Below are 56,116 nucleotides of genomic sequence, written 5' to 3' on the forward strand. Positions count from 1 at the left end.
CAGCCAATCTGGATTTTGTGCTCAGGCGTCAGGGCCTGAAACGCGCAGCGCGCAAGGCGCGGATTGTCGAATTGTTGGCCGAAGGCGGGCTTGAAGGCAAAGCGCGGCAGTCCGCGCGTTCTCTGTCAGGTGGTGAGGCGCAGCGTCTTGCGATCTTGCGCGCGCTGGCGGCGACGCCCGAAACCTTGTTTCTGGATGAGCCCACAAGCGCATTGGACCCAAACGCGACGCAGATGATCGAACGCATGATCCTGCGGGCGTCGTCACGCGGCGTGCGAATTGTCATGGTGACACATGACATTGGTCAGGCGCGGCGGTTGGCAGCAAATATTGTCATGATGCAAGGCGGTCGTGTGGTTGAACACGGACCTGCCAAACAGGTTTTGGATTCCCCAGAAAGTGAAGCCTCTCGCCGTTATCTGGCGGGCGGCTTGGTGACCTAACAACAAATCGGAGATCATGATGGTTCGGGCAGTATTGCGCGCAGCGGTAGTGGGGCTTGGCCTGATGGCAGGTGCGGGCTTTGCAGAGGAGCCGTTCATCATTGTGCAGTCGACAACCTCGACGCAGAATTCGGGCCTGCTGGATTATATCCTTCCCGGCTTTGAGGCTGAGACCGGGATCGATGTGCGTGTCGTTGCTGTCGGCACCGGACAGGCCATTCGCAACGCGATCAATGGGGATGGCGACGTATTGCTGGTGCATGCCAAACCAGCGGAAGAGAAGTTCGTGGCCGATGGCTGGGGCGTTGAGCGGTTTGATTTGATGTATAATGACTTTGTGCTGGTCGGGCCAAAATCGGACCCTGCTGGCGTGAAAGGTGGGTCAGACATTCTGTCCGCGCTCAAGGCGATCGAAGCGGCAAGTGCCGTGTTTGTCTCGCGCGGGGATGACAGCGGCACGCATAAGGCCGAGATGGGGCATTGGGCGGATACCGGCATTGATCCGACGCAGGCGTCTGGCACCTGGTACCGTGAAACTGGCTCGGGCATGGGGGCGACTCTGAATGTGGCCAGCGGTATGGGGGCGTATACGCTGACAGATCGGGCGACATGGTTGTCCTTTGGCAATCAGGGCGATCTTGAGATTTTGGTCGAGGGAGACCCGCGCCTGTTCAACCAATATGGGGTGATCCTTGTGAATCCGGACAAACATCCCAAAGTGCGGGCCAAGGCCGGGCAGAGGTTTGTCGATTGGCTGACGGGGCCGGACGGACAAATGGCCATCGAGTCATACCGCTTGCAAGGGCAGCAGGTGTTCTTTCCCAACGCGCGCTGAATGGACTTGTGGCTAGACTGTCCTTTATAGGATCAGTCCCTAGCCGCTGGAGCCATTGTGGTGGACCTGTCCAAGTCCGGTCAGGTCGTAGCCGCCAAACTCGGATGCGCGGGCTTTGAACGGGTCTGAGCGCAGAAAGCGCAGCAGTTTCTGCATGGGCGCATCAAAGTAAGCGCGCCGCCAGATCGCCAGATCCAATCTTTCGGAATGGGTCGGTGAAAATCCAAGGTTGTAGAGGCCGGCCAAAGCCCCGAGGCCAAAACCTGCCTCGGCTTTACCATCATGCAGGGTGATGGCCAGCTCTTCTTCGGTGCGGGCGCAGTTTGGCAGGGCGTCCAGATCATCCCGTGTCATGTCATGAGCTTCAAGCTGGGCATCGAACAAGCGCTGACTGGCTGCACTGTCCTGACGCAAGATAACGCGTCGGCCTTTGAGATCAGCAAAACCCGCGATACCTGAGGTTCCCGGTGCAAGAAGCAGACCCCGTTGGCGCTGCGCGACCTCGACAAGAACAACAGGCGCCTCGCCCAGCGTGTCGCGTAAGGATTGGGTGTTGAACCCGTGTTCTTCGTGGATATGCAAGACAGCGGCCTGCGCGCTGCGCTCGGCAAGCCGGGTCAGACCGTCGAAGGAACCGTCGTAGTAGGTCGCCAGCCCCGATCCGCTTTCGCGCAGCGCCCAGTCCAGCAAGGGGTCGTGGCTACCGGCGACAATTGGGGGCAGGGGTGGTTCGGTCACATGCGGGCCCGACCGTGAGGCGTTGAGCCAGGCGATGACCTCGGCCCGGGGAAACAGCAGCTTGCCCATGGCGCGGACGCAAGGCAGCTCACCCGATGAGGCAAGATCGTAGGCCTTACGCTCGCCGATCCGAAGCAGGTCGGCCAGTTCCTTGGTGGTCAGATATTCGGACATTTAATCCAGACGTACAGCTGCGCCAGAGGTGGCTTCTTCCGCGCTGAAACCCATCTGGTCCAGCGTGTAGGGGGCGGCAACGGTGATGACGACCATCGCGGCCAAGGCGGTAAGAAAGGCTTTCATGGTCTCCTCCGGTTCAGTTTCGATCAACCGTTGCTCGGCGCAGGAAAGCAATCAGGTCGTCCCGGTCTTGCTCTTGCGTGATCCGCTGCATCGGCATCTTTGACCCTGGAATGTAGTGGTCTGGCCCCACGTCGAAAAGGACGTTTATCGTCTCGTCATTCCAAATGATATCAGAGTCTTGCAGCGTTTCCGAGTAGAAATAGCCAGGTAGGGTGCCGGCTTGTCGCCCAAAGATACCATGCAGCGTAGGTCCTGCTCGGCGTTGCCCATCGGGTGTTAGGCTATGGCAGATCGAGCATTTGCGGGCAAATTGGCGCTCTCCATTGTCCATCTCTGTGGGGTCTTTCAGAAAGCTGGGCTCGGCTGCTGCCATTTGTTCCTGGTCACCAAGGGCAGACACCGGCCAGCTATACATGGCCTCATCAATGCCGCCGGCATGGATATTCTGCCCATCTGTTGAAAACGCCAAGGCCCAGACCGGGCCGCGCAGGGTAGCGCGGAAATCGCTGGCGATGCGCCATTTTTCCGTGTCGATCACCATGATATAGCCTTCACCGTCACCGACAGCCAAAAGCGAGCGATCTGGGTTGAGGGCAAGGGCCAGTATTGGGCGGCGATCCAGTGTGAAATCCCGTTCCGCACCTGTTGACAGATCGCGGATGCGGGTTACGCCATCGACCGCGCCATAGGCGATCCAGCCGTCATCTTCGTTCAGGATCAACTCGTTCAGGCCGAACCCATGTTCGACCAATCGCTGTGCCTCTTCCCCGTCGAAGACATCCCATTTCCGCAGGCTGCCATCGACCCCGGCAGAATAAAGCTGTGTACCATCGCGCGAGAACGCCACCGCATTTACCCCGCTGCCGGTTGGTCCAAGCAGAATTGCGTCTGACCCGTCAACAGGCCAAACGCCTATGGTGCCATCCCAACTGGCGGTGGCCACATGCGTTTTTGAGGCTGCGATGCCGACGATCTTGCCTTTGTGCTGGCCAACGATTTTTCCGCCCGGCCAGCGGCGCAGAGTGAAATCGTCCCCGGCTGAATAGATCGCGGTGCCGTTGAACACGACCGCATTGACCGCCGCTTCGTGGCCCTCCAGCCATTTGGGTGTCTGGTCTAACCACAGCCCGACTGAATTGTCGAAACTGGCCGTCGCGATCCGACCATCCGATGCGGTGGCAATTCCCATGATGGGGCCACCATGCCCCTTAAGCGTGAAGAAATCAGCCCAAGCAGGAAGGGGGATCAGAGCAATAACCAGAACCAGCGCGCGCATCTATTCTGCGGGTGAGGCCGCCGCCTTGCTGGCCTCTTTTTCCTGCACCTCTTCCAACCACAGCGAGTGGTGCTCGCGCGCCCATTGCTCCTCGACTTCACCGGTGCCCATGGCGTCAAACGCACCCTCCATGCCGATGGAGCCAAGGTAGATATGCGCCACGATGATCGCGATGAACACATAGGCAACCATGACATGCCAGACCTGAGCGTATTGCATCTCTTCCTGCGGTGACATCTGGACGGGCAGGCTCAGGCCCAAAGCCTGCGGAATGCCGGTTGAATTGGCAACGGCGAATGTCTTGGCGAACATTGGCAATTCGAAGGGGAACAGCAAAGATAGACCGGACAGGCTGATTGAGGTGCCCAGCAATATGCAGGCCCAAAAGATGATCTTTTGGCCTGCATTGAACTTCTTAGCGGGCGGATGGCTGCCCTTGGTGAACAGTCCCCCTCCGGCGGCGAGCCATTTCAGGTCGGTCCGGTTTGGAATGTTATGTGAAATCCAGTTCACCGTGACGATGACCAGACCCAGCATAAAGGCCCAGGCCAGGTTATTGTGCAGCCATTTGCACCCTTGGGCGATCACCGCAAACCCTTCCCTGCCAAAAATCGGGATCAGGACGTCGCGACCATAGAGGGTGAGTAATCCGGTTATTCCGAGGATGATAAAGGATCCGGCAAAAAGCCAATGACCAAAGCGTTCGAAGCTTTTGAAACGCGTAACCGTTCGGCCCGTTTTTTCACCATCTATGCGAATGCGGCCGCGGATCAGGAAGAAGAGCAGGATCAGACCCAGCATTCCGGCGATGATATAGGTGCCGTATTCGCGCAAAGGTCCGGTGCGGAATTGCCACCACCACATCCCGCCGTCTTGTATTAGAACACTGTCTGCCGGGCCGCGAGATGACACGGTGACATCTGCCGACCCAAAGCGCAGTGCGCGGTAAACATCGCTGTCCGAGGATACGCCGCTGGGTCCAAACTGCCCCAACAGCCCTTCGACGTTGCCCTGGCCGGTGTTCTCCGATCGAAAACTATTGTCCACTTTTTCGCCGCGCTGGCGGGCTAGGATATCTTCGAGCGTTGACGCACCCCCGGTCGAGGTGCGTTCATTTGTGATGGCTGGCGCCTCGGTCTCGTCGGTTTGTGCGACGACGGCTTGAGCCATCCCAATGGTCAAAAGCAATGCGATGAGTAAGCGGAACATCTGAACCTCGGTCAAAATTCCAGATCAGGCGACCCACGGGTGCGGGTCGCCTGTTTGGTTCATGAAAGCGGTCTTAACCGTCTTTCTGGTCGTAGGCGGTGCCCCAACCCCACGCGCCCGAGCCAAACCCGCGCGCGACGACGCGCTCGCGGTAGATGGCCGAGACCACGTCGCCGTCACCGGCAAGCAGGGCCTTGGTGGAACACATCTCGGCACAGATGGGCAGTTTGCCCTCGGCGATCCGGTTGCGACCATATTTGGCGAACTCTGCGGTCGAGTGCGTTTCCTCGGGGCCGCCGGCGCAGAAGGTACATTTGTCCATCTTGCCGCGCGATCCGAAGTTGCCTGCCTGTGGGTATTGCGGCGCGCCGAACGGGCACGCGTAGAAGCAATAGCCACAGCCAATGCACAGGTCTTTGGAATGCAGGACGACCCCTTCTTCGTTCTGATAGAAGCAGTCGACCGGGCACACCGCCATGCAGGGCGCGTCTGAACAATGCATACAGGCCACCGAGATCGAGCGTTCGCCCGGGTCGCCGTCATTGATCGTCACCACCCTGCGGCGGTTCACGCCCCACGGCACCTCGTGCTCGTTCTTACACGCGGTGACGCAGGCATTGCACTCGATGCAGCGTTCGGCGTCGCAGAGAAATTTTGCTCTTGCTGCCATTTTCTCTTCTCCTCCTTACGCTGCCCAGATCTTGCAGAGAGTCGCTTTGGTCTCCTGCATCTGGGTCACTGAATCGTAGCCATAGGTCTGGGCGGTGTTTGTACTTTCACCCAGTACATAGGGATCGGCACCTTTGGGGTACTTCTCCCTCAGGTCCTCGCCCTGGAAATGGCCACCAAAGTGGAACGGCATGAAGGCCACACCGGCACCGACCCTATTGGTCAGCATCGCCATCACCTTAACCTTGCCGCCCTCAGGACCTTCGACCCAGACCTGTGATCCGTCGCGAATACCAAGGTTGTTGGCATCGCGCGGATTGATCTCGACGAACATGTCCTGCTGAAGCTCGGCCAGCCACGGGTTCGACCGTGTCTCATCCCCACCGCCTTCATATTCGACCAGACGACCTGACGTGAGGATTATCGGGTAATCCTTTGAAAAGTCGTTCTTCTGGATCGAAGCATAAAGGGTAGGCAGGCGATAGGCCTGACGGTCCTCGTAGGTTGGATAGTCTGCCACCAGATCACGCCGGTTTGTATAAAGCGGCTCGCGGTGCAGTGGGATCGGATCCGGGAAGGTCCAGACAACCGCGCGGGCTTTGGCGTTCCCGAAAGGCGCACAGCCATGCTCGATCGCCACCCGCTGGATACCGCCAGACAGGTCGGTTTTCCAGTTGGTCTCTGGTCCTGCAACGGCGTCGATGGCTGCACGTTCCTCAGCCGTCAGATCACCGTCCCAGCCAAGGTCCATCAGCATTTGCATCGTGAATTCGGGATAGCCATCCTGAATTTCCGATCCAACGCTATAGACCCCTTCGGCCAGCAGGTTGTCGCCGTCCCGTTCCACCCCGAACCGAGCGCGGAAGGTCAGGCCACCTTCGGCCACCGGCTTGGACATGTCATAGAGGTTTGGTGTCCCCGTATGACCCATCTCCGGCGTTCCCCAGCAAGGCCAGGGCAGACCGTAATACTCGCCGTCGTTGGGCCCACCAATGGCTTGCAGCGTGGTTCTGTCGAACGTGTGCTGATTGGCCATATGGCTTTTCAGGCGCTCTGGCGACTGACCGGTGTAGCCGATGGTCCAGAGACCGGCGTTGAACTCACGCGTGATGCTTTCAACATTCGGGGTTTCCGGGTCGTCCATCTCGATATTGCGGAACAACCGATCCGCCCAGCCGAACTTGTTGGCGAACTTGGCCATGATGACCTCGTCCGGCAGGCTTTCGAACAGCGGATCCACAACCTTGTCGCGCCACTGGAGCGAGCGGTTCGAGGCGGTGACAGAGCCACGGGTTTCGAACTGCGTACAGGCTGGCAACAGATAGACGCCATCGGTGCGGTCATGCAGCACGGCCGAGACGGTGGGATACGGGTCGATCACGACCAGCATGTCCAGCTTCTCCATCGCCGTTTTCATTTCCGTCATCCGGGTCTGCGAGTTGGGCGCGTGGCCCCACAGAACCATGGCGCGGACGTTGTTGTCCTGATCCATGTTGGCCGGGTCTTCCAGAACACCGTCGATCCAGCGGGAAACAGGAATGCCGCGCTCATTCTGCAGCGGTTTATCCTTGCCGTCCTTGTCCTTGATCGTCGCGAACTGACCTGCCAGCCATTCGGGATCTTCACCCCAGACACGGGCCCAGTGACCCCAAGCCCCTTTCGAAAGGCCATAATAGCCGGGCAGGGTATGGGACAGAACACCAAGGTCCGTCGCGCCCTGCACGTTGTCATGGCCGCGGAAGATGTTGGTGCCACCACCCGACGTGCCCATGTTGCCCAGCGCAAGCTGGAGCACGCAATAGGCGCGGGTGTTGTTGTTCCCGTTGGTGTGCTGCGTTCCACCCATGCACCAGATCACGGTGCCGGGGCGGTTGTTGACCATTGTCCGGGCAACGCGCTTGAGCTGAGAGCCGGGAACACCGGTGACACGCTCGGTTTCTTCCGGGTTCCAGTTGGCAACCTCGGTGCGAATCTGGTCCATCCCCCAGACACGGGTGCGGATGAACTCTTTGTCCTCCCAACCGTTGTCGAAGATGTGCCAAAGGATACCCCAGATCAGAGCAACGTCTGTGCCGGGACGGAACCGCACATACTCATCCGCATGCGCCGCGGTGCGCGTAAAGCGCGGGTCGCAGACGATCAGCGGGGCGTTGTTCTGCTCTTTCGCGCGCAGAACATGCAGCAGCGAGACGGGGTGCGCCTCGGCCGGGTTGCCGCCTATGATGAAGATGGCCCGAGAGTTGTGGATGTCATTGTACGAATTGGTCATGGCGCCGTAGCCCCATGTATTCGCAACGCCCGCAACAGTGGTCGAGTGGCAGATACGGGCCTGATGGTCCACGTTGTTCGTGCCCCAGTAGGCGGCGAACTTGCGGAACAGATAGGCCTGTTCGTTGTTATGTTTCGCGGATCCCAGCCAGTACACGCTGTCCGGCCCAGATTCTTCGCGGATGTTCATCATGCCGTCGCCGATCTCGTCGATCGCCTGTTCCCAGCTGATGCGTTTCCATTCCCCGCCTTCCTTTTTCATCGGATACTTGAGGCGGCGTTCGCCGTGGGCGTGCTCGCGGACCGAGGCCCCTTTGGCGCAGTGCGCACCCAGGTTGAACGGGCTGTCCCAGCCGGGTTCCTGCCCGACCCAAACACCGTTCTGCACTTCGGCAACAACCGTACAGCCGACCGAGCAGTGGGTGCATACGGATTTGATGTTTTCAACGGCCTGGTTCGCCGCTGTCTGGGCACTGGCTGGCGTCACGGTTCCACCCGTGGCGCTGATCGCGGCGAGGCCGCCGATCGTCAGGCCCGAGCCACGCAGGAATGCGCGGCGATCGACGGTTTTCTCGCCGACCTGGGACAGGATACTTGTCCGCTGGGGGCGTCTCGCAACCCCGTTGGTCTTTTTCCTAAGCATTGTTTTCCTCCCTTGCTGGCCATGATGATCATGGCTGGCTTGGTACTGTTGATACCGACGTCAGGGCCAATCGCAACCGTCAGTCGGGTGGTGACATCGTCCGGCGGCTAGGCCGGGCGCAGTCGAGGCGGCTTAGAAGCGCGCGCTTTCCAGATACGCGCGGGTATGCGCGGTGTCCTGCATACGGGTCTCGTCCGTCGGCAGCTCGGCTGCTTCGGCTTGACCGCTCAGGCTGGCAGCGGCAACAGCAGCAGGCGCTGCGGTTCCGGCCAGTTTCAGGAAGTCGCGGCGCGTTGCGCCTTCTTCCTTGGTCTTGCTCATGGGTGTCTCCTCTCCCATTTGCGATCTAGCGCCAATTCGGGCGCTGGCGAGTGGCGGGTTATGCCGCCGTCATTCGGAAAGCCTCGCGCTCGATCTCCATGAACACCCGACCGGCAGTACCGACCGAAGCATAGAGAACCGAGTTTTCAGCGGCTTCCAAATCCGAATAGAAATGCGCGGCCCAGGGGCCGATATGTTTGTTCCAGAACGCTTTCTGGTCATCCAACGAGGCAGGCGCTCCAAAGCGTCCAACGATCATGCCTGCCATCATCTCCATCAATGAGGCGATATTGTCTTCGGGTTCGAACACGTTTTGCGCCCGAGTGATGCCGCGCACGGCCATATCATTGCGCAGTTGCGCCAAAGGTTTTTCGTTCAGGAAACCTGTCAGATAGAAGCTGGCATAGGGCAGCAACTCGCCACGCCCCAAGCCAATGAACAGCGCGTTGAACTCGCGCTCGGCGGCGGCGGGTTTGGTAACCTTGGCCACGCGAGACATCGCCTGAATGGCTTGTCCCAGATCGGTTTCATCGCCGCTTAGCCCCGCCATCTGGTCCAGCAGCAATTGATCCGGTGGACCGGCCAGAAGCAGACCGAGGAAATTGTAGAAATCCGCGCGCAGCCGATCCTCGGCTGAGATATCCAGTGTTTGCGCGTTATCTGCGGTCATGCGTTATCCTTCGAATTCAAATCTCATGCGACGCGGGGCAGGGGGAAGCTCTGTGATCTCGTCCTCCGCATCGAGCTCGGCCATTGGGACAGGTTTCGGGGCTGACTCCGCAGCCATGATTGGCTGGACCTCAGGCTCATCCTCCGGCTCTTGAATCTCAGCCTCGATTTCATCTTCCTCGGTCTCAGCCGCCAACGCCTCGACATGGGCCAGCATGCCTTTGCCAACCTGATACGCGGTTTGCAGGTTCTCAACCACGCAGGCGGCGTCGGTGTAATCCTCGCCGTAGTCGACAAGACCATCCACATTGGCCAGCACCGGGTTCAGCCGCCAAAGACGTCGCAGAGCGCGGCGGCGCAGACGGTCTGGCACAGCTTTGGCCATGAAACCCGACACATCATCGCCCGCCTGCAAGTGATCAGGATCCGGCAGGTTAAACTCGGCCAATATCTCGGCATCGCTTTTTTCTTCCAACTCGGCCTGCCGAAGGGCAATCACCTGTTCTTCTGCGGCAATGACCTCGGCCTCAGCTTCGGCCTGAACGGCAGCCTTGCGGCGGGACCAGAAATCGCGGGTCTGGGTCATTGCACAACCCTCCGCGGCGCGCGGTATACGTCTGAATCTTGCCGGATCCGCGCATCGCCTTTGCCATCCTCAACCAGATCGGTCCGTTTCTTGTCGCGGCGGCGTTTGATGAAAACCTCGTCGCGGTGATGTTCCAAGGTAAAATCGCGCACCCAGGCAATCAAACCTTCGGACATCGGGATTTTCTCGACCAGTTCCTCACCCGTATCCGCATAGTCCTGACCTTCGAACGGAGAGGCTGTGATCAGCACCGCATCCATCGGGCGTTTCCCGTCCAATGCATCGCGCAGAACCAGATAGATCGACGGTTGCCCATCAGACAGGTTGACCATGTAGGCCTCAGTCTCATCCACCCAAAGGGTCAATGGCAGGGTGGCGGCGTGATATTCGACAGCATCACCCTCGCGGCGCAGTTCAACCCAATCCGCAGGGCCTGCACCCGGCAGGGCAGCGACCGCGCGCCAATTCCACTTGGCCCAGCGGGTGACCCCGGGCGTTTTGCGCACAATGACGCCAACTGGCATTTCGATACAGCTTGCGGCCTTGGCCACTGGCTCCTCCCCGGCAGGCTCTCCCATGCCTGGCCTCATGTCCACTATGGTACACAACCTGTTGTTCTGCCAAGCCCCTGCACTGCGACTTTAGTCGTATTTCGATGTTTTCCTTTCATGTGGGAATTTATCGATTGGCCGGAATCGCTAAATTCCCGTGTGAACGCTGTTTGATTTTTGCCGAGGTTAGGCGTTTACATTGCCGTACCCGCAATACAGCCTACAGTGCGGTGGGGGGGCGAGTAAGTCGGGGAGGGGATATGACTACCAAGCTTTTACTTTGCGATTGTGAAGGGTCACAGCCCGTAGATGCTGAGCGGATCGGATCCGCCTGCGATCTGGAGTGTTCGAAAGTTCACACCGGATTGTGCACCCGCGAGCTTGGTTTGGTGGCCGATTTTCTGACAGGTGAGGATCCAGTGCTGATTGCCTGTGGGCAAGAGCAGGATGTGTTTCGGGACCTGGCCGAGGATCTGAGTGTTGAATCGCCCGCTTTTGTGGACATCCGGGATCGCGCGGGCTGGTCAGAGCAGGCGCAGGATGCGGCCCCTAAAATGGCTGCTCTGGCAGCTGAGGCCCTGATCCCGATGCCCATCACACCCAGCGTGGACGTGATTAGCGAGGGGACCTGCTGCATCATTGGACCCTCCGAAGTTGCATTTGAACTCGCGGATCGTCTGGCCGGCGTGCTGGCCGTGACAGTTCTGGCAACTGATGGTGGCCATCCCACGACCCGGTCTTTTGACGTGGTTCAGGGGCAGGTGCGGTCGGTCACTGGCGCGTTGGGAGGATTTACGCTGCGGATCGACCAGCTGCAGCAAATGGAGCCTGGGGGTCGCGGCGCTTTCGCCTGGTCCGATCCGCGTGATGGGGCCAGATCCGCCTGTGACATTCTGATTGATTTAGCAGGTGGCACGCCGCTGGTTCAGGCCCCTGCCAAACGCGAAGGGTATCTGCGGGGTGATCCGCGCGATCCGTTGGCGGTCGCGCGCCTGGCGTTTGACGCGGCGCAACTGGTGGGGACGTTTGAAAAACCGCTCTATGTGCGGCTTGAGGAAACGCTCTGCGCCCATTCGCGCGCCGAACAGGTCGCCTGCACCAACTGCCTTGATATCTGCCCAACCGGGGCGATCACACCAGCCGGAGAGCATGTCGCAATCGACCCGATGATCTGTGCGGGTTGTGGGGCCTGCGCGGCCTTGTGCCCTTCGACCGCGATCACCTACGAGGATCCGCCGGTATCCGCGATCCTGTCTCGCATGCATGTTCTGGCGCGCACCTATCGTCGGGCCGGTGGCAGTGCACCGCGCTTGCTGGTGCATGATGCCCATGGGGCTGAGATGATCCGGTTGGCCGCGCGTTTTGGCCGTGGCCTGCCCGCCGATGTGATCCCGATGGAGCTGAGTGTCATCTCAGGGTTCGGCCATGCCGAGATGTTGGCAGGTCTGGCCCACGGGTTTGCGCGGGTGGACATCCTGCTTGCGCCAACGACTGAGCGGGATGCACTGGATCGGGAACTCGCGCTGGCTTCGGCCATCGCCACAGATGCCGGTCTGAGCTTTATTGATGAGGCCGACCCGGACGCGTTGTCTGATCTGCTATATGCGCAGTCTGTTCCGGCACCGCTGACAGACCCTGTGTTGCCCCTTGGCAATCGCCGACAGATCACGCGGCTGGCGGCACAAGCGTTGAACCCAATGATGGAAGAGCCGCTATCCTTGCCAGAGGACGCCCCATATGGTGCGGTTGCGGTGGATACGGATGCCTGCACCTTATGTCTCAGCTGTGTTTCGCTGTGTCCCTCGGGGGCATTGATCGACAATCCGGACAAACCGCAACTGAACTTTCAGCAGGATGCTTGCCTGCAATGTGGCCTATGCCGGAACATTTGCCCCGAGGATGCGGTCACACTGGTGCCGCAGCTGGATCTGAGCGACACGGCCCTGTCTCAGCAGGTGTTGAACGAAGAAGAACCTTTTGCTTGTGTCGAATGTGGTGCCCTGTTTGGCGTGAAATCGACGGTGGAACGCATCATGGAGAAGCTTTCGGGCACGCATCCGATGTTTGCCTCGTCCGAACAGGCACGGATGATCCAGATGTGCGACAATTGCCGGGTCGGCGCGCAATTCAAGATGGAGGACAATCCGTTCCAGTCCAATCCCAAACCTCGGGTGATTACGACGGATGACTATTTCTCCAAGCGGAAGGATCATTGATGCTGCAGCGGCTTGCCAAGATCCGCCGCTTCAATGATCGAAACAAAGGCCAAGATGGCGTCGAGGTCGTCCAATGTCATCTCAACCGGATGAATGGGCGATGGGCGCGCCGGATCAAAGGGCGGCGTCAGCCCATCGATCTGAGTGAAGGCAGGGTGAGGGTTCAGCGCAAAGAAGGCCTGAAACCGTTCATCCCAATCCGGAAGGCTGCGCAAAACCGCAAAAGAGGGGGTCGAGCCCAACCCGTTCATCCGGTTTTTTGGACCGATCACGTGACAGCGGCCACAATGGGTCATCGAAAGTTCTTCGCCCAGGGTCACGTCACCATCGGTTGTCGTTACGCTACCGGTGACGGCGACCTCAAAACTGGCGCTAAAGGGCGCGCCCTGATCAGGCGCAAAGCTTTCGACTGTGCGTTTCCCGATGTCGGATGTCAGCCAATCCCGGAATCGGGCCTGCCGGGGGTCGTCCTGAATGCTCAGATGGTAGATCACACCTTCGCGGGCAAAGACCGGATCACCAGTTGGACCCGCCGTCAGCGACATAACACCGCTTTCGTCCGCAATAACCCGTATCCCGGTCTTGAGCGAAAAGCGTGGAAGAATATGTTGCAACAGGCCGGTGTCTGTCACCTCGGACGGGGCGGCGAGGCCGATGGCCTCTTGCGACCCGGAAGGGGTGGCGGTGAGCGTCAGGCTGAGGCACAACAGGACAAAGCGCATGGCCAAACCTAACGGCCAACAGGCAAATGCGTCAAATGAACCAGGTAAGACGGAGACAGGTGCGATGAAATGCAGCCATGCGATGGAGCAGGTTTTGGGGATGAAGGCATGAGTGTCCGTGACGCGGTTCTGGCGAACCTGAAAAAGATCACTGACCCGGTCTCCGGTCAGGATATTGTCAGCGCAGGGGTTGTCCGTGCACTGAATGTCGAAGGCGATACCGTCCGGTTTGTCATCGAGATCGATCCCAAACATGCTGAGCGTATGGAACCCGTGCGCGCGGCAGCCGAACAGGCCGCACAGATGGTGGATGGGGTCGCCAAGGTCTCAGCCATGATGACCGCGCATTCCGATAAGGCCCCGCCGGATTTGAAGCCCAAGCCCAAACCTTCGCAAACCGGTCCGCAGGCAGTCCCCGGTGTGGATCGGATCATCGCCGTGGCCTCGGGTAAGGGCGGGGTGGGTAAATCCACCGTATCCGCGAACCTCGCCTGTGCTCTGGCTGCCGAAGGCCGGCGGGTGGGTCTGCTGGATGCGGATGTCTATGGCCCGTCTCAGCCTCGGATGCTGGGCGTGTCGGGACGCCCGGCCAGCCCCGATGGTAAGACGATCCTGCCGCTACGCAATCATGGCGTCACCATGATGTCCATGGGTCTGATGACCAACGAAGGCCAAGCAGTTGTCTGGCGGGGTCCCATGCTGATGGGCGCATTGCAACAGATGATGAGTCAGGTGCAATGGGGTGCCTTGGATGTGCTGATCGTTGACCTGCCACCCGGCACCGGCGACGTGCAACTGACGCTGAGCCAGAAATTCCAGGTGGACGGCGCGATCGTTGTATCGACCCCTCAGGACGTAGCCCTGATCGACGCCCGCAAAGGGATCGACATGTTCAATCAGCTCAAGACGCCGATCCTGGGGATGATCGAAAACATGTCGACGCACATCTGTTCGAACTGCGGGCATGAGGAGCATATCTTCGGCCATGGTGGCGTCGCGTCAGAGGCCGAGGGCCTAGGCGTTCCGCTGCTTGGGGAAATCCCGCTGCATCTGGACATCCGACTGGCCGCAGATGGCGGCGCGCCGATTGTCGTCAGCAAACCTGACAGCGCTCAGGCAGATTCTTTCCGCAAGATTGCCCGTGACCTGATTGCCAAAGGCAACGCATGAGTGTTCCGGTCTTCCCTCCGCTGCTGACAGGTCTCGCCGCGAAGGGGGGCGAGGATCCGTTCGAAAAAGCGCAGGCCATGGCGGCTTTGGGCTGTGATGCGGGCACGGTGATCCACAACGTTCAGGCTGACCGCCTGCGCGTGGCTGTCGTGTTCGCGCCCGAAGTGCCATTGCAAGACGCGATGGCGATGTTGCCGCTGTGTGCGGTGGGGTTTCAGAACGCTTTGGGCGCGCTGGCCCCGCCCGAAGTGGCTGTGCATCTGGGATGGGACGGACTGATTTGCGTGAACGGCGCAAAATGTGGACAGTTCCACGTTGCAGCCTCGTCCTCCGATCCCGCTCAGATGCCTGACTGGCTGGTGATCGGATGGGAGCTGGCACTGCTGCAAACCAGTGATGCGCCCGGAAACACGCCTGATATCACCGCGCTTTACGACGAAGGTTGCGCCGACGTGTCTGCGACTCAACTGGTGGAAAGCTGGTCACGGCACATGCTGACCTGGCTCAACCGCTGGCAAGAGGATGGCAACGCGCCGTTGCATGGCGAATGGCTGGGCCTTTTGCGCGGAGTGGGGGAGCCTCTCACCGATGGGGGCGTCTTCCTAGGTACGGATGAACGATTTGGCATGTTGATCCGGAATGGTGAAGAGACCCACCTGCGCCCGCTGACAGAGCTATTGGAGGCAAACCAATGAAACTCGCCCGCGCGATCCATTTCGATGAAAGCGATATGAACGTGTTTCATTCCCCTGCGCGGACCGGGGAATGGTGCATCTCGGGCGGGTTCGAGTTTTCGAACTGGGGGCAGGGCGATCTTGAAGGGAAATCCCGACAAGCTTTTGCCAATGGTTGGTTGGGGCTGGAAACCTTCGGACGAGTGACCTTTGTCGCGGTGACCCAGATTGAAGCGGCAGAAAAAGATCAGATCATTCAGAATCTAGCCGAGCATTTCGTGCAGTTCTACGGTGCGCCTTCAGTCGAAGCGGCACACGGCGTGGCGCAATCGGAAATCGATCATATGTCGGAGCTTTGCCAGGATCACGCGCCCAATACGCTGTTAACTGTCGCACGTGAGCTGACGGAAAGCGGCGTGCATGAAGCGTTTCGGGTGATCACACCGCAAGAAACACAGTTAGAGGCGCTGGCCGTGCATGGCTCGCTTGACGACTAGACGTTGTCGACAAAACCACCGAACTGACCGCGTTTGAAGATCAGTCCTTTGCCAGTGCGGAACATCACCTGTTCGACCTGACCCACAAGGATCAGGTGATCCCCGGCTTCATGTTTGGTGTGCAGCTCGCAGTCGAACCTAGCCAGACATTCGGCCAGCTGCGGGCGACCTGCTGCGTCCAACTCCCACTTGGCATGTGAGAAATCGGTGCCGTCGCGGGCGAATTTTAGCGCGGCGTCCTGTTGTTCCTGCGCCATGACGTGGATCGCATAGTGCTGGCAGGAATTGAACGCGTTGAAGCGAAACGAGTCTTTGGCCAGACACCACAGCACCAAAGGCGGATCCAGCGACACGGATGCAAAAGAGTTCACGGTGATCGCACGGGGGCCGTTTTCCGTATGCGTGGTCACAACCGTAACACCGGTCCCAAAACAACCCAAAGCCGCGCGAAAATCGCTGCTTTGATCGGGGCCGGGGATAAAGGTTTTCTCGGTCATCGCACGCTCTTGTCTTCGCCGCGCCTCAGGTGCCATGCGGCAAAGGTTTTGTCCATCAAAAGCTGTGCGCGGCAGCTTCTCAGCCAGAATGCCGGATCGACGCGTCAACAGGCGAATTGGGAAATCTGGTAGGCCCGGCAGGACTTGAACCCGCAACCAAAGCGTTATGAGCGCTCTGCTCTAACCAATTGAGCTACAGGCCCGCCTGAGCGCTTTGAGTATCACGGTGAACGCCCGCGTCAAGCCTGACCGTTGCAACAAGACGCACAATCGACTAACCCGCCCGCAACGCATTCTTGAGGGACCTACCATGACAGCGGGCAAGAACGGAATCACCTATGCTGATGCAGGTGTGGATATTGATGCAGGCAACGCTCTGGTCGATCGGATTAAGCCCGCCGCCAAGCGGACGAACCGCCCCGGTGTGATGAGCGGTCTGGGCGGGTTTGGCGCGCTGTTTGATCTAAAGGCAGCGGGCTATGACGACCCCATCTTGGTCGGCGCGACTGACGGTGTCGGCACCAAGCTGCGGATCGCGATTGATACCGGTGTTGTCGATGGCGTTGGCATCGATTTGGTCGCCATGTGCGTCAACGATCTGATCTGTCAGGGCGCTGAGCCTTTGTTCTTCCTCGACTATTTCGCAACCGGCAAGCTAGACACGGATACTGCTGCAAGGATCATCGAAGGGATTGCCGAAGGTTGCGCGCAGTCAGGTTGCGCGCTGATCGGTGGCGAAACCGCCGAGATGCCAGGCATGTATCCCGATGGTGATTTCGATCTGGCCGGCTTCTCGGTCGGTGCGATGGAACGGGGCGCTGATCTGCCCGATGGTGTCCAGGCCGGAGATGTTCTGTTGGGGCTGGCCTCGAATGGGGTGCATTCCAACGGCTACTCTCTGGTCCGCAAACTGGTTGAGATTTCGGGTTTGGGTTGGGACGCAGACTCACCCTTTGGTGGAGGTGCGTTGGGTGAGGCACTGCTGACGCCGACGCGCCTTTATGTAAAACCAGCACTGGCTGCGATTAGGGCAGGGGGCGTGCATGCGCTGGCCCATATCACAGGCGGTGGCTTGACCGAGAACCTGCCGCGCGTCTTGCCCGAAGGTTTAGGGGCCCAGATTGATCTGAATGCATGGGATATGCCGCAGGTTTTCAACTGGATGGCTGAAACCGGCGGGATTTCTGAAGCTGAGATGCTGAAGACCTTTAACTGCGGCATTGGCATGATCGTGGTTTGCGCGGCCGACCAAGCAGACGCGCTGTCAACTTTGTTGGCGGATGCGGGTGAGGACGTCTCGCGCATCGGCACTGTCACCGACGCAGAAGGCGTGGCCTATTCAGGCAAACTGCTGTGAGCCACAAGCGCGTTGCGATCCTGATCTCCGGTGGCGGGTCCAACATGGTGTCGCTGGTCGACAGCATGACCGGCGACCACCCGGCGCGGCCCTGTCTGGTCTTGTCCAATGAGGCGCAGGCGGGCGGTTTAACGAAGGCCCGGGATCGTGGCATTGCAACCGCCGTAGTGGACCATCGCCCCTTCAAGGGCGATCGTGCCGCCTTTGAGGCCGAGCTTCTGAAACCACTGGAACAGGCGCAGCCAGATATCGTGTGCCTGGCAGGGTTCATGAGGGTTCTGACGGCTGATTTTGTCTCACGCTTTCAGGGGCGGATGCTGAACATCCATCCGTCGCTGCTGCCTAAATACAAGGGCCTGAATACCCATGCGCGCGCTATTGATGCGGGGGATGCCGAGCATGGTTGCACCGTGCATGAGGTGACCGCCGCTTTGGATGACGGCCCGATCCTTGGTCAGGCGCGGGTTGAGGTTTCGCCGGGCGATACGCCCGATGATCTGGCTGCACGGGTATTGGTGTGGGAGCACAAATTATACCCCGCAGTGCTGCGTCGTTTCGCGGATGGCAACAGTTCACCCCTTATGCTGCCCTGATCGCCCCTGAGTGATTTACAGATCCCTAAAATTCGTCCTATGGTCGCATCTATCGCTCGGGACGCGGAAAAACGGGCAGTCACATAAAGAACAAGAGCAAGAATAGTACGGCGCATGAAAACCCTGACGACGACGCAAGAGCTGGCCGAGTTTTGCTCGGCTGCTGCAGGCTATCCCTATGTCACAGTAGACACCGAGTTTCTGCGCGAACGGACCTATTACTCGAAACTGTGCCTGGTGCAGCTGGCCGTGCCGTCAGAAGATGAGGACAGCGCCGTTCTGGTCGACCCATTGGCAGATGGTCTGTCGCTTGAGCCGCTTTACGACTTGTTTCGCAACGACAGCGTGGTCAAAGTGTTCCACGCCGCTCGGCAGGATCTTGAGATTTTCTGGGTCGAGGCCAACGTCTTCCCAACACCCTTGTTTGACACGCAGGTTGCCGCGATGGTCTGCGGTTTTGGCGAACAGGTGGGGTACGAAACCCTTGTGCGCAAAATTTGCAAACAGGGTGTCGACAAGACGTCTCGCTTTACCGATTGGTCGCGGCGGCCGCTGACGGATGCGCAAAAAACTTATGCCCTGGCGGATGTCACGCATCTGCGCAAAATCTATGAACATCTGGCGGCGGAACTTGAAAAGACCCGGCGCAGCCACTGGGTCGCGGAAGAGTTGCGCACCCTGACTCAGTCGCAGACCTATGACATACAGCCCGAAGATGCCTGGAAACGGGTTAAGACGCGCACCAATTCGGCCAAGTTTCTGGCCGTTGTGCGAGAGTTGGCGCAATTCCGCGAGGCGTATGCGCAGGAAAACAACGTGCCGCGCAATCGGGTGTTCAAGGATGATGCCCTGATTGAGTTGGCCTCGACCAAGCCCAAAACACCCTCTGATTTGGGTGGCTCTCGCCTGTTGCTACGCGAAGCGCGCAAAGGTGCGATTGCCGACGGAATTCTGGCCGCGGTGAAACGAGGCGTGAATTGCCCGGCGGACAGGTTGCCCAAAGTCGATACCTCGCGGGACAAACTCAAGGTTAACCCGGCGCTGGCTGACCTGTTGCGCGTGCTCTTGAAATCGAAGACCGAAAGCTCTGGGGTGGCGGCCAAGCTGATCGCAACAAGTTCGGAACTGGATCAGATCGCGGCGGGCGAGCGTGAATTGCCCGCCATGTCCGGATGGCGCTTTGAAGTTTTTGGTGAGGATGCACTGAAACTTTGCGAAGGTAAGATCGCGCTGGCCGCCAAAGGGCAAAATGTCAAAGTTGTCTCGCTTTAGGCACGGTTAGCGCCGGCGCGACTCCAATGCGTTTTGCTGTCCGACCACACGCACCAGGCGAATGCCATCCAACTCCTGAGTCGAGACATTGATTGCATCCGACACCATACGCGTCCGCTCAGACCCTTGCGGTGTCTGGGTTTTGGGATAGTCGACGCGGAAGGTGTATTCCAAGATGCCGTTCTTCTGGTTCTCTTCCGACTCCACCCGGACCAACCGCGCATCAAACGCACCCTGCCGGATCGCCGTGCCTGAGGCATAGACGATGGCGCCAGACGGGATCGGTTCGATACGAAGCTCATCAACCTTAGCAATAGGAACGCTGGTATCTTCTTCTTCGGGGCGGGCGAACAGGCCACCACCCTGACGCTCCTGCGGAATCAGTGCATTTGCCTCATCGGCAGGAGGGGCTTCAACCGGGGTCGATCTGCTACCGCCGAACCAGTTTGACGGGTTGACCCGCGAATCCCGCCAGCCGCAGGCGGACAGGGTCAGTGAGACGACGACAAGTAGGGACAGAGGTTTCAGCATGGACCCACAGCTTTATGATGGCAGTTCAGCCAATGGGTTAGCGCAATTTCCACGCCTTGAAAAGCCACGGCAGGGGCTGGACAGCGATGATGCCTGAGCTTAGGTCACAATTGTGAAGACAACGCAAGGATCGCCCCGCCATGGCAACGCCCGCCTTTGAAGAAATCGTTGAGGATTTTGAGTTTCTCGAAGACTGGGAAGACCGATATCGCCATGTGATTGAACAGGGCAAAGCGATGGAACCGTTGGATGACGCCTTCAAGGTGCCATCGACCAAGGTGGATGGATGCGCCAGTCAGGTCTGGCTGCAACCAATGATCGAGGATGGCACGTTCCATTTTGATGGCGACAGCGACGCCTTGATCGTGCGGGGACTGATCGCGGTATTGCGATCCTTGTATAACGGTTTGCCTGTGGCCGAGGTGGTGAAGGTGGATGCAGGGGGTGAGTTGGCCCGTCTTGGCCTGCATGATCACTTGTCTGCACAACGTTCAAACGGTTTGCGATCGATGATCGAGCGCATCCGAGAAGTCGCACAACAAAACCTCTGATAACCTCCCTTAGCGGTTGGCCCAGTCATTTAGCGTGACTTCAAGATCGCCATAACCGGTCATGCGACGCTCGAACGCCAACCCCATTTTCTCGGCGCATGCCCGGGCGCGTTCGGTGAGGACCGGATCATCCGTCTGAGCCTGATAAACCAGTTTGGTGTAGTTTCCGAAATACATATCGCGTAGTTCTGGGTGACGGTCCAGGCCCAGCGGTTTCCAGACAAAGGCGTCGAACTGCCGGGCCAGAAAGTCCGTCAGGTAAAAGGCCGTTGTTTCATCATCGTCGCGATCAGCAAAGGTCTGATTACCTTCAAAAAACGAGTAACAATGAGGACCTTTGATCATCTCGACCCCAAGCTCTTCGCAGGCTTTTTGCAACAGCCCTCCGGTGCCGCAATCTGCGTAGACGACAAAGATCTGGTGATAGTCATTGCGGTGTTTTGCCACCGCATCTTCGACTGCCTGAGTGATGCGGTCCGGGTGAATATGCAGGATCGCGGGCAAACAGGTCAGGGCCATATGGTCCCAGCCGTTGCGTTTTTTCAGGTCCAGAATCTCACGCGCCAGAGCCCCGCACGCGATCAGCAATATCTGCTGCTGGCCATCGTTCTCGGAATATCCATCGGTGGTCAGGCTTGCATCGTCAGGTAAAGTGTTCTGTGGCATGGCTTTGAACCCGTCAGCTTCTGGATAAAAGAATGATCTTTCGTACAGGAAGGCAAGTCTGGTGCCGACTTTCTGCCTATGGCCACCGACGCGTTTGCTGCACAAACTGATGACAGACCAGGGACGTGCCACTGCCGCGCATAAAAAAGCCGCCCAAGATCGGGCGGCTTTGTTTTGGATTGCTTTGCCGGATCAACCCGCCATCTGATTGTGCTTGCGCGAAACAAACTCCTTGGCGGTTTCAACAGCAACAGCCGCATCACGGCAGTAGGCATCAGCGCCAATGGCCTTGCCGAATTCTTCGTTCAACGGCGCGCCGCCGACCAGAACGATATAGTCATCACGCACGCCTTGCTCGACCAATGTGTCGATCACGACTTTCATGTAAGGCATGGTTGTGGTCAGCAGGGCGGACATGCCCAGAATATCGGGCTCTTCGCTTTCCAGCGCTTCCAGATAGTTTTCGACCGGGTTGTTGATGCCGATATCGACAACTTCGAAACCTGCGCCTTCCATCATCATCGAAACAAGGTTTTTGCCGATGTCGTGGATGTCACCTTTGACGGTGCCGATGACCATTTTGCCAACGCGCGGCGCACCGGTTTCGGCAAGCAGCGGCTTGAGGATAAACATGCCGCCCTTCATAGCGTTCGCCGCCAGAAGAACTTCGGGTACGAAGAGAATACCGTCGCGGAAGTCATGTCCCACGATGGTCATGCCGCCAACAAGCGCTTTGGTCAGAATATCGTACGGCGCCCATCCGCGTTCCAGCAGGATGTTCACACCTTCTTCGATTTCTTCTTTTAGGCCGTCATAAAGATCATCGAACATCTGTTCGACAAGTTCATCGTCATTCAGTTCGGACAGGACGATATCTTCTTCATCAGACATGGGGCGTTTCCCTGAGCTGTGTGGGCCAATGGCACCAAGATGGCATTTTTTCCGTTTTGGCCAAAACGCCGCAGTTTGACTGTGACGATTGCGACCTCAGTCGTTTCGGGACCGACCTATAAGATAGAAATTTGCACAGGGCGACTGAATTTTCTGCAAGATCATTCTGCATAATGTTCAGATTGTTAGGCAAATTCATCTCGATAATTGGCCACGGCACTATTCAAGCGCTCTTGATGGATCTGCGCTCTTTGCGTATCGTCGAGATGGGAACAAAGAGCGAACAAATGGTCGATCAATCCAGGATACGGGGGCGAGGAACGGCATCAAATGTTGCCGGGCGCTTCGAACGTTTTACAACGTTGGAAACCGACGACGGATGGCCTCAGCATGACGATCTTCCGCCGCTTCGCACCGAAGTTCGGGAGGAGGTTGCACGCAGTATCATTTCCTATAACCGGTCCCCGGATTTGCCTTTTGACCGGTCGATCAACCCGTATCGCGGGTGTGAGCATGGCTGTGTCTATTGCTTTGCCCGGCCAAGCCATGCCTATCTTGGACTGTCTCCGGGGCTGGATTTCGAAACCCGCCTGATTGCGCGCCCGAACGCGGCTGATCTGCTGCGGCAAGAGCTTTCCGCGCGCAAATATCGCGTGGCAACAATGGCGCTGGGTACGAATACCGACCCATATCAACCCATCGAGAAAACCCGTTTGATAACAAGAGGCTGCCTTGAGGTTTTGCGAGATTTCAACCATCCGTTAGCGATTGTGACCAAAGGAGCGCTGATCGAGCGCGATCTGGATGTTTTGGCGCCGATGGCCGTGCGTGGATTGGTGCGTGTCGGCATATCGCTGACGACGCTGGATGCGAAACTGTCGCGCCGGATGGAACCTCGGGCCCCATCGCCCAAGCGGCGTTTGCAGACGATAGAACGGCTGACCGGGGCAGGGGTTCCGGTGCGGGTCATGACCTCTCCACTTATTCCCGGGTTAACCGATCATGAACTGGAACAGCTGCTTGAGGCGGGACGGGATGCCGGGGCTGATACCGCCAGTTGGATCATGCTACGTCTGCCGCGCGAAGTGTCGGTGCTGTGGAAGGATTGGCTGGCGCAACATGAACCGGCGCGCGCGGAAAAGGTCATGTCGCGCCTGCGTGAAATGCATGGTGGGCGGGAATATGATCCGCGTTGGGGCCATAGGATGCGGGGCGAGGGCGAATATGCCGAGGTAGTCGCGCAAAGGTTCAAACTGGCGGTCAAACGATTGGGGTTGCGCATAGAAGGGGCCCCTTTGCGGACGGACCTATTTTCCAAGCCACCGCAGGCAGGCGATCAGCTGAGCCTGCTCTAAAACAAAACGCCCCGGATGATCCGGGGCGTTGCTTGGGTCTGATGCTTAGCGCTTTTCGATATCCACGTAGTTGCGGTTCGTCTCACCCAGATACAACTGGCGCGGGCGACCGATCTTGTTCTGTGGATCGGCGATCATCTCTTTCCACTGGCTGACCCAACCAACGGTGCGCGACAACGCAAAGATCGGCGTGAACATTGATGTTGGGAAGCCCATCGCCTCGAGAATGATGCCCGAGTAGAAATCGACATTCGGGAACAGCTTCTTCTCGGCAAAATACGGGTCTTGCAGAGCTTCTTTCTCAAGCTCTTTGGCAACCTGCAGTTTCGGGTTGTTTTCAACACCGAGCAGATCCAGAACTTCATCCGCCGACTGCTTCATCACCTTGGCGCGCGGGTCAAAGTTCTTGTAGACGCGGTGGCCAAAACCCATCAGGCGGAACGGATCGTTCTTGTCCTTGGCGCGGGCGATGTATTCTGGGATGCGATCGACGCTGCCGATCTCTTCCAGCATTTCCAGACAGGCTTGGTTCGCACCCCCATGCGCCGGCCCCCACAGGCAGGCGATCCCGGCCGCAATACAAGCGAACGGGTTAGCACCCGACGACGAGGCCAGACGCACGGTCGAGGTCGAGGCGTTCTGCTCGTGATCCGCGTGCAAGGTAAAGATACGGTCCATCGCGCGGCTCAGGATCGGGTTGACCTCATACTCTTCAGCCGGAACAGCAAAGCACATGCGCAGGAAGTTCGATGCGTAATCCAGATCGTTACGTGGATACACGAAGGGCTGACCGATATGGTACTTGTAGGCCCAGGCCGCAATCGTCGGCATCTTGGCGATCAGACGATGCGATGCGACCTCACGCTGGTGCGGGTCCGAAATATCGGTCGAGTCGTGGTAGAAGGCCGACATGGCGCCAACAACACCCACCATAATCGCCATCGGATGCGCGTCACGGCGGAAGCCACGATAGAAATACAGCATCTGTTCGTGCAGCATGGTGTGGCGCGTGATCGTGGTCTCGAAGGTTTCCAGGTCTTTGGCGCTCGGCAGCTCTCCATAAAGCAGCAGGTAGCACACTTCGAGGAAATGGGATTTCTCGGCCAGTTGGTCGATCGGATAGCCCCGGTGCAGCAGCTCACCTTTTTCGCCATCGATATAGGTGATGGTGCTGTCGCAGCTTGCGGTTGAGGTAAAGCCCGGATCATAGGTGAATACACCTGCCTGACCGTACAATTTGCGGATATCGACAACGTCAGGCCCGGCCGTCGGTGAGTGAACCGGCAACTCATACTCTTTTCCATGTACGGTCAGAGTGGCTGTTTTGCTGCTATCAGTCATAATTGTCCCTTCTTCATTCGTGCGCAGGCCGGATCGTCGCCGAACCATGCGGGCAATGACTGCGCGCGGGCGCGCAGTCCGGGTGTTAGCGGAGCAGCGTTACCCGTTTATGAAGATTGGGTTTATGTCGCTGCCTCAGAAAGCCGCGCCAGGGTTTCATCGCGTCCCAGCACAAGCATCATGTCAAAAACCGAAGGTGTGACGGCCCGGCCTGCCAGAATGGCCCTGAGCGGACCTGCCAGCTTGCCGAACTTGAGTTCCCGTGCCTCGGCAAAGGAATTCAGCGCCTCTTCCAGCTCGTTTCGCGACCAGCTAACATTTTGCAGCTGCGGCGTCAATTCTTCCAGTATACCATCGGATACATTTGTGAGCGCCTTGGCCGCCTTCTCATCTGGAACGATAGGGCGTTCAGTCAGAACAAAATACGCCTTTTCAAGGAGTTCCGGGAAGGTCCGTGCGCGATCCTTCAAACAAAACATTGCCCGTTCAAGATCACCCGATTGTGTCTGAGTGAGAGCGGGCAGCGCAGCAGCGGCCAGATACCCTTCGATCTCATGCCGCAGTGCAGTATCGTCAGAGATCGCAATGTGCTGCCCACACAGATTTTCCAGTTTTTTCAGATCGAAACGCGCCGGGCTTTTGCCTATGCCGTCCAGATCAAACCACTCTTTAGCTTGCGCGTCGGTGAAAAACTCGTCATCCCCGTGGCTCCATCCCAGACGCGCCAGATAGTTGCGCATACCGGCAGCGGGATAACCCATCGTCTGATACTCCTGCGCACCCAACGCACCGTGGCGTTTGGACAGTTTCTTGCCGTCCTGCCCGTGGATCAGCGGGATATGCGCCCAAACGGGGATTTTCCAGCCCATGGCCTGGTAGATCATCATCTGACGCGCGGCATTGTTCAGATGGTCGTCGCCGCGAATAACATGGGTAACGCCCATATCGTGATCGTCCACCACAACGGCCAGCATATAGACTGGCGTGCCGTCAGAACGCAGCAGGACCATGTCGTCCAATTGATCATTGCGGATCGTCACATCGCCTTGCACCTGATCGCGGATTACCGTGGAGCCGTCCTGCGGGGCCTTTATTCGGATCACAAAGGGCGCATTCGGGTGGGTTGCAGGGTCGGCATCGCGCCAGGGACTGCGGAACAGGGTTGATTTGCCCTCGGCCCGGGCCTGCTCGCGAAAAGCAGCGATTTCGTCCTGGGTTGAGAAACACTTATACGCCTTGCCTTCGGCCAGCAATTGATGCGCCACCTCTGCGTGGCGTGCAGCCCCTTCGAACTGAGAGATCACATCGCCATCATGATCCAGCCCCAGCCAGGCCATGCCCTGCAGGATCGCGGCGGTTGCCTCAGGAGTCGAACGCTCGCGATCGGTGTCCTCGATTCGCAGCAGGAACTTGCCGCCACGGCCGCGCGCATAAAGCCAGTTGAACAGCGCAGTGCGTGCGCCGCCGATATGAAGAAAGCCGGTGGGCGAGGGGGCGAAACGGGTGACAACCTGATCGGACATTGTGTGGATTAACCTTTTGGTAACCGTGTCGGGCTTAGTTTGGCGCCTGTCTAACGAGCCCGAAGGACGGGGGCAACCATGCGTGTTCTTGCACGGGCCCAGGCCACGCTGCTGAACCAGACGGGGTTCCTATTTCCCTGGTCGCCGGTGTGCCTTGCGGTTGGGATCGGCCTCTATTTCGGACTTCGGTTCGAGCCGGATTGGACGGCCTATTTCGGCCTTGGCTGCATAGGTCTGGGGCTGATCTGGCTGACCCGAGTGCTTCCTTCGGGTTGGGGATCGTTGGCAGTCGGGGGGGCGCTGGTTGCGGTGGGCTTTGTGCTGGCCGGCACGCGCGCCCATATGGTGGCAGAACCGGTTCTGTCATGGCGTTACTACGGCCCAGTTGAGGGGCGCGTGGTGGCCATGGACCGGTCTGCCTCGGATGCGCTGCGACTGACGCTGGATCAGGTGCGACTAGGGGACGTACCAAACGACCGGCGACCGCAGCGCATCCGCCTTTCCATCCATTCCGACATTGGACGTATCGCACCTGGGCAACGGATCATGACCACGGCCCATCTGTCACCACCACAGGGCCCGGTCGAGCCCGGAGGGTTCGATTTCCGACGCCATGCCTGGTTTCAACGCTTGGGCGCGGTCGGATACACACGTGTTCCGGTCCTCACGATCGCCCCGCCACAGGATGCGCTGGATGGCGTTCGGATCACGGCGATCCGGATGGCGATCTCGGGCCATGTGCGCAGTCTCCTGCCGGGTGAGGTCGGCGGGTTTGCCGCTGCGGTCACGACCGGAGATCGCAGCGGCATGGGTCAGGCGTCGCTGGACGCGCTGCGGGCATCGAACCTTGCGCATTTGCTGGCGATCTCCGGCCTGCATATGGGGCTGCTGACCGGATTTGTCTTCGTGGCCTGCCGGATCGGGTTGTCGATGATCCCGATCCTGGCGCTGCGACTGCCGGTCCGGAAACTGGCCGCCGGATGGGCTCTTGTGGCTGCAGTTATCTACCTGATGCTGTCGGGGGGCAATGTGGCGACCGAGCGGGCGTTTATCATGGTCAGCGTCATGTTCGGGGCCATTCTGATCGACCGCCGGGCGATTTCGTTGCGGGCGGTGGCGGTGGCTGCGCTGATCGTGTTGATCTTGCGCCCTGAGACATTGCTCAGCCCCGGTTTTCAGATGTCGTTTGCTGCCACGACCGCGCTGGTAGCTGTATTTGGCACGTTGCGCGATTATGGCCCAACACCGGGTCCGAAATGGCTAAGGCCCGTTCTGGGTGTGCTGTTGTCTTCCGCCATAGCAGGTCTTGCCACCGCCCCGATTGGGGCGGCGCATTTCAACACCATGTCGCATTACGGGCTTTTGGCAAATCTTTTGTCCGTGCCCGTGATGGGGACGGTTGTTGTACCGTCTGCCGTGGTTGCTGCGTTGCTGGCGCCGTTTGGTTTGGAGTGGATCGCACTCGAGGTCATGGGGATTGGGCTGAGCTGGATTTTGTTGGTTGCCGATTGGGTCTCGGGCCTTGAGAGGGCGCAAGGCTACGTGGTCAGCCCGCCTTGGTTCGTGTTGCCTGCCATTGCCCTTGGTGGGCTTTGGCTGGCGCTCTGGCAGGGGCGGATGCGCTGGGTGGGCCTTGGCCCGGTGGCAGCGGCGTTCCTGCTGTGGACATCAGACCATCGCCCCGAGGTTTTGATTGCAGAATCCGGCGGCCTAGTTGGTGTCATGACAGAAGAGGGCCGGGCGCTGAGCAAGAAGAAAGGCAGCGGCTTTGTCGCAACCGTCTGGCTGGAGAATGACGGCGACGGGCAGGATCAGGGGCAGGCGGCCGGGCGCTGGCCGGGCGAGGCCGATCTGATCCAGCGTATTGCCGTGCAGGGGGCCGAGGTTGTTCACATAACAGGCAAACGGGCTGCACGCGGATTTACGGAATGCAACGCGAACCAGATTGTCGTCTCGGCAGTAGAGTTGACCATCCAGGGTGATTGCGGGGTGTTTGACCCGGATCGGCTGTACCACACAGGCAGCCTGTCCATCTCGGGTGGTAAAGTGATCACCAGTGCCGATCTGACGGGACACCGTCTCTGGTCCCCGAAATCTACCGGGGACCGTGGCAAGTCTGGTGATCAGTAGCTGCGGATCAACCCGACCAGACGCCCCTGAACCTTAACTTTGTCTTCAGGCAGAACGCGCGTTTCATAGGCCGGGTTTGCGGCTTCAAGCGCGATGGCGTTGCCACGACGGAAGAAGCGTTTCAGCGTCGCCTCCTGATCCTCGACCAGTGCAACCACGATGTCGCCATTGTCTGCGGTCGACGTTTCCCGGATGATGACAACATCACCGTCATTGATACCAGCGTCGATCATCGAGTCGCCTTGCACTTCTAAAGCGTAGTGCGATCCTTGCCCGGAAACCATCGGGCCGGGCACGGCCACACGATGCGATTCATGGCTGATGGCCGCAATCGGTACACCAGCAGCGATCCGGCCCATGACAGGCAATTCCAGCGCATCAACCGAGACCGGTTCGAAATTCGCAGGGCGCGGGCCTTCGGGCTTGTCGCCTTCGATGACCCGAGGGGTAAATCCGGTCGTGGGTTCGCCCCCAAGGCTTTCGGGTAGCTTCACGATCTCAATTGCACGGGCTCGATGCGCCAGACGGCGGATAAAGCCCCGCTCTTCCAGCGCTGTGATCAATCGGTGGATGCCGGATTTGGATCGCAGATCCAACGCGGCCTTCATTTCGTCAAAACTGGGCGGAACGCCATCCCGCTGTACGCGTTTGTGGATGAATTCCAGCAAATCCAACTGCTTCTTGGTCAGCATCGCTCACACCTCGTCGCTCATGCGTTTTCTTTTGTTCTACGCATGTTCACGTTTTGTGTCAATGAATTTGAAGATGTTCTATATCGGCAGATACTGGATTTCGGCCCCAACAGCGCGCTCCGGGTCTTCGGGCGGACGCATGATCAAAGCGTTGGCTTCGGCTAAAACACTTAGCAGAGAACTGTCCTGGTCGGCGCAGGCGCGGATGCCGTTATCGTCGAGAATTGCACGCATATAGTGTTCACGTGGCCCATTTGCAGGCAGCGCTTCGGCCAAAACCGCTCGCTGGAAGGGCGTGACGACTGTATCGAGCCCCAACATCCGTCGTACCATCGGAATCAGGAACAGATAGCCGCACACCATTGCGCTGACAGGGTTCCCCGGCAGGCCAACCATCGCGGCATCGCCCATCCGTCCAGCCATCAGCGGTTTTCCGGGGCGCATCCGGATTTTGTAGAAGGACCGCTCCATCCCCTGCGCCTCGGATACCTCGGAAACCAGATCATAGTCTCCGACCGAAGCACCGCCGATGGTGACCACCAGATCGGCCCCTTCCGCCAGTCCAAACGCGGTTTCCAATGAAGAGACCGTGTCCCGTGCGATGGGCAGAACACGGACATGAGAGCCAACCCCTTCGAGCAGCGCCTGCAGGCCGAACGTGTTCGAGGCAATGATCTGATCTGGGCCCGGGGTCTCACCCGGCATCACCAATTCGTCCCCGGTTGAGATCAGGGCGATCTGCGGTTTCCGCGCAACCGGGACCTGGGGGATGTTCATAGCGGCCATAAGCGCCACATCCTCGGGCCGGATCAAGCGCGGTGCCGCGATTGTGGTGCCTTTGGCAAAGTCCACCCCAGCGGGGCGGATATTGGTTTTGGGGCCGGGCGCGTCGGTGATGGTGATCAGGTCGCCGCGACGGTCCACATCTTCCTGTATGACAATGAAGTCAGCCCCTTCCGGCACTGGCGCGCCAGTGAAAATTCGAACGGCTTGTCCGGGGCCGACTTTGCCATCGAACCGATTGCCTGCGGCAGCCTCGCCGACAACCTTGAACATGGCGTGCAGTTCCACTTCCGCCGCCTTAACTGCGTAGCCGTCCATCGATGAGGCGGCAAAAGGCGGCTGATCGCGTGTCGCGACAACGTTTTCGGCCAGGACGCGACCCGCCGATTTGGCAATCGGCACATGTTCGGAAGGAAGCGGAGTGACCAGATCAAACAGCAGGGCGCGGGCGTCTTCGACCGTGATCATTGTGCTTCGTAACGCCCTGATTTGCCACCATCTTTCAGCAAAACGCGAATGCCACCGATCTCCATCGCCTTATCAACGGCTTTGGTCATGTCGTAGACGGTCAGCGCGGCGGTCGAGACCGCGGTCAGCGCTTCCATCTCTACACCTGTCTGGCCTGAGGTTTTGACGGTGGCTTCGATTTGGACACCCGGTAGATCAGGGTCCAACGTCAGTTCAACTGCAACCTTGGTCAGGGGTAGCGGGTGGCACAGTGGGATCAGGTCGGGCGTTTTCTTGGCCCCCATGATCCCAGCAAGACGCGCAACGCCTAGAACATCGCCTTTCTTGGCGCGGCCTTCTGAAATTAAATCAAAGGTTTCTGCTGCCATCTTGATGTACGCGGCAGCCACTGCAACGCGGTCGGTGACATCCTTGTCCGAGACATCGACCATATGCGCCTGACCTTCGGCATCAAAATGCGTAAGCGGCATCACATCACCCCTGGGATCAGCGGGTTTGACAGGATATGGCGGGTTGCCGCACTGACGTCATCCTGCCGCATAAGGCTCTCGCCGATCAGGAAACACCTTGCACCGTATCGCGCGATATCGGCCAGATCTTCCGGCGCGCCCAGACCGCTTTCGCAGACAATCGTTCGATCTCCTGGCACCAGTTTTGACAGGCGCCGGGTGGTATCAAGAGTGGTCTCGAAGGTCTTGAGATTGCGATTGTTTATCCCGATCAGGGGGCTTTTCAACTGCGTCGCGCGGTCAAGCTCGGCTTCGTCGTGAACTTCGATCAGAACGTCCATATCCCAGTCAAACGCGGTTTGTTCCAACTCGGCGGCCTGCGAATCTTCGACCGAGGCCATGATAATCAGGATACAGTCAGCCCCCAAGGCGCGGGCTTCGATGACCTGATAGGGATCGTACATGAAATCCTTGCGCAAAGCGGGTAAATTGGTAGCAGCGCGCGCAGCAGTCAGATATTCTTTGGCACCCTGAAAACTGGGTGTGTCGGTCAGAACCGACAAACAGGCTGCGCCGCCGTCTTCATAGGCTTTAGCCAGAACGGGCGGATCAAAATCCGGGCGGATCAAACCTTTGGAGGGGCTGGCCTTTTTGACCTCGGCAATCAAACCGTAGCCGGTGCGCGAGGCGTTGTGCAGCGCCTCGGCAAAGCCACGCACCTCAGGCGCATCTCGTGCTTCGCTTTCCAGCTCGACCAGCGATTTTTGTGCCTTGTCCGCTTCGATCTCTTCCAGCTTATAGGCTTTGATTTTGTCCAGAACAGTCTCGGTCATGCGGCTTCCTGTGTGATCCGCGCAAGGGCGGTGATCTTTTCTTTGGCTTTGCCACTGTCGATGCTTTCGGCTGCCTTTTCAACGCCTTCGCGCAAATCGCTCGCGGCCTCAGCCACGACCAAAGCAGCGGCAGAGTTCAGCAGAACGGCATCACGATAGGCCGACGGCGTACCATCCAGTAATGCGCCGAAGGCAGCAGCGTTTTCTTCCGGGGTGCCGCCAACGATCTCTTCGAATGGATGTACGGGCAGGCCTGCGTCTTCGGGGTGCAGTTCAACCTCTTTTATGGTGTTGTCTTCCAGGGCAGCGACCCAGCTGACACCGGTGATCGTCAACTCATCCGTCCCGTCCGAGCCATGGACCAACCACGCACGATCAGATCCCAGCAAGCCCAGTGTTTCAGCCATCGGCCGGACCAAGTCGCGAGAGAAGGCGCCCGTTAGTTGCCGTTTGACGCCCGCCGGATTGGTCAGCGGGCCGAGAATATTGAAGATCGTGCGCGTTCCCAGTTCTTGTCGAGACGGCATAACATGAGCGATGGCAGGGTGATGCATAGGGGCCATCATGAAACAGATTCCCACCTCATTCAGCGCTTTTTCAACCACTTGCGGGCCGACCATCACGTTGATGCCCATCTGACCCAGCGCATCTGCCGCGCCGGATTTCGAACTGAGGTTCCGGTTGCCATGCTTGGCCACGGTGACACCGGTCCCCGCCACGACAAAGGCCGTCGCAGTCGAGATATTCAGTGTTCCCTTGCCATCCCCTCCAGTACCCACAATATCCATCGCGCCCGCCGGGGCGGTGACCGCGTTACACTTGGCGCGCATCACAGCGGCGGCGGCGGCGTATTCGTCCACGGTTTCGCCACGTGTGCGCATGGCCATCAGCAGCCCACCGATCTGGCTGGGCGTGGCCTCGCCATCGAACAGAATGCCAAAGGCCTGTTCCGCCTCGGCGCGGGTCAGTGGCCGGTCGGCAGACGCACCGATCAGCGGTTTCAATGCGTCGCTCATGCGGGGACTTTCAGTTCTTGCAGGAAGTTCTTGAGCAGGGCGTGGCCATGCTCGGAGGCGATAGATTCCGGGTGGAACTGCACGCCATGAATGGGCAGTTCCTTGTGTTGCAGCCCCATGATTGTACCGTCTTCCAGTTCTGCTGTGATCTCAAGGCAATTGGGCAGGCTCTCACGCTCAACAATAAGCGAATGATAGCGTGTCGCCTCAAAGGGTGAGGGCAGGCCCGCAAAGACGCCTTTGCCCGTGTGTTTCATCGTGCCCATCTTGCCATGCACGATCTCATGGCAACGCACGACCTTGCCGCCGAAAACCTGACCGATGGTCTGATGACCCAAGCACACACCCATCAGTGGTGTTTTTGTCTCGGCCGCGGCTTCGGTCAGGGCCAGGCAAATACCGGCTTGATCTGGGTCGCAAGGGCCGGGGCTGAGCAGGATACCGGCGGGATTCATCGCCATGGCTTCCTGCACATCCAGCGCATCATTGCGGCGAATGACCATTTCGGCCCCAAGTTCGCCCAGATAATGCACCAGGTTGTAAGTAAACGAATCGTAGTTGTCGATCAGCAGCAGCATTTGGGCACTTATCTTAGCTTGGGCATTTCAGGCTGGCGATACAGCCCCCGGCCACGGTATAATGTCGGAACATACATGCTCAGGCTTGGGCGGCAGCGTCAAGAGGACAACCCGTTCCAGACGCGCCATCAGGCCAAGCGTTGCAAAAGATGACGTAAGAACGGGCGTAGCAGTAGACAGGCGAAAGGCGTTGGACATGGGCGGATTTGTCGGAGGAATGGTCGCAGGTGCGGTCGTTGTTTTGATCTTGGGTGCGGTTTTGTCGTTGCAGGCACCGTTGACCCAAAAACCGGTTGTGGCAACCGAGGCACCACAGCCCGAGGATGTCACCACATCCGAGGCTTCGGCCAGTGTGACCGAGACCGGATCGGACGCCGATCTGGTCGATGCACAACCCGCTGGGCCAAAAGCTGCCGATTTCCAAGAAGAGGATGTGGCCGATCTGTCGGGCCTTGAGCAAGAGACAGATGCCCAGCCAAACATCACCGGGCCGGGGCAACAGCCCGAACAGCCGGATCCCGACACAGCGGATGAGGTTGCGGTGCTGACAAACCCGCCTGTTGCGCCGCCTCTGCCCGGAGCCGCGCCTGAAACCCCTCAGGATGAGGTGCAGCCACAGGTTATTGGTGAGGCACCCGCTGCGCCTGAAGCTGAAGAAGTTGCGGTTTTGGAACCAGTGCCAAGCCTCGACGTTCCAGGCTCGACCGAAGACAGCACCGAAGAAAACCCGTTTGAAAATAGCCCAATTGCTGTGGAAGGGGACGAAGATACGCTGCCCCGAACCTTGCCGCGTATTGCCGCCTTGCCTCAGATTGGTGGAGAGAACGAGACCAGCACCAGCACGATCGTCGGCAAGCGCGTAGTGCCGCTGACCGAACGCGACGATCCACCGGCTGATGAAACAGGTGATGTCACAGGGCTGATCCCTATGGGCAAACCCATCGAAGCCTACGCCGCCGCATTTGAAAATGCCGAATCCAAGCCGCTGATGTCCATTATCCTGATCGATGATGAACAGTCCTTTGGGGCCGAGGCCTTGCAGGACTTTCCCTATCCGATCAGCTTTGCCGTCAGCCCGTCTGATCCAAACGCCGCCGAAAAAATGGCGCGCCACCGCGCTGCCGGGTTTGAGGTGATGGCCCTGGCTGATCTACCCGAGGCTGCCAGCGCACAGGATGCCGAAGTTTCGATGGCCGTCTGGCTGGAAACCCTGCCGGAAACTGTAGGAATTCTAGAAGGGGTTGAAACCGGCATTCAGGGCAATCGCAAACTGGCCGATCAGGTCGCCGAGATTGCAGGAGTCACAGGCCGTGGGTTGATCACACAAGACAACGGGCTCAATACCGTCCAGAAGATCGCCGCGCGCAACGGCATCCCATCCAGCGTTATATTCCGCGATATTGACGGGGCCCGTCAGGACCCCAAGATCATGCGCCGCTTTCTGGACCAGGCCGTTTTCCGCGCCGGGCAGGAGGGCACTGTCGTGATGCTGGGTCGCGTGCGTCCTGAAACGATCTCGGCCTTGCTGCTCTGGGGGCTTGAGGATCGCGCCAGTCGGGTCGCCATGGCGCCAATCTCTGCGGTGATGACGCGCGAGGTTCAGTAAACGCCTACAAGGCGGCTGATCCGGGATCGCCGCCCTTTTTCTGTTTAGCTGTTGCCTGTTGAGGTAAACCGTGCCGCATCTGCTGCTGCCCGCCGGATGGCGTTTGATTTATGGACCGTTTCCATAAACTCTGCCTCGGGGTCACTGTCATAGACCACGCCACCGCCTGCCTGAATGTAGAGCTTTTGGTCTTTCACGATGGCCGTGCGCAGGGCGATACACATATCCATGTCACCACCCGCGCTGAAATAGCCGACACCGCCGCCATAAACGCCGCGCTTTTCGGGTTCCAACTCGTCGATAATCTCCATCGCACGGACTTTTGGCGCGCCCGAGACTGTACCCGCAGGCATCCCAGCAAAGAAGGCATCCAACGCGTCTTTGTCCTCGGCCAATTCACCTACCACGTTCGACACGATATGCATCACGTGGCTGTAGCGTTCGATGATGAACTCTTCGGTGGGCCGCACAGTGCCGATCTTGGCGACACGGCCTGTATCGTTGCGACCCAAATCCAGCAGCATCAGATGTTCGGCCAATTCCTTCTTGTCGGCCAGCAAATCCAACTCGTTTGCTTTGTCTTCTTCTGGCGTTGCACCGCGTGGGCGGGTGCCCGCGATAGGGCGAATGGTGACTTCGTCGCCAAAGACCCGCACCAGAATCTCGGGGCTGGCGCCCACGACCTGAAAGCCACCGAAGTTGAAGTAGAACATGAACGGCGAAGGGTTGGTGCGGCGCAAAGACCGATAGAGCGTGAACGGCGGCAGCGGGAAATCCTGTGTCCAGCGCTGTGCCGGGACGACCTGAAAGATGTCGCCTGCTCGGATGTATTCCTTGGCCTTTTCAACCGCTTCCATATAGCCGGATTTGGTGAAATTCGACACAGGCGGGGCCACCTCGGACGCGTCACCCAGATCGCGGGTTTCCGCTGGCATGGCGCGTTCCAGATCGCGGACAGCGTCCATCACACGTTCGGCGGCCTGCGCATAGGCTGCTTTGGCCGATTGCCCGTCGCTAGACCATGCAGGAGAGACCACTGTAACTTCGCCTTTGACGCCATCCAAAACCGCCACGACCGAAGGGCGCAGCATGATCGCATCGGGAAGGCCCAACGGATCAGGGTTCACGTCCGGCAAATATTCGACCAGACGCACCATGTCGTAGCCCAGATAGCCAAACAGCCCTGCAGCGGCCTGCGGCAGATCATCGGGCAGCGCGATGCGGCTTTCGGCCAGCAAGGCGCGTAGATTGTCCATTGGGTTGCCGGTTTGCGGGTCAAACGCCTCGGGATCGAACCGGGCGGACCGGTTCAACTCGGATGTTTCGCCCCGGCAGCGCCAGATCAGATCAGGCTTCATGCCAACAATCGAATAACGCCCGCGCACCTCTCCGCCCGTGACGGATTCCAGCATAAAGGCATCTTTTTGCGCACCGGTCAGCTTCAGCATCAATGACACCGGTGTGTCCAGGTCAGCAGCAAGGCGCGTGTAAACGACCTGATTTTCACCCGCCTCATAGGCGCGGGCGAACGTGTCGAAATCGGGTGTCAGTGCCATGATGGTCTCTTAGTAACTCGCCTGCACGGCGTTCAGGGCTTGCTGATCGAGCACAGGGCGTGCGCGGGTCTGTGCGTCGCGGACATAGGCGTCAAAGATGTTCTGCGCCAGGGCCTGATCCAGTTGAGCGCTGAGGGCCTCTTGCAGCTGTCGCAACTCGTCAGTTTCATCCGGTGGCAGGATCTCGTCCAGACGTACGATCAAGGCGGCGCCATTGCCGCTGACCACGCGCAGTTCGCCGGGCTCCATCTCGAAAACGTCTGCCATGAAGCTGGGGGGCACATCCTCAAGAAATGCGGTGCGGGTCAGGGCGTTTTCCACGCGGAACGGCAGGCCGGTTGCGGTGAAGTCTCCATCGGTGGCCAGATCCAAGAGGACCGAGGCCGCCTGATCCTGAAGCGCCGCGTTTGTCTCGGCCGCAATCCAGGCTGCAGCGACGCGGTCGCGTGCGCTATCCAAGGGTTCGGGGCGCGGGGGCAGGTCTTCTTCCAAACGCAGCGCGAAGATCGATCCGTCCTCAAGGAACGCGATCTCTGGGAAGTCACCGTCCTGCACCGCTTCGGCGGCCACGCGGAACCCGTCATAAGCAGCAACCTGTTCGCTGCTGTCGCGGGTCCAGTCAATCTGATCCAGCACCATCTCGGTTTCAGCAGCCAACTCTTCCAGCGTGGCACCACCGGCCAGTAGGTCGTTGATATCCTCAGATTGGGCTTCGATCAGGCGGCGCGCGCGCTCAGAAGCCTGTTCTTCGCGCAAGCTTGGTTCAGCCTCTTCAAAAGGAACGTTGTTGGCGGCCAGTGAGCCGTTTATCCGGAACAAAGCCGGGCCAAAGACCGAAGGCAGAGGTCCGACAACCTGATCCAGTTCTGCCGCGAATACGGCATCGGCAGCGTCGCCCAGATCGTCGCGGGTGACATCGCCCAGATCGATATCGCTCAACTCAAGCTCGCGGTCGCGCACCAGTTGTTCGAATGTGGTACCCCCGACCTCAAGCTGTGCCATTGCGTCATTTGCAGCCTCTTCACTGGGGAAGTTCAGCCGTTCGACCAACCGGCGTTCGGGTTGTTGGTATTCAGCCGCGCGCTGGTCGTAGAGTCGGCGCAGTGTATCTTCGTCAACCTCGACCGTATCGATCAACATCTCGGGCGAAAGGATCGCAAAGGTCAGTCGTTTGGTGCGGGGCAGGGTGAACAAATCGGTGTTTTCATCATAAAACGCCAGAACCTGTTCATCGGTTGGATCCGCAACTGGCGTCGTCAGCGCCTCAACCCCGAGGGTCGCGATGGTGAAGCTGCGCCGCGCGCCCAGATAATCGACCAGCATTTGTGTCAGCGTATCGGGCATGACCACGCCGCTGGTCACAGCTGCCTGCAGGATCGTGCGCGAAGATTCCTTGCGCAGGTCCGATTCGAATTCGGCATCCGAGATACCCAGTTGATCCAGTTGGAACCGATAGGCTTCGCGGTCAAAGGTTCCATCAACGCCCTGAAAGGCCGGGATCGCAACGATCTCTTCCTGCAGGTTTTCGTCGCCAATCGAAATGCCCAACTGACTGACTTCGTTGTCCAACGCGGCGAGGGCGGTCAGGCGGGACAAGGCGCGCTGTTCCAAACCCAGCTCTCGGGCCTGAGACATTTGCAGAGATTGTCCGGTCTGGGCCTCAACGGCACGGATCTCGCGCTGCAGCTCACGTACATAGGCATCGACCGAGACGCTTTCGTCACCCACCTGTGCAACAGTGCGGATGGTGCCGCTGAGATTGGTGGCGCCAAAACCGGCCAGACCGACGAACAAAAGGCCCATCAATATCCAGACAAAGGTTTTCGAAAGACTGTTCTTGCCTGCAGCCATGATGTCCTCTTGGTGTTTTGGCAGGTCTCTGCCCTGTTGGTCGCCGCCCTGAATACGACGGGCACCGCCGGGGGGCAAGCTTAGAAGGAAACTGCCTGCAAGCGGTCGAACAATTGGCCAATCCCAGCTCGATCCAGATTTGCGAAAGCGATGCGCACCTGGCGCTGACCGGCAGGATCGCCTGCGGGCATGAACATCGTACCGGGCAGCAGGAGAATACCAGCTTCTGGAACGAGGCGGCGGGCAAGTTCATCCGAGGCGATATCGAACGGGTGTTCAAGATAGGCGAAATATGCGCCGAGGCCCAACAGCCGCCAACCCTTGGCGGTCAGCTTTGGCATCCCATCGGCGATCGCGGCGCGCCGGTCGAGGATTTCATCGCGTTCCCCGGCCAACCATTGGCCGAGGTTCTGCATGCCCCACAGGGCCGCAAATTGGCCGATCTGGCCGGGGCAAATCGCGACCGTATCCAGAAACTTTTCGATTTCGGAGAGAAGGGTGTTACTGGACGCAATAGCTCCGACGCGATGACCGGTCAGGCGGTAGGCTTTCGAGAAAGAATAGAGATGCACTAGCGTCTGATCCCAGCCGGGTTGTTGGAACAACTCATGCGGCGGACCGCTGCGGCTGTCGAAATCGCGGTAGGTTTCGTCGACCAGCAGGTAGATGCCAGCCTCTCGGGCCAGATCGTAAAAGGCGCGAAGCAGTTCCGCCGGGTATTCGACCCCGCCGGGATTGTTGGGCGTGACTAAAGAAATAGCGCGGGTATTGTCGGTGATCAGCGCACGCGCCTGTTCGGGGTCGGGCAAAAGATCGGCGCCGGTTGGCAAGTCGACAGCGTACACGCCTGCCATGTCCAGCCACATTTTGTGATTGAAGTACCATGGGGTAGGTAGGATGACCTCGTCCCCCTGATCCGTGATCGCCGAGATGACGGCCGAAAACGCCTGATTGCACCCCGAGGTGATGGCAACCTGGTTCGCGGCAACCGTCGCGGCATAGTGGGCGCTGATCTGATCAGCCAGTTCCGCGCGTAAATCACTGTTACCCAAGACGGGCCCATAGAGATGGGCGCTATCTTGCTCTACCGCAAACTCGGCCATGGCCTGACGCATGGCCAGCGGTGGTGGATCGACGGGGGCCGCCTGACTGACATTGATCAGCGGCTGGTCATCCGAAAATGTAACCCCGTTCAGCCAGCGGCGCGCCTCCATCACCGGGGGAGGGAAGGTGATGCTGGTGCGGGTTTGAGTCATTGGGTCTTGTCCTTGGACTGTGCCAGCAGGGCTTGTGCGAGGCTCTGCCTCGCGCTCCGAGGTATTTCTGAACAGAAGAAGTTAGTCCGTGCCGCGATAGGGTTCGACATATTGCAAGGCCATATCCCAGGGGAAGAAGATCCAGGTGTCCTGGCTGACCTCGGTAATGAACGTGTCGACCATCGGGCGGCCCTTGGGTTTGGCATAGACCGTCGCGAAATGCGCCTTGGGAAACATCCGGCGCACCAGATCCAGGGTTTTGCCGCTGTCGACCAGATCGTCGATGATGAGAACGCCTTCGCCATCGCCCATCAACGGGGCATCCGGGGCCTTGAGCACCTCGGCCTCGCCCTGTTCCTGATGGTGGTAGGAGCGTACGCTGATCGTGTCGACGGTGCGGATGTCCAGCTCACGGCTGACGATCATGGCCGGGGCCATTCCGCCACGGGTGATCGCGACAACCGCGCGCCAGGATCCATCATCGGGGCCTTGCCCATCCAGCCGCCAGGCCAGAGCGCGGGAATCGCGGTGAATCTGATCCCAGCTGATATGAAAGCCTTTTTCGTGGGGCAGGCGATCCTTGGCGCTCATGATCTTAGCCCTTTTCTACGTCAGGCGCATCGACGGCTTTCATGCCGACAATGTGATAGCCCGAGTCTACATGCAGATTCTCACCGGTGACGCCACTGCTGAGATCGGACAGCAAGTACAATGCCGAGTTGCCGACATCGTCGATGGTTACGTTGCGACGCAGGGGCGAGTTATACTCGTTCCATTTCATGATATAGCGGAAGTCCCCGATGCCACTTGCGGCGAGCGTTTTGATCGGCCCAGCCGAGATCGAGTTCACGCGGATGCCATCCTTGCCCAGGTCCTCGGCCAAATATTTGACCGATGCTTCCAGCGCGGCTTTGGCAACACCCATGACATTATAGTGCGGCATGACCTGCTCGGCGCCATAGTAGGTCAGGGTCACGGCACTGCCGCCTTCGCCCATCATCTTTTCTGCGCGCTGCATCACGGCTGTGAAGGAAAAGACGGACACATCCATGGTCAAATTGAAATTCGCGCGGCTGGTGTCGACATAACGACCGCGCAGTTCGTTCTTATCCGAGAACCCGATGGCGTGAACGATAAAATCCAGCTCGCCCCATTTTGCTTCAAGCGCGGTGAACAATGCGTCGATTGACGTCTCGTCGCTGACGTCGCACGGCAGGACGATTTCGCTGCCAAGTTGCGCTGCCAGTGGGTCGACCCGTTTCTTCAGAGCGTCGCCTTGATAAGAAAAAGCCAGATCGGCCCCGGCATCGGATAAAGCGCGCGCGATTCCCCATGCGATTGATTTGTCATTGGCCAGTCCCATGATGAGGCCGCGTTTGCCGGCCATCAACTGATTTGCCATGTTTGGTTCTCCGCCTGTCTTCGCGTTGTATTGCGTTGGTTTATGCCATCGTTAGCGCTGCATCAAGGCCATCCACTCTTGCCCGTAGCGGGTTATCGCCTTAGGTTCCTACTCAGTACTTTCCTGGGGATGGAAATGAACGAGCGCGATGGCATCTTTGCTGGCTCCGATCCGTTTGAAATAGCGGCTCGGTGGTTAGGTGAGGCTGAAGAGAGTGAAGTCAACGATCCGAACGCAATCGCGTTGGCGACTGTCGATCTGGACGGTATGCCCAATGTTCGTATGGTTCTTTTGAAAGAGATCGAACCGGACAGCTTCGTTTTTTACACAAACTACGAAAGCACCAAAGCGTCAGAGCTGGATGGTGCGGGCAAAGCCGCATTTGTGATGCACTGGAAATCTTTGCGGCGTCAAATCCGAGTTCGTGGTACAATAACGCGGGAAACGGGTCCTAAAGCGGATGAGTATTATGCATCCAGATCGCTTAAAAGCCGATTGGGGGCCTGGGCTTCGCGGCAGTCTCAGCCGCTGAGCAGTCGCGCTGCGTTGATGGCAGAGGTTGCAAAGGTAACTGCGAAACATGGGCCGAACCCTGCGCGACCGCCATTTTGGGGAGGGTACAGAATCGCGCCGACTGAAATTGAATTCTGGGCAGATGGGGCTTTTCGCCTGCATGACCGCTTTAGATGGCAAAGGGATGAGCCCGGATCAGTTTGGCAAGTGGAAAGGCTGAATCCATGATGTTCGCGTTACGTGAAATGCAACACTCAGAAAACAATGGGTTTTTTCAGCTTGAATTTGCGGGCCATTCCCATAAACAAACAAACCTTAACGATCTTAATAAATGCGCGTAAGGAATACAGTGCCGGACGATCTGAATAATATGTATCGCGTACGTGGACACGTGAAATGGTTCGACCCTGCGAAAGGGTACGGGTTCGTTGTGTCTGACGAAGGCGGTCCGGATATTCTGTTGCATGTGAACGTCTTGCGCAATTTTGGTCAAAGCTCTGTCGCGGATGGCGCGGGCATCGAAATTATGACGCATCGCACAGACCGGGGCGTTCAGGCGGTCGAGGTGATCAGTGTTGATCCGCCGGCGCGTGCAGATTCTATGCTGCTGGCCGATTTCGCCGAACTTGATCCAGACGTGATCGCAGATGCCCCGATGGAGGCTGCGAGGGTGAAATGGTTCGACAAGGGCAAAGGTTTTGGCTTTGCCAATGTGTTTGGACGCGGTGAGGATGTGTTTTTGCATATCGAAGTTTTGCGCCGCTCGGGCCTTGCCGATCTGCAACCCGGCGAAGCGCTGGCCATGCGCGTGATCGATGGAAAACGAGGCCGGATGGCAGCACAGGTGCTTGCCTGGGAAGCCGCACTGGACGAATGATTCCACGATGATGAGTCGCCTTATCGCTCCTGCCCTGATCTTTACTTTTTGGGCCGGGGGTGCGTTGGCGGACTGCCGCCCTGACCGGGTTGAGCTGAAGAACGATCAGACTCAGATAAGTTTCAACGTTGAAGTGGCCATGACGCCCCAAGAGCGTTCGCGTGGGTTGATGTTCCGAGAGTCCCTACCCAATAGGTCGGGGATGCTGTTCGTATTCGATCCGCCTCAGCGCGTGGCGTTCTGGATGAAGAACACCCTGATTCCACTGGACATGATCTTCATCGACAAAACCGGCGCAGTCAGCAGCGTGCATGAAGGCGCGATTCCGGGTGATTTGACCCCGATTGAGGGCGGCGATTCCGTGTTTGCGGTGCTCGAAATCAATGCTGGATTGGCCACACGCTATGGAATCGCAGCTGGAACCCAGATGCGCCATGAAATTTTTTCACAAGGCCCCGCAATTTGGCCCTGTTAGGGCTTTTCAAATCAGATCGGCACGTTTAGGAAGGCGCACGGTCCGGGGCGTGGCGCAGTCTGGTAGCGCACCTGTTTTGGGTACAGGGGGTCGTAGGTTCGAATCCTGCCGCCCCGACCACTTCCAAAAATGTTAAATTACGCGCACGCTGTATTGTGCACTCAACCAGATATTGATTGGCACATAGTGTGTATTGCACGCCATTCTCCCGAGGGGCCAAACTTCAAAGCCCGTGTGGAAAAGGTCGGTTGGAAGGCAGCGATTCAGGGGCGGGACGAAGGTAGTTTTGACTGGACCAACAACAAGCTGTTTGAATAATGCAAGCAACACAGCGGCCGTAAAAATATAGTCAGCCCGGCAACCCGCCCATCGTGCGATAAAGCCTGCTAAGAGCTTGGTCCAACGCTTCGCTTTCGACGGGAACCTCAACAACCGATCCGGCCTTTTGTGGAACTCTGAACATCAGCGAGGCATCAACGCGGTAGCCGGATGAAGTTTTGCTCGGGTTCAATCGCATGACGCTTTTGGGCAGGTTCTGAGGGGAGCCATCATAGGTCAGTATCAGGAAAGCGGCTGCTTCGGGGGGTAGGTATTCACTGCATTCAAAGCTGTTGTCGGGCAGCTTGCGAAAACTGTCGCCCGGGCCGGTGCAGCTCATTTCGAAGGTTTCGAACAGACGCATCGGGTAGTCGTTGAACTGAGCACTGCGTGATGGTTCGGACACATCTTGTGGTGTGCACGCCACGATTAGGGCCAGTGGCGATAGAAAGTGAAACAGTCGCATCTGATTGTAAGCCCTCAATGATTTGCGCGTTAACCACCTAGTCCCTTGGTAGGTCCGCGATGATTCTGTTTCAGCCTAACCAGCAGTGGTCCGGTTCATCAAACGCTTATAACCATGCTGGTAAAAACAGGAATTTCATTCTGTTGAGTTTGGGATCGGCGGGATTTTGCCGTGGATCATTCTGTGGAGGAATCGGCCGCGCCCCGCGCAAGACCCGGCGCGATGATCTGGTCAACACAAAAGATTTCAAAAATGACTCAAAAAGGCCGTTGACCTTCTATGGGTGGATACGCCAGATTGTATGAGCCGAATATGACGCCACTACATCTGGTATGAAATCAGAGAAGGCGCAGGGCAGGGACGGGACGCACACCAACTGATTGTGCAACCGCTGATGCGGTTTTGCGCTGCGCGCGGCAGCGTCCGGACCTTTGCGTCTGTCGAGTTCGGCAAGGTGGGGGGCTTGGCATTTCTCAGGCCCGAAGCTGGGTAGACGGTCATTAATTCGAAGGCAGCGGACATGAAAATTGAAAGAAAATTCACGAAACCGGGGCAGGATGCATATGCAGACTTGGATTTCATTTCGGCCACGTCCGAGATTCGAAACCCCGACGGTACAATTGTCTTTCGGTTGGACGATATCGAAGTTCCATCAAGCTGGAGCCAGGTCGCAAGCGACGTAATCGCGCAGAAATATTTCCGCAAAGCAGGTGTTCCCAGCAAGCTGAAAAAGGTCAAAGAGAAAGACGTTCCCGAATTCCTGTGGCGTTCGGTTCCGGCCGATGGCGCTGAATTCGATGGCGAGACATCCTCCAAGCAAGTGTTCGATCGTCTGGCCGGCGCGTGGGCGTACTGGGGCTGGAAGGGCGGCTATTTCTCAACCGAGGAAGACGCGCGCGCCTACTTTGACGAGATGCGCTATATGCTGGCGACCCAACGCGCCGCTCCGAACAGCCCGCAATGGTTTAACACCGGTTTGCACTGGGCCTACGGGATCGACGGCCCTGCGCAGGGTCACCACTATGTCGACTACAAAACCGGCAAGCTGACCAAATCGAAATCCGCTTATGAGCATCCGCAGCCGCATGCATGCTTCATCCAGTCCGTCGATGATGATCTGGTGAACGAGGGCGGCATCATGGATCTGTGGGTGCGCGAGGCGCGCTTGTTCAAATACGGTTCAGGCACCGGGACCAACTTCAGCCATCTGCGGGCTGAGGGCGAGGCGCTGTCGGGCGGCGGCAAATCCTCGGGCCTAATGGGATTTCTCAAGATCGGCGACCGCGCCGCTGGCGCGATTAAATCAGGCGGGACAACCCGTCGAGCAGCGAAGATGGTGATCGTCGATGCAGATCACCCGGACATCGAGCAATTCATCGAATGGAAGGTGCTCGAAGAACAGAAGGTGGCCTCGATCGTTGCCGGATCGAAGATGCACGAGAAGATGCTGAACGGCATTTTTGAGGCCATCCGTTCGTGGGATGGCTCTGCTGATGACGCTTATGATCCGAACGCGAACGATAGTCTGAAGAAAGCGGTTCGTGAGGCCAAAAAGGTCGCGATCCCTGAGACTTACATCAAGCGCGTGCTGGATTATGCGCGGCAGGGTCACGACAGCATCGAGTTCCCCACCTACGACACCGACTGGGATTCGGAAGCCTATAGCTCGGTCTCGGGTCAGAACTCGAACAACTCGATCCGCGTGACCAACGCGTTCCTGACCGCTGTTGAGAAAGACGCGGATTGGGAATTGATCAACCGCACCGATGGCAAGGTTGCCCGCACGGTCAAAGCGCGCGACCTGTGGGAGAAGGTCGGCCATGCCGCTTGGGCTTGTGCTGATCCTGGTATTCAGTTCCACGACACTGTCAACGAATGGCACACATGCCCCGAAGATGGTGAGATCCGCGGATCGAACCCGTGCTCGGAATACATGTTCCTGGACGACACGGCCTGTAACCTCGCGTCGATGAACCTGCTGACCTTCCTTAAGGATGACGAGTTTCAGGCGGCGGATTACATGCACGCCTCCCGCCTATGGACCCTGACGCTGGAAATTTCAGTGACGATGGCGCAATTCCCGTCCAAGGAAATCGCGAAACTCTCTTATGATTTCCGTACTTTGGGTCTTGGCTATGCCAATATCGGCGGACTGCTGATGAACATGGGCTACAGCTATGACTCGGACGAAGGTCGGGCGATCTGTGGCGCGCTGACCTCGATCATGACTGGTGTGGCCTATGCGACCTCGGCTGAGATCGCCGGAGAGCTGGGTCCGTTCAAAGGGTATGAGCGCAATGCCGAGCACATGCTGCGCGTCATCCGTAACCACCGCCGCGCATCGCAGGGTGTGACCAACGGGTACGAGAAACTGGCCGTCAAGCCTGTGCCTCTGGATCACGGCAACTGCCCAGACAAACGTCTCATCGATCTGGCCATGTCGGCCTGGGATGAGGCGCTGAGCCTCGGCGAGAAGAACGGCTATCGCAACGCACAGGCCACCGTGATCGCGCCCACCGGGACCATCGGTCTGGTGATGGATTGCGACACGACCGGGATCGAGCCGGACTTCGCACTGGTTAAATTCAAAAAGCTGGCCGGTGGCGGTTACTTCAAGATCATCAACCGCTCGGTACCGTCGGCGCTGGAGAAGCTGGGCTACTCCTCGTCTCAGATCGAAGAGATCGTGGGCTATGCGGTTGGGCACGGCACCATCAGCAACGCGCCGGGGATCAACCACACCTCGCTGACAGGTCACGGGTTCGGCCCGAATGAACTGGCCAAAGTGGACGCCGCGCTGGAAAGCGCCTTCGACATCCGGTTCGTCTTCAACCAGTGGACACTGGGTGAGGATTTCTGCACCGGCGTACTGGGCATCCCGGCGACCAAGCTGAACGATCCTACTTTCGACCTGCTGCGCCATCTTGGCTTTACCAAAGCGGATATCGACGCAGCGAACGATCACGTCTGCGGAACCATGACGCTGGAAGGCGCACCCCATCTGAAGGAAGAGCACTATTCGATCTTCGACTGCGCCAACCCGTGCGGCAAGAAAGGTAAGCGTTTCCTAGGGGTTGATAGCCACATCACCATGATGGCGGCAGCGCAAAGCTTTATCTCGGGCGCGATCAGCAAGACGATCAACATGCCCAATGACGCGACCATCGAGGATTGCCAGAAGGCCTATGAACTCAGCTGGTCGCTGGGTGTGAAGGCTAACGCGCTTTATCGTGACGGCTCGAAACTGTCGCAGCCTCTGGCGGCGGCCCTGGTCGAGGACGACGACGAAGCGGCAGAAGTTTTGGAAAGCGGTTCGACGCAGGAAAAAGCTGTCGTTCTGGCCGAGAAGGTGATTGAGAAGGTTGTGGTCAAGGAAATGATCCGCAGTCATCGCGAGAAACTGCCCCATCGCCGCAAGGGCTATACCCAGAAGGCGATCGTGGGCGGCCACAAGGTTTACCTGCGCACCGGTGAGTTCGAAGACGGCAAGCTGGGTGAGATCTTCATCGACATGCACAAGGAAGGCGCTGGCTTCCGGGCAATGATGAACAACTTCGCCATCGCGGTCTCGGTCGGCCTGCAGTATGGCGTGCCGCTGGAAGAGTTTGTCGATGCCTTCACCTTCACCAAATTCGAACCGGCGGGGATGGTGCAGGGCAACGACTCGATCAAGAACGCGACGTCGATTCTGGACTACATTTTCCGCGAATTGGCCGTGTCTTATTTGGACCGCACCGATCTGGCCCATGTGAAACCTGAAGGCGCAACCTTCGATGATCTGGGTCGTGGCGAGGACGAAAACGTCTCGAACGTTTCAGAAATCAGCGACAGTGCGGCGTCCAAGTCTTTGGAAGTGTTGAAGCAAATCAGCTCGACCGGCTATCTGCGCAAGCGCCTGCCGCAAGATCTGGCGGTGTTCAACGCGGGTCAGGCTGATTTGAACGGCATGGCAGAAACAGCCGCTGCATTTGAAGCTCCGGCCGCAGAAACTGCCGTCGCAACCACCATGGACGCTCGTACCAAAGCCAAGATGCAGGGCTACGAGGGCGACCCGTGCGGCGAATGCGGAAACTACACGCTGGTGCGCAACGGCACCTGCATGAAATGCAACACCTGCGGCGCGACAAGCGGGTGTAGCTGAGTTCAGCGCCCCGGCACCCCGGGGCGCAGGGGTCGGATAGCTGCCACAGGTACCGACCCCGACGAATACGGATCAAGGCGCTGAGACTTACCTTCGATGCCTTGGTCCACTCGGCCGACATGCCCGTGTTGGCCGGGAACAGGGTGGGGCGGAATATTTGCTCCCTCCCACTCTCTCACGGGGCGGGTGCGCTCGCCCCATGCGCAGTCCAGGCCGCAGGCAAAAAAACACCGGGCGGTCAACGAAATGAGCCTGGAAGGCGAAACTGACAGGGGGCTTCGGCCCCCTTTCTTTTTTCAACCCCTTACCGCGGTTGTCAGCAGAGCCTTGCCGGATTGCCTCTCCGCTATCGGGTCAGAACCGCCGAAAGCACATCGGCGGATTTCGCCCGGCGGGAGATCGCAGGGCCGACTCGGGGAAATCCGCAAAGAATGGCGCGAAATGCGGGGATGCCAGGGAGGCGGGTGACGGCGACGGGCAAGATGGTGTCTGTGGTGCGTGTCCGGACGTAACAACGCAAAACTCACTCAGGAGGCACTATCATGAAACCGCAACATCTGGCCGTTATTTCGGCATTCGCACTTGGCTTGCCTGCATTGGCTCTGGCGCAATCGAGCGCTGATGCCAATGGCGATGGCGTTCTAACCATCGAAGAAGTGCAGGCTGTTGTACCAGAAGTGGATACCGATACGTTCTCGGCCATGGATGCAAATGGTGACGGCGCGCTGGATCAGGATGAGATCGCAGTTGCGCAAGAAGCCGGTTTGCTGCCCCCCAGCAACGGCTGACTTGTATTGAATAAGGGCGGCCCGAGGGTTTCGGGCCGCCTTTACAAATGGTTACGCGGGTAAGTGAATGTTGAATTTGGCGCGAATTTCGGCATCTAGCAACGGATCAAACTGAGCGGACGACGGTGCGCTCAGAATTTCTTCCTTGCGGGCGGTAGCCTTCTCCAGCAAATCTGGTTTACCCATTTCGGCCCATTCTTTTGGTGACGTCCGGTCGCCGAATATTGGATAAACATAGTCGGCCTGCATCCGGCTGAGCGTTGCGTCAGTTCCCAAGTAGTGGCCCGGCCCGCCCATGCAGACTTCGGCAATCTGATCCAGCGCCAATGTTTCATCATTGACTTCGATGCCGCGCACGCAGCGCTGTGCCTGACCGATCAGATCATCGCTAAGGATCAGGCTTTCAAAGCAAAAGCCCAGAAGCGAAGCATGCATGCCCGCCGCTTCATAGACCATGTTCAGCCCGGACAACCCGGCCATGACGTTCGAACACATCTGCTCCCACCCGGCTTGCATATCGGGCAGTTTCGAATCTGACGCGCCCGCGGCGGCGCCTCCCGGCAGGTCGTAGAACTGGTGCATCTGCGCACAGCCCGCACTCAGCAGGGCTTGTTCGCCAGACCCGATGGACATAGCCCCAGTGCGCAGGTCCAGACCAAAGGGCCAAGTGCCAAAAATCGCGGGAGCGCCCGGCTTTACGGCGTTTACATAAACCAAACCGGCCAGGCATTCGGCCGTGGCCTGCGTGATTGCCCCGGCGATGGTTGATGGGGCGGTTGCCCCGGCCATGCCAGCAGACAGCAACAGAACCGGCATACCGGCCTTGATGCATTCCTCCATCACTTCGCAGCTTTCGGTGGCAAATTTCATCGGCGGAACGACAAAGCAGTTCGAGTTGGACACAAAAGGCCGCTCGCGCCATTTGTCCTCACCACCGGCAATCATATGCAGCATTTCGATGGCAGGTGCCACATGCGATGGCTCGGTAAAGGATGTTCCGATGTGTTTGTAAGTCCCTGAACATGCAGCGTAAACTGTGTTGTAGTCCATCTCGAGATTGTCGAGGATGTCGCGGCAGACCATAGGGCGCTGGACGAAGTGGATATTGTCCAGCTGCTGGCAAATTCGCGCGGCGTCGTGCAGATCCTGTACGGTTGAATCGCGGTATTGGCGGCCATGGACATCAACCATACTTACGGCTGCTCCGGCTGTGCCATAGTGAACCTTGGTGCCGGTTAGGTCGAGGTCGGTCTGGCCGTCGCGGCTGCAGAGCGTGATGGACCGGTTGGCCTTTGCGATCGTATCTTCGACCAATGCGCGCGGGAACCGAATGCGCCCGTCTTCGCCCAGTGTACAGCCCGCACCGACCAGATAGTCGATGCCGCTTTGGGGGGCGTCTGCAAGACCAATGGTTTCAAGGGCTTGCAGGGCGGCATCGTGGATTTTCTCCACCTGAGTCGGGGTCAGAGGTTTGTATGTGCCGCCTTCCATGCCGGGGCGGATCGGGCGCAGATGTTCTGGAAGGGCGGATGCACGGGCTGCGCGACGTGCAGAACGTCCACCGCTACGAGAGGCACTACGAGATTGCGTGTTCATTGAATAAGTCCGGTCTTTAAAGAGGTATCTTGAGCGTGAGCGATCAAGACAAGCCAGGCCGACCCCTTGCCGCGCGTCCACGATCCGCACCAATGGTACGACTGATCAGACGAATTTTCCAAATCTCGTTTGCCATGAGACCTCTCAGTTGCCCGATAGGCTGTCAGACGGCCACACCCTGTTCTGTTCCGTTTGCGACTTTGGTGTCAAAAACCGACAGATTGTATCGCTGGTCTTGTTGAACGCGTGTTCTGAGCACATTTTCTCCCGCTTTGGGCGAAATCTGTTATACTTTATTAACTTACTGCTGAATATCCTGTGATCAGAATTGAAATCTGGCAACTGCATGCCAGTTTAAATGTGTGACTGTCGTTGCTCCAGACACGGATGAACACTGTTGATGATGGATTGGAAACCACGTTGGGCCCTGATCGCCGCGATGTCGATCACATGCGCCACCCCTGCCTTGGCAGAGGATTGGTCAGGTGCCTATGCGGGTTTCAGTTTCGGCTATGCCGAGGCAAGCGGCCCTGAGAGCTCCAGCGGGGACACAGGCACATTTGGTGCCCATATCGGGTTTGATCAGGATTTTGGCAATTTCGTTTTGGGTGGTGAGTTGGAATACAACCGTCTGTCCCTGAACCTCAGCGAAAATCAGGGAAGCCTGGACAGTATGTCACTTGTTAAACTGCGCGGCGGGTATGATTTTGGCAACGCGCTCGGATACGTGGTCGTCGGTGCGGCCCGCGCGGAAACCTCGACCGACAGCGATACAGCGGCGGTTTACGGCATCGGTGTCGCTTACCCGATTGGCGAAAACCTTGTGATTAGTGGTGAGGCATTGCGCCAGAACTTCGACGATGCCACCCGATCCGAGGGTGGACTGGGCACGAATGTTTTCAACCTAAGGACAACCTTCCGGTTCTGAGCCTTTCACCCAGCCGCGCGATGTTTTGCCTGACCAGCCGCAAAATCGCACAAGGTCTGCAAAGCCTGCGAAAAACGCGCGTCCTCGACGGTCATTGCCACGCGAATATGGCCTGCCGCGGCCCGGCCAAAGCTTTCACCAGGCAAGACAGCGATGGCGTGATTATCCAGCAAGGCGTTTGCAAAGTCTTCACCGGATAGGCCGGTCGCGCGGATATCCAGCATCAGATACATCGCACCTTGTGATGGAACGAGGCTGATGACGTTCTGCTTGCTTAGAATCTCTATGGCAAGCGCGCGACGGCGACGGAAGGGGGCGGCGATACCAGCCTCTAACTCCGGGCCGGCCTTCAGTGCAAAACAGGCGGCATCCTGAATGAAACCTGGCACGCCGTAGGTCGTGTGCGTGGCCAGATTGATCAGATGCGCAATCACTTCTTCTGGACCAATAACCCATCCGCAGCGAGAGCCTGTCATAGCATGGGATTTGGACATGGACCCAACAACAAGTGTGCGCTTGGCCATATCCGACAAAGCACGGGGAGAGCTATGCTCACCCTCCCAGACCTGCGTGTCATAGACCTCGTCCGAGATCAGCCAAAGATCGCGCCGCTTACAGGCCCCTGCGATGCCTTCAAGCGTTTCGTGGGAATAGACCACGCCGGTTGGATTGTTGGGTGAGTTGATCAGCAGGGACACGGCTCCGTCCGCGGCAGCTTCGATATCTTCGGCGCGCGGTTGAAATGACTCTTCGGCCTGCGCTTGGATGGGGCGGGCTTGCGCGCCGACCCCTCGGATCGTACCGGGATAAGTGGCGTAATATGGATCAATATACAGCCCCACATCCCCAGGATCACACAGGGCCATATGTGCTGCGAACAGGGCGGACTGCCCGCCTGGCGTGATCAGAACATTGTCACGCGTGGTGGGCACCCCGGTCCGTACCTGAGTTCTTGCGGCGACCATGTCGCGTAGTTGATCGGTTCCCGGGACCATTGCGTAACCGGTGTGTCCGTTTCGCGCCGAGTGGTCCATGGCGCGCAAAATCGATACATCGGTTCGGGTGTCGTGTTCGCCAATTGTCAGCTCGGTCACGGCGTGTCCGGCGCTGACCATCCGGCGCGCCCGGTAGAACACATCCCAGCCATCACTACCGCCTGCTGTGATCTGAGAGATGCGATTTGACACTTTCATCTGAACACCTGCTTGCGAAGTTTCGAACAGCTCGCGATGGTCGATCAGCTGCGCGCGGGAAGGGTCGCCTGAACCTTTTTCGTCAATGAGGCACGGACCAGATCATAAGACGCTGTCAGGCGGTGCCTCAGTTCTTCCTCCTCCGCGTCAAAAGGCAGGCGGATCCAACTGCGGTGGAAATACGGGGCTTTGACGCCGACACCTGCATCGATCAGCATTTGTGCGGTTTCGATATCGGCGGTTTTGACCGAGACACCATCATTGGCAACCCCGATACAGGCGAACATCTTGGCGCCCACTTTCCACGCATCATGGCCGCCGCCCCAGGGATCGGACCATTCAGCACCCGGTAGGGCGCGGCACACAGAGTTGACGAAATCCCGGCTCATGTTCGGCACCATGCAGGGGAGGTGAGGCAAACTCAAGCCTTGGCTTGGCGTGTTGCGCGTGGTATGTCAGCACCATGAACCGGATGACCTGCATCATTATCTGCTGCATTTCCTGCTGATTTATCAAGCGGGCCGGTATCTTTCGTTTTCATCCCTGAGACAAGTTGCTAAGCCCGCGCCAACGCGCACGCTTTAGGAGCCTAAGTGATGACGACACTCAAACTGCACAACACACGGACACGGACGAAGGAAGACTTCGTTCCGATCGATCCTGACAACGTGCGGATGTATGTCTGTGGGCCGACTGTCTATGACCGGGCTCATCTGGGCAATGCGCGACCCGTGGTCGTGTTCGACACGCTGTTCCGGTTGCTGCGCCATGTCTATGGTGCGGATCATGTCACCTATGTGCGCAATTTCACCGACGTAGACGACAAGATCAACGTGACCGCGCTGAAGCGCAAACAAGCCGGGGCCGAAGGGTCTTTGGAGCAGTTGGTTCACGAACGATCGGACGAAACCATCGGGTGGTATCTGCATGATATGGGTGCGCTTGGGACGCTGGAACCGAACCAGATGCCACGAGCGACTGAGTTTATCCCTCAGATGATCGAGATGATCGAAGACCTGATCTCGAAGGGCCATGCCTATGAGGCCGAAGGTCATGTGCTGTTCGCGGTGGACTCGTGGAAGGACGAATACGGCAAGCTCTCGGGCCGGTCGGTCGATGACATGATCGCGGGGGCGCGGGTTGAGGTTGCACCTTACAAGAAGAACCCGATGGATTTCGTGCTGTGGAAGCCTTCGACCGATGAGCTGCCAGGGTGGCAGTCACCCTGGGGTCGGGGGCGTCCGGGCTGGCACATCGAATGCTCGGCCATGTCCTATGAACTGCTGGGCGACAGTTTCGACATTCATGGTGGCGGCAACGATCTGATGTTCCCGCACCATGAGAACGAGATCGCCCAAAGCTGCTGCGCGCATCCCGAGGGTGAGTTCGCTCGGGTCTGGATGCATAATGAAATGCTGCAAGTCGAGGGCAAGAAAATGTCCAAATCGCTGGGCAATTTCTTCACCGTGCATGACCTGTTGGAACAGGGCGTGCCGGGCGAGGTGATCCGGTTTGTGTTCTTGCAGACCCATTATCGCAAGCCGATGGACTGGACCGAGAAAAAGGCCCGCGCAGCCAAAGCAACGCTGCGCAAGTGGCGGGCGCTGACAGCGGGCATCGAGCCCGCCGCCAGCGCGGCACTCTCAGTGATCGCAGCACTTGCGGATGATCTGAACACAGCGGGTGCTATCGCCGAGCTTCACCGTCTGGCTTCGGACGGGGATGCTGCGGCGTTGCTGGCAAGTGCGCAAGTGCTGGGCCTGCTGACGGATGAGATGGGCGGCTGGGTTGCCAATGCGGCTGCGGATTTCTCTGAATACGAAGAAAAGCTGGCAGCCGCGCGTGCAGAAGCCATGGTGAGTAAGGACTTCTCGGAAGTGGATCGATTGAAATCCGCCTATCTTGCTGCAGGTCTGGAAGTGCGCATGAGCAAGGACGCTGTTGAGATCATCGCTGGATCGGGTTTCGACGCGTCGAAGCTGGAAAGCGTATGATCAAATGCTTCGCCCGGAACTGTCCGGGCGGGCGATGCCCGAACAAGCCAAAGAGCCAGACCAATGACCAAAACCCGCCTCTATCTGTATGACACAACCCTGCGCGACGGGCAGCAGACGCAAGGGGTGCAATTCTCGACTGCTGAGAAGGTGCAGATCGCGCAGGCGTTGGATGAGTTGGGTGTCGACTACATCGAGGGCGGCTGGCCGGGGGCGAACCCGACCGACAGCGCGTTTTTTGAAGTCGCTCCGAAGACGTTTGCCCGTTTGACGGCGTTTGGGATGACCAAGCGTTCGGGCCGGTCGGCAGAAAATGACGACGTTCTGGCAGCGGTGATGAATGCGGGCACGCAGGCGGTCTGTCTGGTCGGCAAATCGCATGATTATCACGTGACCCACGCGCTTGGCATTTCGCTGGAGGAGAATGTCGAGAACGTCCACGCCTCGGTTGCACATCTGGTGGCGCAGGGGCGTGAAGCTCTGTTCGATGCAGAACATTTCTTCGACGGGTACAAAGATAATCCGGCCTATGCGACTGAGGTTTGCCAGGCGGCGCTAGAGGCTGGCGCGCGCTGGGTTGTGCTGTGCGATACCAATGGTGGTGCCTTGCCCGCCGAGGTCGGACGCATCGTATCAGAGCTGATCGCAGCTGGTCTGCCCGGGGATCGATTGGGTATTCACACCCACAACGATACCGAGAATGCGGTGGCCTGTTCTTTGGCCGCTGTCGATGCGGGGGCGCGGCAAATTCAAGGGACCTTGAATGGGCTAGGAGAGCGGTGTGGCAATGCGAACCTGACGGCTCTGATCCCGACCTTGTTGCTGAAGGAGCCCTATGCCTCGCAGTTCGAGATCGGCGTCAGCCCTGAGGCGCTGGCCGGTCTAACGCGGATCAGTCGGATGCTGGACGATATCCTGAACCGGGTGCCTAGCAAGCAGTCGGCCTATGTGGGAGCCTCGGCCTTTGCGCATAAGGCAGGACTGCACGCCAGCGCGATTCTCAAGGATCCCTCGACCTACGAACATGTCGATCCGGCAACGGTGGGTAACGCGCGGATCATTCCGATGTCAAATCAGGCTGGGCAGTCAAACCTGCGCAATCGCCTGACCGAGGCCGGGCTGTCCGTGGAAAACGGAGACCCGGCTTTGGGGCGCATTCTTGAGCGGATCAAACAGCGTGAGGCTGAGGGGTATTCGTATGACACCGCGCAGGCCAGTTTCGAACTTTTGGCGCGGGATGAGCTTGGCCAACTGCCTGAATTCTTCGAGGTTAAGCGCTATAAGGTCACCGTTGAGCGGCGCAAGAACAAGTACAATAAGATGGTCAGCCTATCCGAGGCGGTGGTTGTCGTGAAGGTCGACGGGGAAAAGAAACTATCGGTCAGTGAATCCCACGACGAGCAAGGCAGTGACCGGGGACCAGTGAACGCTCTGGCCAAGGCGCTGGCCAAGGATCTGGGGCAGTATTCACAGGTACTGGAGGATATGCGGCTGGTCGACTTCAAGGTGCGGATCACTCAAGGCGGGACCGAGGCGGTGACACGCGTCATCATCGACAGCGAAGACGGGCAGGGGCGGCGTTGGTCTACAGTTGGGGTCAGCGCGAACATAGTTGACGCCTCCTTCGAGGCGCTGCTGGAGGCGATTCAATGGAAACTGGTGCGCGATTGTGACCCTCAGCAGGCAGCGGCAGAGTGACGGCTGCATTTGACGAGGATGTCAAAGCCTGTGCCGCTTTGGTGCACAAGGCCGATCCCGATCGGTTTCTGGCGGCAATGGCTGCTCCGGTTGCGGCGCGGGCGGTTTTGTTTTCGATCTATGCACTGAATGTCGAGGTCGCGCG

General features: G+C 58.5%; 54 protein-coding genes and 2 tRNA genes (2 of these 56 cut by a window edge). 23 read left to right on the forward strand and 33 right to left on the reverse strand.

Going from position 1 to position 56,116, the window contains the following annotated elements; translation table 11 throughout:
- Nucleotides 1-443, forward strand: the 3' portion of a protein-coding gene (locus ACR0JX_RS02835; RefSeq protein ID WP_480541219.1) for an ATP-binding cassette domain-containing protein. 292 nt of this gene lie to the left of the window's left edge; 443 of the gene's 735 nt are visible here — the last part of the coding sequence; its start codon lies beyond the left edge, outside the window; it ends in the stop codon at nt 441-443.
- A gap of 19 nt (nt 444-462) precedes the next feature.
- Complete coding sequence (locus ACR0JX_RS02840; protein ID WP_480541221.1) at nt 463-1,278, forward strand: ABC transporter substrate-binding protein; 816 nt, start codon at nt 463-465, stop codon at nt 1,276-1,278.
- Nucleotides 1,279-1,317: 39 nt separating this feature from the next.
- On the opposite strand, the gene ACR0JX_RS02845 is transcribed toward ACR0JX_RS02840, so the two are convergent.
- From ACR0JX_RS02845 to ACR0JX_RS02890, 10 genes are all read right to left on the reverse strand, one after another.
- Nucleotides 1,318-2,190, reverse strand: a complete 873-nt coding sequence (locus ACR0JX_RS02845; RefSeq protein WP_480541223.1) for a substrate-binding domain-containing protein — start codon at nt 2,188-2,190, stop codon at nt 1,318-1,320.
- Entirely contained in the window at nt 2,191-2,316 is a 126-nt protein-coding gene (locus ACR0JX_RS02850; protein WP_480541225.1) for a hypothetical protein, read from the reverse strand.
- A 13-nt stretch (nt 2,317-2,329) separates the two neighbouring features.
- Nucleotides 2,330-3,592 carry a c-type cytochrome gene (locus ACR0JX_RS02855; RefSeq protein WP_480541227.1) on the reverse strand — a complete coding sequence of 421 codons (1,263 nt, stop codon included), beginning with the start codon at nt 3,590-3,592 and terminating at the stop codon, nt 2,330-2,332.
- Nucleotides 3,593-4,801 (reverse strand): formate dehydrogenase subunit gamma, encoded by a 1,209-nt coding sequence (locus ACR0JX_RS02860; RefSeq protein ID WP_480541229.1) that lies wholly within the window; start codon nt 4,799-4,801, stop codon nt 3,593-3,595.
- A gap of 73 nt (nt 4,802-4,874) precedes the next feature.
- Entirely contained in the window at nt 4,875-5,471 is a 597-nt protein-coding gene (fdh3B, locus tag ACR0JX_RS02865; RefSeq protein ID WP_039530246.1) for a formate dehydrogenase FDH3 subunit beta, read from the reverse strand.
- Nucleotides 5,472-5,486: 15 nt separating this feature from the next.
- The gene (locus ACR0JX_RS02870) at nt 5,487-8,381 is read right to left on the reverse strand and encodes a formate dehydrogenase subunit alpha (RefSeq protein ID WP_480541230.1); all 2,895 of its coding nucleotides are present in this window, start codon (nt 8,379-8,381) and stop codon (nt 5,487-5,489) included.
- A gap of 132 nt (nt 8,382-8,513) precedes the next feature.
- Nucleotides 8,514-8,702, reverse strand: a complete 189-nt coding sequence (locus ACR0JX_RS02875) for a ubiquinol-cytochrome c reductase iron-sulfur subunit N-terminal domain-containing protein (RefSeq protein WP_170376587.1) — start codon at nt 8,700-8,702, stop codon at nt 8,514-8,516.
- Nucleotides 8,703-8,760: 58 nt separating this feature from the next.
- Nucleotides 8,761-9,372, reverse strand: a complete 612-nt coding sequence (locus ACR0JX_RS02880) for a TorD/DmsD family molecular chaperone (protein WP_480541232.1) — start codon at nt 9,370-9,372, stop codon at nt 8,761-8,763.
- Nucleotides 9,373-9,375: 3 nt separating this feature from the next.
- Nucleotides 9,376-9,957, reverse strand: coding sequence for a DUF3306 domain-containing protein (locus tag ACR0JX_RS02885; RefSeq protein WP_480541234.1), 582 nt, complete (start codon nt 9,955-9,957; stop codon nt 9,376-9,378).
- Complete coding sequence (locus ACR0JX_RS02890; protein WP_480541236.1) at nt 9,954-10,535, reverse strand: DUF3305 domain-containing protein; 582 nt, start codon at nt 10,533-10,535, stop codon at nt 9,954-9,956. The genes ACR0JX_RS02885 and ACR0JX_RS02890 overlap by 4 nt, the downstream gene beginning before the upstream one ends.
- A 233-nt stretch (nt 10,536-10,768) precedes the next feature.
- Here ACR0JX_RS02890 and ACR0JX_RS02895 point away from each other — a divergent pair, with 233 nt between their 5' ends.
- Complete coding sequence (locus ACR0JX_RS02895) at nt 10,769-12,724, forward strand: 4Fe-4S binding protein (protein ID WP_480541238.1); 1,956 nt, start codon at nt 10,769-10,771, stop codon at nt 12,722-12,724.
- On the opposite strand, the gene ACR0JX_RS02900 is transcribed toward ACR0JX_RS02895, so the two are convergent.
- Entirely contained in the window at nt 12,718-13,446 is a 729-nt protein-coding gene (locus tag ACR0JX_RS02900; protein WP_480541240.1) for a hypothetical protein, read from the reverse strand. The two genes, ACR0JX_RS02895 and ACR0JX_RS02900, sit on opposite strands and share 7 nt — an antisense overlap.
- A 108-nt stretch (nt 13,447-13,554) precedes the next feature.
- Between ACR0JX_RS02900 and ACR0JX_RS02905 the strand changes: the two genes are divergently transcribed.
- Genes ACR0JX_RS02905 through ACR0JX_RS02915 form a run of 3 tightly spaced genes read left to right on the forward strand, consistent with a single transcriptional unit; the run spans nt 13,555 to nt 15,787 of the window.
- Nucleotides 13,555-14,616 (forward strand): Mrp/NBP35 family ATP-binding protein, encoded by a 1,062-nt coding sequence (locus ACR0JX_RS02905; RefSeq protein ID WP_353007783.1) that lies wholly within the window; start codon nt 13,555-13,557, stop codon nt 14,614-14,616.
- The gene (locus ACR0JX_RS02910; protein WP_480541243.1) at nt 14,613-15,311 is read left to right on the forward strand and encodes a biotin/lipoate--protein ligase family protein; all 699 of its coding nucleotides are present in this window, start codon (nt 14,613-14,615) and stop codon (nt 15,309-15,311) included. The genes ACR0JX_RS02905 and ACR0JX_RS02910 overlap by 4 nt, the downstream gene beginning before the upstream one ends.
- A complete protein-coding gene (locus ACR0JX_RS02915; protein WP_480541245.1) occupies nt 15,308-15,787 on the forward strand; it encodes a DUF6505 family protein in 480 nt (159 codons plus the stop codon). The genes ACR0JX_RS02910 and ACR0JX_RS02915 overlap by 4 nt, the downstream gene beginning before the upstream one ends.
- Here the strand turns inward: ACR0JX_RS02915 and ACR0JX_RS02920 are convergent.
- Both ACR0JX_RS02920 and ACR0JX_RS02925 read right to left on the reverse strand, forming a co-directional pair.
- Entirely contained in the window at nt 15,784-16,284 is a 501-nt protein-coding gene (locus tag ACR0JX_RS02920; RefSeq protein WP_480541247.1) for a flavin reductase family protein, read from the reverse strand. The two genes, ACR0JX_RS02915 and ACR0JX_RS02920, sit on opposite strands and share 4 nt — an antisense overlap.
- Before the next feature lie 126 nt (nt 16,285-16,410).
- Nucleotides 16,411-16,487, reverse strand: a tRNA-Ile gene (locus ACR0JX_RS02925).
- Between the two features lie 107 nt (nt 16,488-16,594).
- Here ACR0JX_RS02925 and purM point away from each other — a divergent pair.
- From purM to rnd, 3 genes are all read left to right on the forward strand, one after another.
- Nucleotides 16,595-17,641, forward strand: a complete 1,047-nt coding sequence (gene purM, locus ACR0JX_RS02930; RefSeq protein WP_480541249.1) for a phosphoribosylformylglycinamidine cyclo-ligase — start codon at nt 16,595-16,597, stop codon at nt 17,639-17,641.
- Nucleotides 17,638-18,234, forward strand: coding sequence for a phosphoribosylglycinamide formyltransferase (gene purN, locus ACR0JX_RS02935; RefSeq protein ID WP_353007774.1), 597 nt, complete (start codon nt 17,638-17,640; stop codon nt 18,232-18,234). Before purM ends, purN begins: the two co-directional genes overlap by 4 nt.
- A gap of 114 nt (nt 18,235-18,348) precedes the next feature.
- A complete protein-coding gene (gene rnd, locus ACR0JX_RS02940) occupies nt 18,349-19,506 on the forward strand; it encodes a ribonuclease D (protein WP_480541251.1) in 1,158 nt (385 codons plus the stop codon).
- A 6-nt stretch (nt 19,507-19,512) separates the two neighbouring features.
- Here the strand turns inward: rnd and ACR0JX_RS02945 are convergent, their stop codons facing one another.
- A complete protein-coding gene (locus tag ACR0JX_RS02945; protein ID WP_480541253.1) occupies nt 19,513-20,037 on the reverse strand; it encodes a hypothetical protein in 525 nt (174 codons plus the stop codon).
- 140 nt (nt 20,038-20,177) lie between these two features.
- On the opposite strand from ACR0JX_RS02945, the gene ACR0JX_RS02950 reads away from it, so the two are divergent.
- Nucleotides 20,178-20,588 carry a SufE family protein gene (locus ACR0JX_RS02950; protein ID WP_480541254.1) on the forward strand — a complete coding sequence of 137 codons (411 nt, stop codon included), beginning with the start codon at nt 20,178-20,180 and terminating at the stop codon, nt 20,586-20,588.
- Between the two features lie 9 nt (nt 20,589-20,597).
- On the opposite strand, the gene ACR0JX_RS02955 is transcribed toward ACR0JX_RS02950, so the two are convergent.
- Both ACR0JX_RS02955 and ACR0JX_RS02960 read right to left on the reverse strand, forming a co-directional pair.
- Nucleotides 20,598-21,254 (reverse strand): DUF1638 domain-containing protein, encoded by a 657-nt coding sequence (locus tag ACR0JX_RS02955; protein WP_480541256.1) that lies wholly within the window; start codon nt 21,252-21,254, stop codon nt 20,598-20,600.
- Nucleotides 21,255-21,446: 192 nt separating this feature from the next.
- Nucleotides 21,447-22,145, reverse strand: a complete 699-nt coding sequence (locus ACR0JX_RS02960) for a corrinoid protein (RefSeq protein ID WP_480541258.1) — start codon at nt 22,143-22,145, stop codon at nt 21,447-21,449.
- A 287-nt stretch (nt 22,146-22,432) separates the two neighbouring features.
- Between ACR0JX_RS02960 and ACR0JX_RS02965 the strand changes: the two genes are divergently transcribed.
- Nucleotides 22,433-23,500 carry a PA0069 family radical SAM protein gene (locus tag ACR0JX_RS02965; RefSeq protein ID WP_480541745.1) on the forward strand — a complete coding sequence of 356 codons (1,068 nt, stop codon included), beginning with the start codon at nt 22,433-22,435 and terminating at the stop codon, nt 23,498-23,500.
- 45 nt (nt 23,501-23,545) lie between these two features.
- Here ACR0JX_RS02965 and gltA read toward each other — a convergent pair whose 3' ends face one another.
- On the reverse strand, nt 23,546-24,841 hold the full coding sequence (gene gltA, locus ACR0JX_RS02970; protein WP_480541260.1) for a citrate synthase: 1,296 nt from the start codon (nt 24,839-24,841) through the stop codon (nt 23,546-23,548).
- A 122-nt stretch (nt 24,842-24,963) separates the two neighbouring features.
- Complete coding sequence (gene gltX, locus ACR0JX_RS02975) at nt 24,964-26,364, reverse strand: glutamate--tRNA ligase (RefSeq protein WP_480541262.1); 1,401 nt, start codon at nt 26,362-26,364, stop codon at nt 24,964-24,966.
- A 78-nt stretch (nt 26,365-26,442) separates the two neighbouring features.
- Here gltX and ACR0JX_RS02980 point away from each other — a divergent pair, with 78 nt between their 5' ends.
- On the forward strand, nt 26,443-28,494 hold the full coding sequence (locus ACR0JX_RS02980; RefSeq protein ID WP_480541264.1) for a ComEC/Rec2 family competence protein: 2,052 nt from the start codon (nt 26,443-26,445) through the stop codon (nt 28,492-28,494).
- On the opposite strand, the gene lexA is transcribed toward ACR0JX_RS02980, so the two are convergent.
- From lexA to ACR0JX_RS03010, 6 genes are all read right to left on the reverse strand, one after another.
- Complete coding sequence (lexA, locus tag ACR0JX_RS02985; RefSeq protein ID WP_170532872.1) at nt 28,488-29,186, reverse strand: transcriptional repressor LexA; 699 nt, start codon at nt 29,184-29,186, stop codon at nt 28,488-28,490. The two genes, ACR0JX_RS02980 and lexA, sit on opposite strands and share 7 nt — an antisense overlap.
- A 78-nt stretch (nt 29,187-29,264) precedes the next feature.
- On the reverse strand, nt 29,265-30,437 hold the full coding sequence (locus ACR0JX_RS02990) for a molybdopterin molybdotransferase MoeA (RefSeq protein WP_480541266.1): 1,173 nt from the start codon (nt 30,435-30,437) through the stop codon (nt 29,265-29,267).
- Nucleotides 30,434-30,907, reverse strand: coding sequence for a cyclic pyranopterin monophosphate synthase MoaC (gene moaC / locus ACR0JX_RS02995; protein ID WP_480541267.1), 474 nt, complete (start codon nt 30,905-30,907; stop codon nt 30,434-30,436). The genes ACR0JX_RS02990 and moaC overlap by 4 nt, the downstream gene beginning before the upstream one ends.
- Nucleotides 30,907-31,719 carry an indole-3-glycerol phosphate synthase TrpC gene (trpC, locus tag ACR0JX_RS03000; RefSeq protein WP_480541270.1) on the reverse strand — a complete coding sequence of 271 codons (813 nt, stop codon included), beginning with the start codon at nt 31,717-31,719 and terminating at the stop codon, nt 30,907-30,909. The genes moaC and trpC overlap by 1 nt, the downstream gene beginning before the upstream one ends.
- The gene (trpD, locus tag ACR0JX_RS03005; RefSeq protein WP_480541272.1) at nt 31,716-32,735 is read right to left on the reverse strand and encodes an anthranilate phosphoribosyltransferase; all 1,020 of its coding nucleotides are present in this window, start codon (nt 32,733-32,735) and stop codon (nt 31,716-31,718) included. The genes trpC and trpD overlap by 4 nt, the downstream gene beginning before the upstream one ends.
- Entirely contained in the window at nt 32,732-33,313 is a 582-nt protein-coding gene (locus tag ACR0JX_RS03010; RefSeq protein ID WP_480541274.1) for an anthranilate synthase component II, read from the reverse strand. The genes trpD and ACR0JX_RS03010 overlap by 4 nt, the downstream gene beginning before the upstream one ends.
- 196 nt (nt 33,314-33,509) lie before the next feature.
- Here ACR0JX_RS03010 and ACR0JX_RS03015 point away from each other — a divergent pair, with 196 nt between their 5' ends.
- The gene (locus ACR0JX_RS03015) at nt 33,510-34,919 is read left to right on the forward strand and encodes a divergent polysaccharide deacetylase family protein (protein WP_480541275.1); all 1,410 of its coding nucleotides are present in this window, start codon (nt 33,510-33,512) and stop codon (nt 34,917-34,919) included.
- Nucleotides 34,920-34,963: 44 nt separating this feature from the next.
- On the opposite strand, the gene trpE is transcribed toward ACR0JX_RS03015, so the two are convergent.
- The 5 genes from trpE to fabI all read right to left on the reverse strand — a co-directional run bounded on the left by trpE (nt 34,964) and on the right by fabI (nt 40,984).
- On the reverse strand, nt 34,964-36,475 hold the full coding sequence (gene trpE / locus ACR0JX_RS03020) for an anthranilate synthase component I (protein ID WP_480541277.1): 1,512 nt from the start codon (nt 36,473-36,475) through the stop codon (nt 34,964-34,966).
- A gap of 9 nt (nt 36,476-36,484) precedes the next feature.
- Nucleotides 36,485-38,326 carry a peptidyl-prolyl cis-trans isomerase gene (locus tag ACR0JX_RS03025; RefSeq protein WP_480541278.1) on the reverse strand — a complete coding sequence of 614 codons (1,842 nt, stop codon included), beginning with the start codon at nt 38,324-38,326 and terminating at the stop codon, nt 36,485-36,487.
- 80 nt (nt 38,327-38,406) lie between these two features.
- Nucleotides 38,407-39,582: an aminotransferase gene (locus ACR0JX_RS03030; RefSeq protein WP_480541280.1), complete on the reverse strand. Its 1,176-nt coding sequence runs from the start codon at nt 39,580-39,582 to the stop codon at nt 38,407-38,409.
- A gap of 81 nt (nt 39,583-39,663) precedes the next feature.
- Nucleotides 39,664-40,173 carry a xanthine phosphoribosyltransferase gene (gene gpt / locus ACR0JX_RS03035; protein WP_353007750.1) on the reverse strand — a complete coding sequence of 170 codons (510 nt, stop codon included), beginning with the start codon at nt 40,171-40,173 and terminating at the stop codon, nt 39,664-39,666.
- Nucleotides 40,174-40,177: 4 nt separating this feature from the next.
- Nucleotides 40,178-40,984, reverse strand: a complete 807-nt coding sequence (fabI, locus tag ACR0JX_RS03040) for an enoyl-ACP reductase FabI (RefSeq protein ID WP_480498524.1) — start codon at nt 40,982-40,984, stop codon at nt 40,178-40,180.
- 135 nt (nt 40,985-41,119) lie between these two features.
- Between fabI and pdxH the strand changes: the two genes are divergently transcribed.
- The 4 genes from pdxH (at nt 41,120) to ACR0JX_RS03060 (ending at nt 42,969) form a co-directional block, all read left to right on the forward strand.
- A complete protein-coding gene (pdxH, locus tag ACR0JX_RS03045) occupies nt 41,120-41,725 on the forward strand; it encodes a pyridoxamine 5'-phosphate oxidase (RefSeq protein ID WP_480541282.1) in 606 nt (201 codons plus the stop codon).
- Between the two features lie 142 nt (nt 41,726-41,867).
- Nucleotides 41,868-42,374, forward strand: a complete 507-nt coding sequence (locus tag ACR0JX_RS03050; RefSeq protein WP_353007746.1) for a cold-shock protein — start codon at nt 41,868-41,870, stop codon at nt 42,372-42,374.
- A gap of 10 nt (nt 42,375-42,384) precedes the next feature.
- Entirely contained in the window at nt 42,385-42,849 is a 465-nt protein-coding gene (locus tag ACR0JX_RS03055) for a DUF192 domain-containing protein (protein WP_480541747.1), read from the forward strand.
- A 43-nt stretch (nt 42,850-42,892) separates the two neighbouring features.
- Nucleotides 42,893-42,969 (forward strand) — tRNA-Pro (locus ACR0JX_RS03060).
- Between the two features lie 229 nt (nt 42,970-43,198).
- Here the strand turns inward: ACR0JX_RS03060 and ACR0JX_RS03065 are convergent.
- The gene (locus ACR0JX_RS03065; RefSeq protein ID WP_480541284.1) at nt 43,199-43,633 is read right to left on the reverse strand and encodes a hypothetical protein; all 435 of its coding nucleotides are present in this window, start codon (nt 43,631-43,633) and stop codon (nt 43,199-43,201) included.
- A gap of 520 nt (nt 43,634-44,153) precedes the next feature.
- Here ACR0JX_RS03065 and ACR0JX_RS03070 point away from each other — a divergent pair.
- Both ACR0JX_RS03070 and ACR0JX_RS03075 read left to right on the forward strand, forming a co-directional pair.
- On the forward strand, nt 44,154-47,774 hold the full coding sequence (locus ACR0JX_RS03070; RefSeq protein WP_480541286.1) for a vitamin B12-dependent ribonucleotide reductase: 3,621 nt from the start codon (nt 44,154-44,156) through the stop codon (nt 47,772-47,774).
- A gap of 542 nt (nt 47,775-48,316) precedes the next feature.
- Nucleotides 48,317-48,562, forward strand: coding sequence for an EF-hand domain-containing protein (locus tag ACR0JX_RS03075; RefSeq protein ID WP_480541288.1), 246 nt, complete (start codon nt 48,317-48,319; stop codon nt 48,560-48,562).
- Between the two features lie 51 nt (nt 48,563-48,613).
- Here the strand turns inward: ACR0JX_RS03075 and ACR0JX_RS03080 are convergent, their stop codons facing one another.
- Entirely contained in the window at nt 48,614-50,158 is a 1,545-nt protein-coding gene (locus ACR0JX_RS03080; RefSeq protein WP_480541290.1) for a trimethylamine methyltransferase family protein, read from the reverse strand.
- A gap of 400 nt (nt 50,159-50,558) precedes the next feature.
- On the opposite strand from ACR0JX_RS03080, the gene ACR0JX_RS03085 reads away from it, so the two are divergent.
- Entirely contained in the window at nt 50,559-51,086 is a 528-nt protein-coding gene (locus tag ACR0JX_RS03085; protein ID WP_480541292.1) for an outer membrane protein, read from the forward strand.
- Nucleotides 51,087-51,091: 5 nt separating this feature from the next.
- Here ACR0JX_RS03085 and ACR0JX_RS03090 read toward each other — a convergent pair whose 3' ends face one another.
- Together ACR0JX_RS03090 and ACR0JX_RS03095 are read right to left on the reverse strand one after the other, a co-directional pair.
- A complete protein-coding gene (locus ACR0JX_RS03090) occupies nt 51,092-52,279 on the reverse strand; it encodes a pyridoxal phosphate-dependent aminotransferase (protein ID WP_480541294.1) in 1,188 nt (395 codons plus the stop codon).
- 44 nt (nt 52,280-52,323) lie between these two features.
- Nucleotides 52,324-52,668 carry an MmcQ/YjbR family DNA-binding protein gene (locus ACR0JX_RS03095; RefSeq protein ID WP_480541296.1) on the reverse strand — a complete coding sequence of 115 codons (345 nt, stop codon included), beginning with the start codon at nt 52,666-52,668 and terminating at the stop codon, nt 52,324-52,326.
- Nucleotides 52,669-52,875: 207 nt separating this feature from the next.
- Here ACR0JX_RS03095 and cysS point away from each other — a divergent pair, with 207 nt between their 5' ends.
- From cysS to ACR0JX_RS03110, 3 genes are all read left to right on the forward strand, one after another.
- Nucleotides 52,876-54,273, forward strand: coding sequence for a cysteine--tRNA ligase (cysS, locus tag ACR0JX_RS03100; RefSeq protein WP_480541298.1), 1,398 nt, complete (start codon nt 52,876-52,878; stop codon nt 54,271-54,273).
- 63 nt (nt 54,274-54,336) lie between these two features.
- On the forward strand, nt 54,337-55,971 hold the full coding sequence (gene cimA, locus ACR0JX_RS03105) for a citramalate synthase (RefSeq protein ID WP_480541300.1): 1,635 nt from the start codon (nt 54,337-54,339) through the stop codon (nt 55,969-55,971).
- Nucleotides 55,968-56,116, forward strand: the start of a protein-coding gene (locus tag ACR0JX_RS03110; RefSeq protein WP_480541302.1) for a squalene/phytoene synthase family protein. It continues 634 nt past the right edge of the window; only the first 149 of its 783 coding nucleotides appear in the window; it begins with the start codon at nt 55,968-55,970; the stop codon falls past the right edge of the window. The genes cimA and ACR0JX_RS03110 overlap by 4 nt, the downstream gene beginning before the upstream one ends.

This window comes from Ruegeria sp. AH7 (assembly GCF_056541325.1).

Coding starts and splice junctions, on each gene's coding strand:
- ACR0JX_RS02840 (WP_480541221.1), top strand. CDS start 463: ATGGTTCGGGCAGTATTGCGCGCAGCGGTAGTGGGGCTTGGCCTGATG.
- ACR0JX_RS02845 (WP_480541223.1), bottom strand. CDS start 2,190: ATGTCCGAATATCTGACCACCAAGGAACTGGCCGACCTGCTTCGGATC.
- ACR0JX_RS02850 (WP_480541225.1), bottom strand. CDS start 2,316: ATGAAAGCCTTTCTTACCGCCTTGGCCGCGATGGTCGTCATCACCGTT.
- ACR0JX_RS02855 (WP_480541227.1), bottom strand. CDS start 3,592: ATGCGCGCGCTGGTTCTGGTTATTGCTCTGATCCCCCTTCCTGCTTGG.
- ACR0JX_RS02860 (WP_480541229.1), bottom strand. CDS start 4,801: ATGTTCCGCTTACTCATCGCATTGCTTTTGACCATTGGGATGGCTCAA.
- fdh3B (WP_039530246.1), bottom strand. CDS start 5,471: ATGGCAGCAAGAGCAAAATTTCTCTGCGACGCCGAACGCTGCATCGAG.
- ACR0JX_RS02870 (WP_480541230.1), bottom strand. CDS start 8,381: ATGCTTAGGAAAAAGACCAACGGGGTTGCGAGACGCCCCCAGCGGACA.
- ACR0JX_RS02875 (WP_170376587.1), bottom strand. CDS start 8,702: ATGAGCAAGACCAAGGAAGAAGGCGCAACGCGCCGCGACTTCCTGAAA.
- ACR0JX_RS02880 (WP_480541232.1), bottom strand. CDS start 9,372: ATGACCGCAGATAACGCGCAAACACTGGATATCTCAGCCGAGGATCGG.
- ACR0JX_RS02885 (WP_480541234.1), bottom strand. CDS start 9,957: ATGACCCAGACCCGCGATTTCTGGTCCCGCCGCAAGGCTGCCGTTCAG.
- ACR0JX_RS02890 (WP_480541236.1), bottom strand. CDS start 10,535: ATGGGAGAGCCTGCCGGGGAGGAGCCAGTGGCCAAGGCCGCAAGCTGT.
- ACR0JX_RS02895 (WP_480541238.1), top strand. CDS start 10,769: ATGACTACCAAGCTTTTACTTTGCGATTGTGAAGGGTCACAGCCCGTA.
- ACR0JX_RS02900 (WP_480541240.1), bottom strand. CDS start 13,446: ATGCGCTTTGTCCTGTTGTGCCTCAGCCTGACGCTCACCGCCACCCCT.
- ACR0JX_RS02905 (WP_353007783.1), top strand. CDS start 13,555: ATGAGTGTCCGTGACGCGGTTCTGGCGAACCTGAAAAAGATCACTGAC.
- ACR0JX_RS02910 (WP_480541243.1), top strand. CDS start 14,613: ATGAGTGTTCCGGTCTTCCCTCCGCTGCTGACAGGTCTCGCCGCGAAG.
- ACR0JX_RS02915 (WP_480541245.1), top strand. CDS start 15,308: ATGAAACTCGCCCGCGCGATCCATTTCGATGAAAGCGATATGAACGTG.
- ACR0JX_RS02920 (WP_480541247.1), bottom strand. CDS start 16,284: ATGACCGAGAAAACCTTTATCCCCGGCCCCGATCAAAGCAGCGATTTT.
- purM (WP_480541249.1), top strand. CDS start 16,595: ATGACAGCGGGCAAGAACGGAATCACCTATGCTGATGCAGGTGTGGAT.
- rnd (WP_480541251.1), top strand. CDS start 18,349: ATGAAAACCCTGACGACGACGCAAGAGCTGGCCGAGTTTTGCTCGGCT.
- ACR0JX_RS02945 (WP_480541253.1), bottom strand. CDS start 20,037: ATGCTGAAACCTCTGTCCCTACTTGTCGTCGTCTCACTGACCCTGTCC.
- ACR0JX_RS02950 (WP_480541254.1), top strand. CDS start 20,178: ATGGCAACGCCCGCCTTTGAAGAAATCGTTGAGGATTTTGAGTTTCTC.
- ACR0JX_RS02955 (WP_480541256.1), bottom strand. CDS start 21,254: ATGCCACAGAACACTTTACCTGACGATGCAAGCCTGACCACCGATGGA.
- ACR0JX_RS02960 (WP_480541258.1), bottom strand. CDS start 22,145: ATGTCTGATGAAGAAGATATCGTCCTGTCCGAACTGAATGACGATGAA.
- ACR0JX_RS02965 (WP_480541745.1), top strand. CDS start 22,433: ATGGTCGATCAATCCAGGATACGGGGGCGAGGAACGGCATCAAATGTT.
- gltA (WP_480541260.1), bottom strand. CDS start 24,841: ATGACTGATAGCAGCAAAACAGCCACTCTGACCGTACATGGAAAAGAG.
- gltX (WP_480541262.1), bottom strand. CDS start 26,364: ATGTCCGATCAGGTTGTCACCCGTTTCGCCCCCTCGCCCACCGGCTTT.
- ACR0JX_RS02980 (WP_480541264.1), top strand. CDS start 26,443: ATGCGTGTTCTTGCACGGGCCCAGGCCACGCTGCTGAACCAGACGGGG.
- lexA (WP_170532872.1), bottom strand. CDS start 29,186: ATGCTGACCAAGAAGCAGTTGGATTTGCTGGAATTCATCCACAAACGC.
- ACR0JX_RS02990 (WP_480541266.1), bottom strand. CDS start 30,437: ATGATCACGGTCGAAGACGCCCGCGCCCTGCTGTTTGATCTGGTCACT.
- moaC (WP_480541267.1), bottom strand. CDS start 30,907: ATGCCGCTTACGCATTTTGATGCCGAAGGTCAGGCGCATATGGTCGAT.
- trpC (WP_480541270.1), bottom strand. CDS start 31,719: ATGACCGAGACTGTTCTGGACAAAATCAAAGCCTATAAGCTGGAAGAG.
- trpD (WP_480541272.1), bottom strand. CDS start 32,735: ATGAGCGACGCATTGAAACCGCTGATCGGTGCGTCTGCCGACCGGCCA.
- ACR0JX_RS03010 (WP_480541274.1), bottom strand. CDS start 33,313: ATGCTGCTGCTGATCGACAACTACGATTCGTTTACTTACAACCTGGTG.
- ACR0JX_RS03015 (WP_480541275.1), top strand. CDS start 33,510: ATGGGCGGATTTGTCGGAGGAATGGTCGCAGGTGCGGTCGTTGTTTTG.
- trpE (WP_480541277.1), bottom strand. CDS start 36,475: ATGGCACTGACACCCGATTTCGACACGTTCGCCCGCGCCTATGAGGCG.
- ACR0JX_RS03025 (WP_480541278.1), bottom strand. CDS start 38,326: ATGGCTGCAGGCAAGAACAGTCTTTCGAAAACCTTTGTCTGGATATTG.
- ACR0JX_RS03030 (WP_480541280.1), bottom strand. CDS start 39,582: ATGACTCAAACCCGCACCAGCATCACCTTCCCTCCCCCGGTGATGGAG.
- gpt (WP_353007750.1), bottom strand. CDS start 40,173: ATGAGCGCCAAGGATCGCCTGCCCCACGAAAAAGGCTTTCATATCAGC.
- fabI (WP_480498524.1), bottom strand. CDS start 40,984: ATGGCAAATCAGTTGATGGCCGGCAAACGCGGCCTCATCATGGGACTG.
- pdxH (WP_480541282.1), top strand. CDS start 41,120: ATGAACGAGCGCGATGGCATCTTTGCTGGCTCCGATCCGTTTGAAATA.
- ACR0JX_RS03050 (WP_353007746.1), top strand. CDS start 41,868: ATGTATCGCGTACGTGGACACGTGAAATGGTTCGACCCTGCGAAAGGG.
- ACR0JX_RS03055 (WP_480541747.1), top strand. CDS start 42,385: ATGAGTCGCCTTATCGCTCCTGCCCTGATCTTTACTTTTTGGGCCGGG.
- ACR0JX_RS03065 (WP_480541284.1), bottom strand. CDS start 43,633: ATGCGACTGTTTCACTTTCTATCGCCACTGGCCCTAATCGTGGCGTGC.
- ACR0JX_RS03070 (WP_480541286.1), top strand. CDS start 44,154: ATGAAAATTGAAAGAAAATTCACGAAACCGGGGCAGGATGCATATGCA.
- ACR0JX_RS03075 (WP_480541288.1), top strand. CDS start 48,317: ATGAAACCGCAACATCTGGCCGTTATTTCGGCATTCGCACTTGGCTTG.
- ACR0JX_RS03080 (WP_480541290.1), bottom strand. CDS start 50,158: ATGAACACGCAATCTCGTAGTGCCTCTCGTAGCGGTGGACGTTCTGCA.
- ACR0JX_RS03085 (WP_480541292.1), top strand. CDS start 50,559: ATGATGGATTGGAAACCACGTTGGGCCCTGATCGCCGCGATGTCGATC.
- ACR0JX_RS03090 (WP_480541294.1), bottom strand. CDS start 52,279: ATGAAAGTGTCAAATCGCATCTCTCAGATCACAGCAGGCGGTAGTGAT.
- ACR0JX_RS03095 (WP_480541296.1), bottom strand. CDS start 52,668: ATGAGCCGGGATTTCGTCAACTCTGTGTGCCGCGCCCTACCGGGTGCT.
- cysS (WP_480541298.1), top strand. CDS start 52,876: ATGACGACACTCAAACTGCACAACACACGGACACGGACGAAGGAAGAC.
- cimA (WP_480541300.1), top strand. CDS start 54,337: ATGACCAAAACCCGCCTCTATCTGTATGACACAACCCTGCGCGACGGG.